A 55,725-nucleotide genomic window follows, 5' to 3' on the forward strand; every position below is an offset into this window, starting at 1 on the left:
TACTTTGCAGATTGCCTCAGTGATAGATTCACAAGCAAACTGGTAGAAAGAGCACGTCCCACCCCAATCAGTCAACGAAAATTCATAATTACCACCTACTTGATTTTTAATCGAGAACAAATAGCCTCTGATCTTGAAATGTTCTAAGACTTCCCACACCGCAGGCAATGATCCCGAATAATTGCGAAACAATTCTTTGCGCACAATTTTAATCCCATGATCCTCGTGCATCGCTGCCAACTCATCAAGCCGCTCTTCCGCTTCTGACTTGTAGTTGCAATCCCCGAAAATAACAGTCTCTTCCTCATTGACAACCCACCACTTAATTTCTGGCGCTACATTTAAAACTAATTTACCTACGTGCACATCCATTTCACGACCCGGCTCCATAGCCATTATTTGTTTCCTTGTTAGTGACATGTATCTCTCTCCTTTATATGTGGGTGGCTAAACTGTACTCTTTTATCCATGTGCGGTTGAACAGGTCGTCCCTGTATATTTCAATGCAATCACATTTTTTAGGATCGAGCAGGCTTCGGGCCTTTTTTAAGGCTCTCAACAAGCTGCTTTTAAAAAACATTATTTTAACGCGCTTGCCTTTGTAATAAAGCACAAACTCAAAATCCGATTTATTGGTCACGTTATCTCTCCTTTGGTATAGGGGATGCCCCCCCTCGTTATTCCTGACCTTTCATGAACACGATCCAATGCGTCTTACTCCGTTTGTTACCGAATAACGGTGGCTGTGGAAACAGCTTTTTAAGCTCTGAAAGACTTACTTGATCTTCATTCCATTTGAATATCAGTGTGCCGTTTGGCTTGAGAACTCGCATACATTCCGCGAATCCGCGCTTCAAGTCCTCCCGCCATGTGTCCCGGTTCAGCCTCCCGTACTTCTTGGCCAACCAGGATTCGGTGCCAGCCTGTAAAAGATGTGGCGGATCAAACACAACCATGTAAAATGATTCATCCGCAAAAGGCATGCTGCGGAAATCCGCAATCACATCCGGCGCGACATTAAGTGCCCGTCCATCACATAGTGTGTCGCTCAACTCTCGGTTGTCCGCATATACAACGTCTGGGTGTTCTTTGTCGAACCAAAACATACGGCTCCCACAGCAAGCGTCTAAAACTCGTTTTGTCATTATGTGTCTCTCCCCCTTATGGAGGGCTAAGCCTCCTAAATGATCTATCTAAAGTACAAGCTCACTGGGCGCACCGCATTTATTGCACGCCACCGTGTGGATGTAATAACCTCCGCCTACACTTCCGTTAGAATGAGCTTCGCAAACAACGGTCCTGTACCCTTCACCGCCGTATAGCTCGTGTTTATTGCCGCATTCGCACGTACATTCTTCATCGCGGAACGCTCCGGTTCTTTTGGTAGTTATTTTGGGCACTTGTGCTGCCCCTCCTTCTTGTCCCCTATGGGGCTGAACTTTTTAATCGTTAGATTCGTAATACATGTATACAGCTTCCTCATCAACGATCAATTTAGAACCAGCAGCAAACATTTTGAACAATGTATCTTCAAATCCGTAAAACCCACCCAAGATATTTTTCTTGTCCATTTCCCGGTCTGGTCTGTAATCGGATCGCAATCTAACGTTGCTAACTGTTCCTGATTCCTTGGAAACAGTTATGCCGTATTCGCAACTGTGTTCCCGCTTGCCAGATTCCTTATCAAAATCAATAAATATGATGTGGCTATGATTCCTTACGTGAAAAGAAATCTCCTCATCGTCATATTCATGATCTTCATTTACGGATTCCTTAAATTCTTTAATCAGCTCCGAAAGCTTATATTCAGGCTTGGCATTAGAGAGAAGATCGTCCATACGTTCTTTCATTTTTTCAACACCCTGAATATGCAAAGCTTGATCCAAACTTTCCTTAACAGTGCTGAGAACCAATTGGTTATATCCAGAAAGACCAAGTTCAGAAAAGTTTACTTTTAAACTGGACTCGACTTCCTTTTCCAAGTTCTTTTTAAAGTCACCCCACGTTCCGAACACATCGTCCACAATTTTGGTGATCGTCTCCTGAACACGCTTCTTAACAACCTGCTCTACAAATCCCTCATGTTGAATCTCTGCCAATGTGTTATTGATAATTTTGTTTAAATCCATTTATAATCCATCCCTTCAATATTTTTTACGGACATGTTTTATGTCCTCTCTGCCCTTGGGGGCTAAGCTTTTTTCCGGCGTTTTTCCCCGACTGGCACGGTGCATGCGTCTTTTATGCTCCATCCGTATTGCTCTACACGTTGAATAAAATATTCCTTTTTGATGCCGTTTTTCTCGGCTTTCCGCACCCATCTTTTCTCGCGATCATACTTCGTTTGTCGTTTCATACCGTTCACCTCGGTATTAATTTTAGTGTTTAATTATCGTTGTTATATGATTTATTATTCCTTTTCAATGGTGTGTTAGATTTCTTCCCATCCACCTTTTTTATTGGTTATCACCCGCAATATTAGATCAGGGAATTTTGCGTCAAATAATTTTCTTCGTAACGGAAAATCCCTAGCCGCAAAGCCCTTCACGTCCTCGACTATCGTATTTCCGTCTTCCTTGTACATGAAGTCTGCTTTATAGGTTATAGCCCTTATCTTTTTTCCGTGCTTGGTAAATGGTTCAAGCAGTGTGAATCCCGGTTGTAGGTTCAGATCACTTATGATTCCGCCACGTTCTAAAATTTCGAGTTCGGCGTACCTTTTAGCCTCCGTTTTGCTGTCGAATTGAATGTTATTAACAATGGTTTTCTTTGCGTTGTACTTATTCACGCCATCGCCCCCAATGCTCCACCCGAACGGTTATGGATGATTGATTTTCTCGCTCGGTCTACAGCCAACAACACAACTTCGTCTGGGTCGCGTCCGAACTCTTTCCCGATCTGTTGTAAGCTCATTCCCGACTCCCACATTTCATCAAATTGCTGTACTTGACGCTGATCCCAAGTAAAATCCATTTCCTCGCATGCCAGATAAATGTTACTGCGTTTATTTTTTAGTTTGCTGTATTCCCCTTGCATCAGGCACACCCGCCCTCCGGTAGATTTCTTTGGCTGCTTCAATGCGATAGTCATAATCTTTGGATTCGTCGTAAGCCGCAATGACCAATTCCGCTCCTGACATGCTTTTAAACGGTCTCACGTTCGTTCTCAGCCTCCTTTTCAGCCAGTCCATACGTTTCCCTGCCTATACGTAGAAACCCGCTGTAATCCTTATCTATGAGGTCGTAGGGGTCTATTGGATTCATGGGGTATCCTCTCCCCTCAGTGCTGCATCCGCTCGAACTGTTTTCTTTACATCTGTCAAAAACCGTGCCGCCATTCTCTTTATATCAAACTCTGAATAACAATTAGGCCGATCCATGCTATCGCATAGCGGAATTCTGAGTTCCATGTTTGATTGGTCATACACTTTGTAATGAGCGGTTTTTTTGCCACATACAACACACGGTTTGCTTTCACTTGATGATGAATGCCATACTTTCATATCCCTTATTCCTCTCCTTGCCCTTTAGGGGCTGAGTTAGTTAGCAGCGCTATCTTAATCCATAGACTGTGTACTTGATGGTCTCTTCGTATGGCCATACGCTTGGATGATTCTCCAGACTAAATTCATTGTCAGTCAGGAAGCTTTCAAGGACTGCATTGTAGCTTCTTAGTTTCCGTGTCGCGGTGGTGATGTACTGAAGGGGACTATCTATATCCCTAGGTGGATGCTCATTCCATACTCTGCCTTTGTAAAGAATGCTGCTAGGGTCTGAGTATTCACCCGTTCTTATATATTCATCAACATTGATATACTCTCCAGTTACTTCATTACATTTGGAGTCATAGCTGCTTTTTCTAGGGGCAAAGTCGCAATTTACATTCAAGTACATGGGGGCAAACTTTACTTCCGCCCATCCTTGGGTATTCAGGTTTACCATCGCTGCTAAAAATTGCGCTCTACCTAATAAGTGTGACAATTGGTACTTTGCTTGTTCAAGGTTTGTCATTCCCCTATCCCCTCTCCTTGGGTGGCTATAAGAGCTGCTAAACAAGGATGCATACTATTCCATTTAGCTATTACTTCATCACGATTCATCTTCGTCGTCTCCCATTTCTGTGTCGTATTCAGATTGACTAATTGGGGTGATGTGTTGTGAATCAATTTCCATCTGACGTGCCAAACGATAACCCAAGCTCCGGTGCATTGCTTCATAATCATCCGGTTCCCGTTCCACCTCACACAACTTGAATTCTGCAAAGGTATCAACCTGTTCACCTGTTTCTGTGTTGTGAGCCATCCCCGCTTCAGCAGAAACTCGATAACAAAATCTAATATCCATCTATCTTCTTCCCTTCTTATTGGAGTCCGTCACGCAATCGGTAATTCAGTTCTATTCCGCCTTTTAACACCACTAAGTATTCACGGCACATTTCGTTGATCCGGCTGCCTATGCCCTCGTCGATCTCACATAAGCCAGCTATTGTTTTCTCTGAACTGATAAGGATTGGTTTCCGTTCGAGGTAGCGATAATTGATGATGGCAAACATTTGCTCAATTACAAAATCCGTTGCCTTTTCCCTGCCCTTGAACAAATCGTCTATATAAAGCACGTCTGCCTGTTGCATTTGGTGTATGCGTTGCTCCAGCGTGTCCAGATTGGCTTTAATCTCGTTGAATCCCTCCACAAAGGGGAAATATAGCACCTGTATTCCTTTAGCTAATAGATTATTGGAAACCGCCATAAGCAGATGTGTTTTGCCGCATCCGGGACGGCCTAGGAGCGCGATACTGCTGTTGGGTACTCCTTGGTCATCCAAATCACGAACGCAGTTGTACGCCGCATTGTAGGCTTCCACAACTGTATGCGGTCTACCAGCCTGTATAAAGTTGCCGAAGGTCTTCTTCTGGAACTCCGGTGTGATCCGGCTAGACTTCATCATCCTTTCTGCCACCCTTTCCTTTTTGCACTCACAATCTCGCCAGACATCACGGTAATCAAACGGGCCGTCTCCGGTTTTAACACGGGTTAGAAAACCTTCTTCATCCCGGCATTTTTCACATCGGTGGTTCTTCGGTGGCTCCGGTTCGGTTTTGTCGGTCGAGGAAGGCGAACTCGCTCTCAGCCGCTTCAGCAGTTCTGCCGCCATTTCTTCGGGACTGAGACCCTTTAGTTGATCCTTCAGACTTTTCATTCGTTTGTTCCTCCTTCCAAGGCTCGTCTATTCCATCTGCATGCCATCTTTTTAAAATGCCATTAACATAAGCCATATTCCGTTTGCCTCTTAAAATTGCTATTTTCATAGCTTCACAAAGCCAAAGGTCACCGTATTCTTTTGATAGGTCGTTTATGTTATCTCGAACAACTGGGCTTATAACTCCAAAACCATTTTCATAATAACGATAAGGATTAAGGCCACTGTCGCCGTCAGGCGAAATCTGTTCCCTTCCCTTCTCTTCTGTTCTGTTCCCTTCAGTTCCCTTCAGTTCAGTTCCCTTCAGTTCAGGAGGAATTTTTGGGAAGTTCCCGGAATTTCCCGGAATGTCCGGGAACTTTGACTTCGTTCGCTTGTGTAAACCCTGTTGATGTTTCTCAAAATTGATCACCTGAACGACCTTTTCGCCTTCCGTTTCATACCAAACAATCAGCCCGTTTTTGTCTAATCTCCTTAGAGAATCAGCAATTTCAGCCAGTGTCTTATCCAACATCGGCACTACTAAAGCTTTCACTTTCGCAGGCGATCCCGCCAGACGACCGAAATCGTCTGTATGTGGAATCATCCATGTAAACAGCAGCATGTCGAAAAGTTCAGGCAACATGTTCACTTTTTCTGATATTGATATCACTTTTGAAATCATTCGCTTTTCAGCCATCTCTAACGCTTCCCTTCGGCTCCGTGTGTTTCTCAGAAGTTCCGGGAATTTCCGGGAATTTCTCGGAAGTGTTGTGAACAAGCATAGCCATGCATTTCCGCGCCCGTATTCCTTCAGGCGTTTCATCTAACCAGTCATGGCATTTTGTACAAAGATGTAATAAGTCCGTTACTCTCGTTTTATGGTTAATGTGCTTACGTCCGATTAAGTGAGCACGCTCTGTAGCCAATGCGTTGTCACAAAGCTCACACAAGCCGTGTGACCGCGCTTTAAGCTGTTTATCTACCTTTGTGCTGATATCACCCCTCTGCTTCTGTGTAAGCTTCACACGCTTGCTTTGAGTTTGTTGAGACTTGGGATAAGGTAAGAATTCATGCAAACTGTTCACCTCCTACCTATTAATCAAATCCGAATAGTGGATTATTTGATTGAGTTGTTTCGTCTCCCGGCAGTAGCGGCAGCGTTCGCAACGGCGTGGTTTTACCAAGCCTGCTTTAACTTCGATCAAATGCGGCATGTTATCCGCTATACCTTCAAGTTCGCGTTTTATGTCAAAACCATTTATCCCTATAACCTCTTTATCTGGGGGGTCCTGTTTGGATACTGCAACGATGATAGGTTCAATCCAGCCGTCACGTTGCTGTACAATGCGTTCGATCTCCGCATACAGGGCCATCTGTGTGACATAATGGTTCTGCTGCACGAAAGACACATAACCGTTCTCTTGATCCCAGGACTCCTTATGAATTTCTTGAACCGTTTTAATATCCGAAAACCGATTGCGTTCTAATGCGTAATTATCCATTTTGATTTTCCAATTCGCTCCGGCAAAACTAGCAGTCATAATAACCTCTTTTTTTCCTTGCAGAACAAACATGCAAAGTGCGTCATTCTCTATGGTTTCTATCATCTTGTTGGCGTACTGGAACTGCGATTTGAGTTTCCCTTTGGATGTACCACGTGAAGATATTATTTCAGGGGTGCTGTCTTTAAATCTTTGAAAAGCTTCTGGCCCTTCAAAATACGCATGCACATAGGAGCCGACCAAGAGCGCGTCTGTGGCTGGTTCCTCCCAACCTTGGAGCTTAGCCATGGCTCGTGCTTCGCAGTCCCGGAACTCCTTATACTGGCTGTTACTCCAATAGGCTAAATTAGCCTCCTGAGAGTAATAGTTTTCTTCATTCAGTAGCATCAGGGTCACCATCCGCCTTCGCTTTTTCCGATTCCTGTTGCGCCTTGAACTCCATTTCAGCAGCACTAGGAACATGGACCGTCCCGAAGTCAAAATAGTCTTCTCTCTTGCCCATACCGTCTCTGAGCGACTTCCAGATGTTCCCGATACGAAGGTAGTCATTTTCGGTGAATGCATCCTGTGCGCATCCGATGCACTTTTCAATCATTTCTTTGTTAACACCATACTTCTCTTGGAACTGTTGGAATGCTTTCCTTACACGGTCAGCAAGCGGTTCTGTGTAGCTGTTTACCAACGTCTTGCGGCACTCTGCAAGGGCTGCGTCCACTATATCGCCCGGGATTACACCAAGGATGCAAGCACGCATCCTGCGGCTGCCCATATTTGCTACAACCTCGTAAACGTCGCGTGCTTCAGTGAGTTGCTTTGTGGTGCTCCCCGCCTTACGTTCATGTTTGACTGTAAAAACAATCTGGCGGCGAGTATTCGTTTCAATATCCCATGCATAGGCCATAGCCTTAGACTCGCCGTTCCGTTGCTCTAACTCGATCAAACCGTAATCAATGTTCCCCCAAGACTGCGCCAAAACCTCAGCCAGCCGGATAGAAGGACCAGATACTTTACTGCCACCTTTCGGATATTCATATTCGGCCTCTTCTGCAAGCTTCTTCCGCTGGCAAGAAAGCATGATACGGTTAAAAGATGCCTGCTGATCGCGGGGAAACTGCTTCGCCATAAAAATAGCGGCTTTTACTTCCTCCGTTTGGCGCGTTGTCGCCATTTCTGTAGTCGTCGATCTGAACGAAGGTGGGGCCTCCGGCAAGTAATTTTGGTAGTCCACGGGTTGCTGATCATCAAAACTCATATTTACATCCTCCTAAAATTTTGATATAGTGACCACAAATGTTTATTTAAAAGTTTCTGATTCGACTCTGGCTGCAACCGGAGTCGTTTCTCTTTCCAGACCATTACGCACGTCATACAATGCTTCTAAGACATTTTGCAATTTACCATCCCGAAAGATTAGTAATGGTTCTACAATGTTATTCAGTGACTTCCCGCGTATCTCCGTGTCAGCTTGAAGTTCCTCCAGCGTTTGGATAGCTTGTTCTAACGGCGTTTTCACGTTTGCCCCCCTCCTTTTGTTCCCGCCGAATACGGCGATATTCCCAATAAGCAACGTCAGAACTGAATACGAATATCAATTTTCCTTTTTCGTTTTCTATAGCTCGCCCACCAACCATTGATAATGCAAGCAAATCTATTCGATCATTACTACCTTTGCAACGAGTTTGCATATGCATCGTCAATCACCCTCACTAGGACCTGATTTTTGCATTCCACAGCATCCAACATGCATTTCTTACAATGTGGTTCTTCATGTTCGTAAACGAGGTATTTGGCTCCTGCGCCGCAGCCGCATTTGACCACATGTTATCCCTCCCACATGATTTTTTTGTGTAAGCTCCACATAACATCCAAAGGTGATACGGCTTTTGATAAGTCCATATTCCGGCTCCCGCTCGTACAATGTGCCTAGATATTCCAGATGTTCATCTGTCAGTACACTCAGCCCACTAAGATCCTTGGTGACTACTACAGGACGTTTACGCCACCATCGCCATATCATGATGCCGCTCTTTTATCTGCTGGTAGCAAAGCCCGTAGATCCATAATTTCGTCTGACAGCCAGCTAAATGATTTTTGTGATATTTCCCGGTCTACCCACTCCGGATTGTTTGCCAGTGCATCATACATACCTTCTAACTTGGCAATACGTTGTTGTAAGATGTCCATACACACTCAGCTCCCTTAAATGGTTTCTATCCTTACCCCTTCAACCAATCCTTCTACAACAGCCAGCATTTCCGCGTTGCCATTCCAGTACCGCCGCGCCCGTTCAATAAACTGCTGTAACTGCTCCTTACTTACATTGCGTCTAAGGCAATCGTCAAAAGCTTCTATGAGCGCAAGTTTGTGTTTCATGTATATCATCCTTTCAAGATTTTTCCTTTCTGTGTATGATGGTAGTTGTCTATGCTCCATCTAACGTGAAAGGAGGTGCTAGAAATGCGATTTTTAAATAACATTACCGATGAAGAAAAGCAGAAACTTTGTCATGAATTAGCATTAGAATATGCCAAAAAAGTTTCGGATGAAGAATCAAGAGGCGTTCTTGAAGGCTTTGAATTACATGAAAGCCTGCTTTGTCACTACGCTTATGCCAAAGAGCAGTATGAGAAAGATTTCTACAACATCCTTAGCAAGTACGAACGAGCAATTCAGGATAACAGCTAGTTCTCTTGACGATCTTTAAAAGAAACCTTTGTATTGTTCATGATGGAGGTTCTGGCCCTATCCAGGACTTCCATCGCTTCCGAAACAGTCAACCTTTGTTCAGCGATTGTGTTCTGTATTGATCGCGCTGTTTCTTTCAATAACTCAGTGTCTCTACCAAATGAATCTAACTTCATTGTTCATTCTCCTTTCTTAATAGACACATCATCCGGTACCATATTAATGTCATTCCGGTATTCATCATTTGCGTTGCCTAGAAGTTGCTCCAACTTGTCCATGTTTTCAGCTTGGCTTTTAAAGGCTTGAGCAGTCTTAGCGTTGTTTCTGCTTGCATGCAGGATTGATTTAGTAGACAAGTCCTCTGCCATGGCTTTAATACCATCCAACACGTTCAGCATGTCGTCAAAGTCTAGCGTGCGGATGTGTTCAATCAAGTTACGTTCGTGCTCTGACAATTCCGCAGCTTCACGCGCCGTTTGAGCAGCCATGCGATCATATGCAGCAATAACAGACTCTACAATGCTGATATATGACTTGTGATCTACTTGCACTGTATCCAGCAGAATTTCAGTTACAACAGGCGCCAGAATGTCTACGACGTCCGAACTGTCTGATTCACCAGCGTGAAGTGCTGTTGTTAAAATCTTTCTGAAATAGTCAGGTTCCCGATAAATAGCTTCACTCCCAGATAACTCGTGTACGTATTGGGCAAAAGTTATTACCTTGCCCTCTTGAGTGATTTTCCCAACAAGGTCACGCATAGATTTTTTCTTGTTTCCCATGGTATTAGCTCCTTTGTGTTTTAATTAATCGAATTTGACGCTGTACTTTATCGCCATTTCCTTTACGATCGCCAGATATATTTCAGTCAGCCGGGAATCTTCCGCAATGGCTTCCAACTTGCTAATCGCATTAATCTTTGACTTAGCGACGCCTTCCAGTGCCATGCGCTTCTTGATGTTTTCCTGCCGGATGCCCAGTTTGCAGTTTCCGCGTTGCTCAAGCAGTTCGTAACTCTCATTGTTCACTTCTGAGTAAGCGTCATGACCGCCGCGTTTCAGTGCGATTTTGTTCAACAAGGAGCGGACTTTCTTACGCCATTCCGTAGGGTTCAGGGCCAGTATCTCAGCTTGGTTATCAAGTTGTTCTTTTACGGCACTCACATCATTTTTCAGTTGTGAGTTTTCCAACTCTACTTTCGCAACAGCCTGAAACATTTGATTGAACATTTGTAGTTCTGGCGATAATGCTTGTGTATTAAGAGTCAATTCGTTTCGCATTCGCTTGAACTCGTTTAAAAACTTAACTTTCATCTTCATAGCTTCTGGAGTGACATACGACATGGCCACAATTGCAAAGGCATCTTCGGTCATATCGAATTTGGGATACCATTGTTTATTCTGAGGGTGTTGATATTGGGTCTGCTGAAAGTTCAGCACCCCCCATTCCTCCAAGCCAGCCTCAGCCAACTTTTTAATTTGGTTTTCAATATCAGCAAGAACATTGCGGTGTTCTTTATGAAATTCCTCAGCTACTATCAAGCTGTCGGTTACGGCTCGTCCGTTTTCGATGAATACCAATTTAGTCATGCTGTTTCCCCTTTCTCATTCCGATTTCTCGCTTTTGCATGATTGACATGAATTTTCGCAACCACTTCGTGAAGTTTAATCCATGCACTATCTGACATCCCTTTGGGCTTTCCGGCAGGCACCTTTTTTGCTTCAATCGCCATAAAGTAGTCTCCTCGGTAGTATTTTGTTTTCAAAGATCAACTTACTTCTTGGATGAGTTTGATTAGGTCTTTCGGTAAGATTTGTTTAATCGCTTCTACCCTCAACCGCCCGACGTCTATTTCTAATACCTGAGCAAGTGCGATGTTAACTTCATCTCTCGCTGGAGGATGTTTACCATTCTGCATTTTGCTAAGCACAGCAGGATGCAACTTTAAACCGTTGCGATTTACTCTTCGGCAAATCTGTCCCAATGAGAGATCCGCATCCTTAATGGCGTTTTTTAGTAATGTGGCGTAAGACATTTGTTCCACCTCCTTACTGATATGATGTTTAACAAAGCGACCCGTAAATAATCATTTACGCTTTGATAAACAAATCATAATTCTTTAGCATTGTGGTGTCAATAAATATTTACTCACAAAATAAAAAAACCGTTGAATATTTAATCAACGTTGTGGTAATATTACTATTAACTAATAACGAGGCGGTGTCGTGGTGAATTATTCAGAATTATTAAGCCAATACATAGAGCAGAGTGGTTTAACCATTGCGGATTTAGCGAAGAAGATGAACGAAAGAGGCGTTAAAATAGAGCGTTCTTACATATCTATGCTTAAAAATAATAAAACAAAAAACCCCGCTTCCGAAGAAATAAATATCGCATTAGCTGAAGTAACTGGGGGCGACAAAGATAAATTGTTAATGGCAGCATTTTTAGACAAAGCTCCAGAAAAACTAAAAAATACTTTCAACAATATTGAAAGTATAAATTCATATTTGAATCATTTCCTGATGAACAGTAATTTGGTACTGGATTATAAAACAATATTAGAAAACATAATGGTAAGTGAAAGTATTTCTAAAGAAGAAGCAGAGAAAATGTGTAATATATCTCCCACTGAATTTGTTGAAATGATGAGTTTTGAAGAAAAACTAGAAATTTTAAAGGTCTTTGTAGAAGATTCCTTAAACCAGAAAAAATCTTTCGATCAATACATTAGAGAAATAAACGAAGTTAACCCCGAATTAAAGACCAATATTATCCCGTTCGATTCTGGATCAATGCTTCGAGTCCCCGTCGTCGGAAAGATCGCTGCTGGTTCGCCTATAGACAGAATTGAAAATATTGAAAATTACACTCTTATTGACCCATATATTTTACGCGGTAAGGACGGTTTCGCGCTTGAGGTACAAGGAGACAGTATGACTGGTGACAGAGTTTTTTCTGGAGATCTGGTTATCGTAGCCAAGCAAGATGAGGTTACCCCAAATGAAATAGCTGTAGTTGCAGTAAATGATGAGTGTGTCACCTTAAAAAGGGTCAGACGCGAAGGAAACATGTGTCTATTGATTCCATCTAACCCAACTATGCAACCAAGCCTTGTTCCTGCTGAAACAGTTAAAATTATTGGAAAAGTAGTTGAAGTTAAATTTTGGCCGAAATGAGGTGTTTGATATGAGAGCTGGTATTTATATTAGGGTATCAACAAATATGCAAGTCGAAGAAGGCTTTAGCTTAGATGGACAGCGCACGAGACTGATTAACTTTGCCAAGTCTCAAGACTGGGGAATTCATGATTTTTATGTGGATGAGGGGAAATCGGCAAAAGATTTAAAAAGGCCTGACATGGAACGTATGTTGAAAGATATGCAGGAACATAAATTTGATGTTGTGCTAGTTTATAAATTAGATCGTTTAACAAGGTCAGTTGGTGATCTCCATCAGTTATTGAAAGAATTCGAAAAATATGATGTGAAATTTAAATCAGCAACAGAGGTTTTTGATACTACAACTGCTATGGGTAAGTTGTTTATAACCATTGTAGCGGCACTAGCAGAGTGGGAACGCGGTACCATTTCGGAACGTGTGCGATTCGGCATCGAACAAATGATATTGGAAGGTAAACGCCCCGGTGGTATTTTGCCCTATGGATACAATAAAAATGAACAGGTCATACAGGAAGAAGCCGAGATAATAAAAGAAGCTCGTTCCTTATATTTGTCCGGTATGGGATATAAATCAGTTGCAATGAAATTAAACCGAGAAGATAAACTGCGCCGAGGACATGAATGGACTTCTGCGACCGTCTCATATACTCTCGAAAATCCATATTACGCCGGAATACTTCGACTAGGAACAAAACTCCCAGGAGGAGAGTACGTTAACCACAAACGCGACGAGCGAGTTAAATGCTTATATGGAGATGGAGATCACGAACCAATATTTACGAGACTAGAATATGAAGAATTGAAAGCATTTATGACACGTAAGAGTAACAGTGGATTTAGCCGAGTTCAGACCTATTGGTTCAGCGGCGTCCTGCGTTGTGGGCGTTGTGGAGGTTCTATGTTTGGACGACTTTCTAACAAACGCAAACTATCCAACGGTGAGATCGTGCGTACGCCCTACTATATTTGTTCTAATAAGCATAGCAACAAAAGCTGTGATATGCCTATGTTTCGACAAATACATGTAGAGCATTTGGTAATGCAATACATTAAACAAATCAAAATTGATCACGACGCGATAAATGAGATTAATGCAAGTGTTGAAAAAGAACTAGATAATAGAGACGACAAAGTGGAGGTTGCTAAAAAAGAACTTAAAAGGATTCAGGAGAGACGCGAGAAATGGCAGTATATGTTTGTAGAAGGGTTGATTTCAAAAGATCAAATCCGTAAACGTATTCAGGAGGAAGATGATTCGGAAGCGAAAGTACGTAAGATTATCGGTGAGAACGAGGGAGCTGTTTCTACAATACCCAAAATGGATGGTTTAATAGAGTTAGAACAACTTTGGGCTATCATGAATGATGAAGATAGAAAGGAAATGATTTATACAACATTTAAGAAAATAGAACTTAATACGGATGAAACCAATGTGAAGGGTGTTAGGAACAGATTTTTCGACGCTTACTTGGGCGAAGTCTTGTATAATTGAGTACCATTTTGTATTGTAAAGACTTCCATCATGTCCTGTGTTCATCGCCTGTAACATATCCAACGCCTCGCTTCCCCTGACCTCACCTACCACAATGCGATTGGGCCGCATACGCAGGGAGGAACGTATCAGATCACGAATCGTGATTTCACCCTTACCCTCGGTGTTGGCATTCCGTGTTTCCATGGAAACCAGATTAGGGACGGTTACAATTTGCAGCTCTGCCGAATCTTCAATCGTAATAATCCGTTCCGACGGCGGAATAAACTGGGATAATGCATTCAGAAAGGTGGTTTTACCGGAACCCGTACCCCCGCTTATAAAAATGTTGTACTTGCTGCGTACCAAGTCCTTGAGCATATGGGCGGCTTCTGCATCCAGCGCCCCCATTCGTATCAAATCATCCATCGTCATCGGACGCTCGGGAAACTTCCGTATCGTCATCGTCGGCCCTTTGAGAGCGACTGGCGGTAGCACAATATTTACGCGTGATCCATCCTTTAATCGGGCGTCGACAATCGGCGAAGACTCATTCACAATCCGGTTCACCCCGGCTACAATCGTCTGAATCAAATCCTCCAGTCGCTCACGGGATTCAAATTGATCGGGTGCCTGGATCACCTCACCTGCCCGCTCCACAAAAATTTCCCGGTGACTGTTAATCATAATTTCCGTAACCGTGGGATCATCAATCAACGGCTGGAGCACATCCAGCCCACGGAAGGAATTAAAAATTTTACGGACGAGCGCATGCTTTTCTCTGGAGGTCAAACCTGCCAGCTCTATGTCATGCAAAATTCGATTTTCAATATGCCGCACTAACTCTGCATCCCCTACTGAGGACGTGACGTCCAGGCCTCCCCGGATATCCGCTCGTAGTGCACGAAACCGTTCTTCATTCATGTTCATCGCCCCCCCCCTTAAGACCAAGCGGCGGGCGGCTGTGTTACAGTCTCCACATTCAGTAGCTCGCGGCACAGCTGGCGAATTTCCCGCTGATAAATCGGTGAACTAAGCAGCAGCTCACGATGCTGCATCTGCTTCCATGAAGGAATGTAAGGCAGCGCTCCGCTCAGCTCCATAAAGTCCCGAGGTAACGGATTGACCATAGTCCCCATATAACGGTTCACTACAAAACGGGTTTTGGTCAGCATGGCTTCAAGTCCTTCCGGCTGTGTGGCTTCCAGAGCATCCAGCCATAGACCGCACTTGTGCATACTCATTAAATCGTCCGCCAGCAGCCAAATCAGCTTATGGCTGGCTTTACACACAGCTTGAGCCCGGTCACCATTTTCAGACTCGCTATCTACGATTACGACATCATACTGTCCGCTTTCGGCAATCGTCCGAATCAGCTCTATCGCCTCATCACAGGTCATGTCCATCAGTTCCTTGCGGTTATTAACAGGCTGAAAGGTGTCGGCCTGAATTTCAGAACGACGCACACAATACGAAGTGACAGATAAGGGATTTCTCTCATACCCCGCTGCCTTGAGATCATAAAGCAGTCTGGACAGTCCCTCTCCTTCTGCTCCACCGGAACCCATGAACAACGAACTTGAATCCACCGTTTCCAAATTCAAATAAAAAACCGAATACCCCTCATTTCCCAACTGCTTGGAAATATTGAGCGCAGCCGTTGTCTTGCCCAGTCCGCCGGAGGCTGCAACCATGCCAATAATCATTCCGCCTTCCCGGCTGTTTACGCTCTGCTGCCCACTTGTCCGCTGTCTCGCCGTTTCCAAAATAAAGCCCACCAGTTCAGACAAGGGCTGATATTTTAATAAAGGTTGTCCGTATTCGCTCACCTGTTCCCCCTCGTGAAGCACAAGACAAGGGATATCAGAAGCCTCCCGATCTATCCAAAGACTCAAAAAAGCGGCTTCACCCACCACAACATCCGGCTTTTTCATTCCAGCCGTTTCCATCATGTATTGGCAAAATGCCTCAGGCTGCGAAAATGCCGTTACTCTCAGCCTTCTGGCGTACTCGCTTCCGTATACATAATTCAGCAGTGGCTCAATATAATCCCGACTACCTACAGCCAGAACCACTTTTACCGGAATCATGACGCTCTTCCCCTCCCCAAAAAACAACGCAAAAAAGCACCGTTCATCAAACCGTACAAACATACGGTTGGTGAACGGTGCTTCCGTCACGTGCAATCTATTTAATCGTAGAATAGCACAGCGCCTATTTTAGAGCAAGCATTTTTTATGTTAGAATTTCTTCACAATCCTTATGTAGCAAAAGGCGGGCATTCAAGCCCGCCTCCATTGCCTTAATCTTAGTAGAATTTGTGATGACAAGGACGATGACAGTGATGGTGACGATGATGACGATGTTTCCGGTGGTGATGTCCTTTCAGAACGCCACATTCTACATGAGTGAAACAACGACGCTTAACTTTAGGAACATACTTAACTGTAATCACCGTTGTTTTGGTAAGCTTCTTAAAGAAACGTTTTTTGGGCTTAGGAAAATGACAATGATGCGGACGATGTTTAAACATATTCAAATTCGCCTCCAATTCTTTGAGATAGAATATACTATGGAAGCACTGAACAATCGGAAACCAGCATCTGACTATTTATAAAAGGATTAGGCGATTCAATCCTCTTCCTCCAACTTGATGTCCGGATCATAGTCCGCCACGATCAGAACATCCATATGACGCGCTTGACGGAGAATTTGCGGGACGACCGCATCCTTTCCCCAACGGCTGCTTCTGGAGGACTGCCCCACAATTAACTGCGTCCCCATGTACCCTTCCACCGGAGTAATCAATATATCAGCAATCTTTCCCCGACTGGAAACAAGCCGGATTTCGAAGGTTCCTCCCAGACGGTGGGTTAGCATTTTCAATTGCTCCAGTCGCAAGTTTAGCTTCTCCGGTATGCTTATACCTACATGAACATAGGTCACGATCCACACCGCCTTCAAACGAAAAGCAATACGAAAGCCACGTCGAATCAGCCTTTCATCATTGTTACTAAGCGTCACCCCTACGAAGATTACTTCCTCTCTTCGCCACGGACCTCTAAGCGATTCGTGTCGATCCCACGATTCCAGCCGTTCGTCTACATCATCTGCCAATTCCCGCAGAGCAAGCTCACGCAGGGCAATCAGATTGCCTAATTTAAAAAAATGGCTAAGCGCCTGCTCCACTTTGACTGGATCGTATATTTTGCCATCACGCATACGCTGCTGCAACGATTTGGGAGCCACATCAATGAGCTGTACCTCATCGGCTAGCCGCATCATATGGTCGGGAACCGTCTCCCTCACCCGAATCCCGGTAATCTGCTCAACCGCGTCATTCAGACTCTCCAGATGCTGTACATTCATTGTGGAAATGACAGAAATCCCTTGTTCCAAAATCGTCAGTACATCCTCATAACGCTTGGATCTTGAACTGCCGGGAACATTGGTATGCGCCAGTTCGTCAATTAGGACCACCTCGGGATTGCGCCTGAGAATCGCTTCGGTATCCATTTCCTCCAAATGTACGCCATGCCGCTCCATAGTCTGACGAGGAACGGTATCCAGCGAGCCTACTTGTGCCAGCGTTTCCGCCCTTCCATGCGTTTCCAGCAGTCCGATAACAATATCAATCCCGCTTGTCAGCAGATCATTTCCCTCTCTGAGCATCGTGTACGTCTTGCCGACACCAGGAGCAGCACCAATATATACCTTGAGCCTGCCGCGCCGGATTTTGGCAGCCTCAGCCTGCGCTTCCTCATCGCTCAGACGATGATACGGATCATTGTCTCCCTCCTCCTGCCTCATCGTCGGCAAAATACGTTCGCCCTCCTGCTCAGCACGGTCGGCAATAAGCAGCAGATCCATATTTTTCATTCGCTTAAAGATTCCGTTTACCAGCGAGCCTCTGATCAGCTCCTGCCACCGGGTCTGCCGGGAATGTCCCATAACGATCCGGGTAACATTACGCGCCACCGCATAATGGATAAGCTGACGAGGCAATCTTCTGCGGGAAATGAGCGGGATTTCTTCAAATTCCGATCCTACCTTTTCAACCAGCTGCACAATTGAGCGCTTGAAGGCTGCCGATTCCTTGGACAGCTTGCCCTTCGGATCGACAAAGGAGGCCACCAGCATATCTCCGCCCAGTCTCTTGGCCACCTGCTCCCCCCTGCGTACATAAATGGACCCGTTCCAGTGATACTGGACAGGCACCAAAATACGCTCTGCGGCTCCTGACGCCCCGTGCAAACCCAATTCCTCCCGATGCCGCTCCAGTGAATCGTTCACATCCTCCGCTACCAATCGCAGAGCCAGCTCACGCAGCTTACCCAGATTCCCCCGATGAAACATCTCAGGATTGGGCGTATGCATGTACCCTTTCGCCAGCCGCTCCAAAATCGTTTCGGGTGTGACATCAATCAGACGAATTTCATCCGCCAGCTCCAGTGTATCGACAGGAACCGTATATTCTGCCTCTATCCCTGTAAGCTGATAAACCCAATCCGTAATCCCTTCCAGCTCATAGACATTGACCGTCGTAATGACGCTAATTCCTAGCTCTAGCAGATATTGAATATCCTCCAGCCGTGTTGGAAATGGGGCGCCTTCCCGGTTGCGATGTGCCAAATGATCCACCAGTACCACCTCGGGATTGCGATCCTCCAGTGCTTTCAAATTTAAATCCTTCTGCTCCACCCCATCCTGAACCCAATGGATACTGGGCACCCGCTCCAGTGTGCCTACCTGCTCCACCGTCTCACGCCGCTGCATGGTCGATACTGCACAAATTACAACGTCGATACCTTCATGCTGAAGCGATTGTCCTTCCAGAAGCATATGATACGTTTTGCCTGACCCACTGACCGCTCCAATGTATATTTTGAGTCTGCCCCGATGCAGTTTGTTTATGGAATCCAATATTTCCTCTGGTGATTTACGTTTAAAGCTCTCCATCTTTGTGCCTCCCTGCTACGTGACAGATTGTTCCTTCCGTTCTTGTATCGCTGTAATGAATGTACTCCCGTGTCCCCAACAATTCAAGATGCTCCGCTCCAGCTTGTGCAAAATAAGTCATACAGGGCAGCATACGCGCAAAAAAAACGCGCATTCAGGCGTTTTCTACCTGTCTGCACGCTATTTTAGGCACTCATAGATGATCGCTTTCTGCGAATTACTTGCTGTCTTCACGAACTAATCCTCGTTGCTGGAACAACTTTTGCCACACCACCCCATGGGACGGGGAGAAGAGGAAGGCCAACAGCAACAGCAAACCCGATACACACAGCATACATGCGGCAATAGAGGCATCCAGTACACTTGCTGTGTAAAAGCCTGCTACCGAACTGATCGCCCCCAACCCGACGCTGTACACAATCATACGGGATAGCTTCTCCGTCAGCAGATAAGCCGTAAGAGGCGGTACCACGAGCATTCCGACCACCAGAATCGCACCCACACTCTCAAACGATGCCACCGTCGTAAGCGAGACGAGACTCATCAGCAGATAATGAAAAAAAACAACCGGAATACCTAGCGAAGCCGCTAGTGCGGGATCGAAGGAAGTGATTTTAAATTGCTTGAAAAATAATCCTACCACGAGCAAATTAATCAAAAACATCGCACCCGTAATCCACACCGCTCTCGGACCGACATCTACGCCGGCTATCTCCAGCGTATTCCATGGCACATATGCAATCTCACCATATAGCACGTGATCCATATCCAGATGGACGTTGGAGGCAAACACGCTAACCAGCAGAACACCTATGGCAAACAGTGTCGTAAACACCACACCAATGGCGGCGTCACTTTGCAGACCGCTTTGCTGGAACAACTGAATCAGATACACCGTCAGGAGTCCCAATACCGCTGCACCAAACATCATCCACACTGAATCCCTAGACCCGCTGATCAAAAAAGCAATGACAATCCCCGGCAACACGGCATGGCTGATCGCATCACCGATCATGGCCATTTTCCGAAGCACGAGAAAGCAGCCAACCATACTGCATCCCCCTGCCACTAACATTCCCGTCAAGATCACATAAAAGGTACTCACAGCGCACGCTCCTTTCCATGGTGTGTAGCGGTTGCCTGCTCCAGATTTTTTCTGACGTTCAACCGAACGATAGCCTTGGAAATTAACCCGCGCTGCGGTGCAAAAACCAGACTCACACCGAACACCACGGTCGCGCACAGCACACACAACGGCCCTGTGGGCAGATTTTGCCCCAAAGCGCTAATGATTGTTCCACCGAAGCCCGCTATAGCACCAAACAAGCCTGAGAGGCACACCATGACACCCAGCTTCTCCGTCCAGTATCTTGCAGACACCGCGGGTGTAATCAACAGGGCCGCCATCATAATGACACCCACCGCCTGAATACCGGCAACTACCGCAATAACAATCAGCAGCATCAACAGCTTATCCAGCAAGCCTGCCGGAAAACCAAGTCCACGAGCAAAGCCGGGATCAAAGCTAAGCAGCTTAAATTCCTTAAAGAACAATATACAGATCCCGATCAGCACCACCGAAATGGCCGCCATCGTGTAGACATCAGACAATACCATCGCCGCTGCCTGACCAAACAGGAACTTATCCAATCCGCTCTGATTCCCCGCCCCGCTGTGCTGGATTTCCGTCAAGAGCATAATGCCAAAGCCGAAAAATACAGACAGCACGGCTGCAATCGCCGAATCGCTCTTGATTCGTGAGTACCGGGTCAGCGCACTGATGGCAAAGGTCGCAGCAATCCCTGCAATGGCGGCCCCGATCATAAATCCAAACACGGATTTTGTGCCCGTTATCATAAACGCTACACATACCCCCGGCAAAGCTGCATGTGCCAAAGCATCCCCCATGAGCGACTGCTTGCGCAAATACATAAAGCTGCCAATCACGCCGCTGCTTAAACCGAGCAAGATGCAGCCCAGCAAAATCCACTGCATATTCGGATCGGTCAAAAGCGTAGCCAAACTTGTCATAGCGCTCACCTCACTCCGAGTATCGTGCCGGAATTCGCACCTGTTTTGAGTATACTCAGACGTCCGCCATATGTACGTTGCAGATTGTCCTCGGTGAAAATATCTGCCGTTTCTCCGAACGCCATCAGATGCCCGTTCAGCAGCATGACCTGATCAAAATATTCTGTGACCGTAGACAAATCATGATGAACGACCAGTACGGTTTTTCCTTGCCGCTTCAGGTCTGTGAGCAATGAAATAATAGCTTTTTCTGTTGCAGCGTCTACACCTACAAACGGTTCATCCATAAAATAAAGCTGAGCGTCCTGCGCAAGTGCTCTGGCCAAAAAAACACGTTGCTGCTGCCCGCCAGATAACTGACTGATCTGTCTGTCCGCATAGTCGCTCATGCCTACCTTGTCCAGACTTTCCAGCGCTGCCTGACGATCAGCGGCTCCCGGCCGCTTGAACCAGCCAAGTCTCCCGTAACGTCCCATCATGACCACATCCAGCGCGTTCGTCGGAAAATCCCAATCTACCGACTCACGTTGCGGCACATAACCAACCTTGAGCAACTGCTGCTTATAAGGCTTGCCGTAAACCAACACCTCGCCCCTAAGCTTTGGTATTAGTCCCAGCGCAGCCTTGATCAGCGTGGACTTTCCGGCCCCGTTCGGACCAATAATACCAATCAGCTTGCCCTCCGGCACCTCGAAGGATATGTCAAGCAGAACGGGCTTTTTTTGATAAGCTACAGATAAATCACGAACCACAAGCGGTGAATGCCTCATGTGTTGCCTCCTCCTTTAATTAAGAGCTTTAACAATTGTATTGACGTTATGCTTGACCATACCAATATACGTACCGTCCTCCGTGCCCTCTTCACCCATCGCATCCGAATACAGCTCGCCGCCAACCTTGATCGTATGATCCTGCTGAGCCGCTCCCTGAATGACCGCATCTATGGCCTTTCTTGGAACGCTGGATTCTACGAATATAGCCTTGATTTTATGTTCAACCAAATAATCACGCAGCTTGGTCACATCCTGAGAGCCCGCTTCTGATTCTGTACTCATTCCTTGAAGCCCTTTCACTTGAATGCCGTAGGCATCTCCGAAATAGCCAAAAGCATCATGGGCCGTGACAAGCACACGCTGGGCTTCCGGTATGCTGGCAATCTGCTCCCGCGTGTAATCATCCAGCTTCCGCAGCTCAGCGAGATAGGCTTCTGCATTAGCCTTATAATCCTCAGCATGAGCAGCATCCAGCGCCGACAATTCATCTCTGACGGTTTCTACCGCAGACATCCAGTTTTGTACGTTAAACCAGATATGCGGATCATGCTCCGATCCCATTTCCGGGCTACCTGAGCGCAATTGATCCTGAGCCATATTTTTGGATACAGGTACGACAGGTTTTTGCTTGCCGATCTTCTCCAAAATGTCCTGCATTTTTCCTTCCAGATGCAACCCGTTATAAAAAATAATATCTGCCTGATCCAGTTTGCGCATATCTCCCTGAGAAGCCTTGTACAAATGCGGGTCAACGCCTGATCTCATAATGCCTGTGACCTCCACATGATTACCGCCTACCTTGCCGGCAATATCAGAAATCATGCCAATAGTAGCTGTGGCCTTTATTTTTTGCCCCGCCTCCCCAGCAGCTCCCTGCTCCGCCTTCTTACCATCAGTGCATGCACTTGCTGCAACTAAAACCAGGAACAATGTTCCTGCAATCAAAGCCCGACGCGGTACAGCCGCCTTAAACCGTTTATTCATGTTTCAATATCCTCCTCTATTTATATGCATTCAGGACAAAGTATTTCATGATGTAAATTATTTTTTCCTAATACTATATTTTAGAGTATACACTAAAATGTTTCCCTAAGGAAACATTTTAAATATAAAAGTCTATTTATCCTGTCAGTCCGTTCGATTTTAGCTCTCCGAATGTGTAATATATAGAAGATATCCAATCGTTACATGAAAGAACATATATAAAGAAGGTGAAGATCATGGAGCAAACAGAATGCGACCCTTACCGGAACAAGCATCAACAACATCGAACACGGAAAATGCTACTCATTTTTGTGCTGCTATGCTGTCTGGTCCCTCTCACTTCCTGTGCACGTGGGGATGTCCATGTAGACGTTCATCTGGATCAGAGCGTGGATATGGATGCTTCGTTCAGTGTGAACAATCAGACGCTGTTGATACTGAATAATCCCGGGCTGCTGGACCGCTTGGCCAAGCGGATTCAAGGCAACAATCTAAATGTCCAGCCACTATCTGAGCAGGGAAGAAAGGGTTATCAAATCAAGGGGCACTATCAAGGAGATTGGAGTGCAAGCGGAAAAAATCCCAATCAGGATTTAAATCTACCTGCGGGATTGGAATTTAAACGCACTGTGACCCAACATTTTTTCACAACGAATGTTGATCTTACGATGAAGCTCGATCTGCCACAAATGCTACCTGAGGAAGCACGGGGACTGAGTGACAAATTGGAGCAAATGAATGTGTTCGCACGTAAAATACTGGAGCGGCAGCTTGATCTTAATTTTAGCCTGTCCTTACCGATCCAGCCCGCTGCGAGCAATGCCGACAGTGTATCGGCAGACGGGAAGATACTACATTGGGATATTGCCCCATTAGAGCCTAATGAGCTAAAGCTATCCGTCAACGTACCCAATGTGCGTCATATCATATATGTAGCCGTTGCGGGCCTGATCCTCATTGCGGCAATTGTGATATGGCTGATCCGTCGTCATCGCTCCAAAAAGGGCTCTAATAAGGAAGCTGCTCCTCCGAAACCTGAATCCTGAACAGTTAAAAAAATCGTTGCCTCATTTCTGCTGGGGGGATCTGACATTGATCCTCCTCATCCTTGCCAAACCAGCGGTATCGGTTACGTGCCACCCAGCTATAGACTGCATTGCGTATAAAGCGGGGGACGAGGATGAAGACATAGGCCAGCGGATATGGAAAACGAAGATGTCTGGCAATCCGCAGAGCTGCGGTTGACCTCGTGTAATACATACCGCCTTCAATGAGTACGAACGTATCCAGCTTATCCGTTGACAATCCTCCTGCACGCAATAGTTTTTGTCCCTGCTCGGATTGCAAGGAACCAAAATGAAACGTCCCCTTCGGGTCACGCTTAATAATGAAGCGGGCCGCCCCCTGACAAAAATGGCATACACCATCCACCAACACAATTGAATAATCTTGCTGAGAAGGATTTTGATAAGCATCGTCAGATTGCTTCATAAATGCATTTCACCTCCAGGAAATAAACAAAAAAACGCCGAAATCATCCGACGCTTGTTTAACAATGTATAGGCTTTTACCTGTTTTGAGAACTAGCTCAATGCTTTCTCAAACAGCTGTTTCGATTTAATTTGCTCTAAAAACTCATCATGGAACTTATCCATACACTTACAGATAAAATCCTTATGACATACCGGGCAAGGCGTCGTTAGCAATCGACTGATATTCGTCAAGATCCACTCCGGATTACGTTGAGAAAAAACGCGGCATTCCGTTCCATCGGCCAAACTCATTTTAAACTCATAAAGCCCTTCTTTTTCGTTGCTGCCAGCCAGCGTGAAATTAACAATATTCGGTCTGTAAGACATCATATCACCCGTATTTTTCAAATTTGTTTCGTACCTGATGACCAGAATCACCTAAGCCATCTTAATGAATTTTGGCGATGATGTCAAATGGCCGCGGATCTCGACGAATCAAGGTCTATATGCAAAAGCCGCCGATCAATCAGCGTAAAACGTAGAGATGATGTGCTTCACGATCAAATGACGTTCAGCTCAACGTCAATATTGCCGCGAGTCGCTTTGGAATATGGACAAAAATCATGCGCCTGACGTGCCAAATCTTCGGCCTGAGAACGTTCAATTCCCGGTATTTTCACATCCAGACGCACTGCCAATTGGAAGCCGCCGTCGCTCGGGTCCTTACCGATGGACACATGACTGGTTACCTCAACGTTGTCCACTTTTACCTTGGCTTTGCGAGCAACATTGGCCAGTGCGCTCTCATAACAGGCGCCATAGCCTGCCGCAAACAATTGCTCCGGATTCGTAGCCTCTCCACCTGCGCCACCTAATTCCTTGGGCGTACTGAGCTTATGCTTCAAAACTCCGTCGGAGGAAGCGACAGAACCGTCTCTTCCACCATGTACCGTTGCTGATGCTGTGTATAATGCTTCCATGATTTCATCTCTCCTTCTTTAATATGTTTTACATTCTTCCGGGATCATCGTCATGTTAATAATGATTTCCTTCTCGTATGTACTTTAAACAAACCACACCAAATGAATCATTTGAAATATGGATGAAGGGAAGCTTGGTTTTTCATTATATCTATACAATAAGAATAATTTGCTTGTCCACACAAAAGTTGTACTAGACAAAAACTATTGTGAGTGTACAATATGGATAAAGCGATCATTATGTCACTAATAATATATTTCAACATGAATAAAGAAGGTGAAGCGTATGAGAAATACAAAAGGTAACTTGGCGGAAATCGCTTCACTAGCGGAAGTGAATCGTTCCTTGAACGTCCCGAAGAACGGCACGTGGTTTCGGAAATTCCTCGCCTTTGCCGGACCCGGCTATATGGTCGCTGTCGGCTATATGGACCCCGGCAACTGGGCTACAGACATTGCGGGCGGATCGAAATTTGGCTATACACTGCTCAGTGTCATTCTGATCTCTAATCTAATGGCCATCTTGCTGCAGGCTTTATCCGGCAAGCTCGGCATTGCCACAGGTAAAGATTTGGCTCAAATGTGCCGTGAAGCCTACAGTCGCCCGGTTGCGATCGGCTTATGGCTTCTATGCGAAATCGCTATTGCAGCCATGGATTTGGCCGAGGTCATCGGTTCAGCCATTGCACTCAAGCTGCTGTTCGGCATACCGCTATTGTATGGTGTCCTGATTACTGCCTTCGATGTCATGCTCATTTTATTACTGCAAAACAAAGGCTTTCGTGCTCTGGAAACGCTGGTCATTGTACTGATGGTGACGATTGCCGGCTGCTTTGGCATCAATCTCATTTTGGCTAAGCCGGAATGGAGCAGCGTGTTAGGTGGCTTTGTGCCGGACTCGCAAATCTTGACCAACCCAAGCATGCTGTATATCGCCATTGGTATTATGGGCGCTACCGTGATGCCCCATAACCTGTACCTGCATTCGTCCATCGTACAAACTCGTAAATTCGAGCAGACGTCAGCAGGCAAACGAGAGGCTATCAAATTCGCGACATGGGATTCGAGTATAGCGCTCATGTTCGCCCTGTTTATCAATGCCGCTATTCTGATCGTGGCCGCAGCCGTGTTCCATACCGCAGGAAAAACCGATGTGGCGGAGATCAGCGATGCTTTCTATCTGCTGTCGCCATTGCTCGGAACCACACTCGCGAGTATCCTGTTCGGGGTGGCGCTGCTCGCTTCTGGTCAGAATTCAACCGTAACCGGTACCTTAGCCGGGCAAATCGTCATGGAGGGCTTTCTCAGCCTTCGTCTCGCGCCTTGGCTGCGCCGTCTCGTGACCCGACTCATTGCTATCATTCCGGCGGTAATCGTCACAGCTATCGCGGGTGAGAAAGGGGCCGAAGAACTGCTGGTACTAAGTCAGGTAATTCTGTCCATCCAGCTTCCCTTTGCTATCATCCCGTTGCTGATCTTCACCAGCGACAAAAAGCGTATGGGTGAGTTTGCGAACAAAACATGGCAAAAAGTATTAACCTGGATCGTGACCGCCGTCATCATTGTTTTGAATGTGGTGCTTATCGTTCAAATCGTTTCAGGTCATTGAGAGCTAAGCAACACTTAATAAAATCAAAAAAAGGTATCTCACCAGCCAAATGGCTGCGGGATACCTTTTTTTGATCACTCTATTCCAACCTCTAGACTTACCACTTGGCAGGCTGTGCCTGCGTTTGTGCTTCAAGCGCGAGGTTCAGCTTGAGCACGTTCACACGTGGCTCACCGAACACTCCGGCACTGCGCCCTTCGGTCTGCTCCTGCACCAGTACCTTCAGCTTATCCTGCGCAATACCGGTCAAGCCGCTAATACGCGGGATCTGAACCTGTGCCGCCTGCGGCGAGATATGCGGGTCCAGACCAGAGCCAGAGTTCGTAATCAGGTCCACAGGAACCTGATTGATCGGTACATCCGGGTTATTTTTCTGCCAATCCGCTATGGAATCCTTGACCCGCTGTATCAAGGCCGGATTGGACGGTGCGTAATTACTGGAGCCTGAACCGGCCCCATTATAATCTATGCTCGATACCCTCCCCTGAAAAAATGCCGGATTCGCAAAGGACTGCCCGATCAGCTCGGAGCCGACTACCTGACCCTCGGCATTACGAAGCATACTGCCATTCGCCTGCTGCGGAAACAATACCTGTGCCACGCCCGTGCTAACCAGCGGATAAGCGAGGCCGCAAAGGAGGATCATCAGTACCGAGGTACGCAAGGCTACTCCTATAATGGTGCCTCCCCGCATCTCTTCTCTCTCCGGCTGTCCATTCGGCACAGCCCCCGTCTCTGGACGCTTGTTATTCCCCTGCCGGGCAGACCCGGCTTTTTCGTGGGCAGCAAATCTGCGTCCAGACATCATCCGATAAAAGCCACTCATGTTGCTCACCCTTTCCGCTTCCATTCAGTATCCAAAATGCACACCTTCACAGGCTGCGTTAAATCCACAAATGTACTAGCAAATCAATAGCTTTAATGCCAACAAACGGCACCACCATACCGCCCAAACCGTAAATCAGCAAATTCCGTCCCAGCAGACGATCCGAGCTCATGGGCTTATACTTCACGCCCTTCATGGCCAGCGGGATCAGAAGCGGAATAATAACAGCATTAAAGATCAGCGCCGACAAAATAGCAGATAGCGGAGAGCCAAGCCCCATCACGTTCAATGCGCTCATTTGCGGAATCGCCAGCATGAACATCGCCGGAATAATGGCAAAATATTTGGCAACATCGTTCGCGATACTGAATGTCGTCAATGCACCGCGTGTCATGAGTAGCTGTTTTCCGATAGCGACCACCTCAATAATCTTGGACGGATCGGAATCCAAATCCACCATATTGGCGGCTTCCTTGGCTGCAACCGTGCCACTATTCATGGCAAGCCCCACATCAGCCTGCGCCAGCGCAGGAGCATCATTCGTCCCGTCCCCGGTCATGGCAACCAGCTTGCCCAGCTCCTGCTCACGACGAATAACCGCAATTTTATCCTCTGGCTTGCTTTCAGCCACAAAATCATCCACACCCGCTTCCCGCGCAATCGTCGCAGCCGTCAGCGGATTATCCCCGGTACACATGATCGTATGGATACCCATTTCCCGGAGCTGATCAAACCGCTCCTTCATGCCCGGCTTCACCGTATCCTTCAAATAAATAATGCCATATATCCGATCATTCAGCGCGACAGCCAGCGGCGTACCTCCTTCAGAGGCCACCTGATTCGCTTTTTCCTCCAGATCGGCTGGGACGCTACCGTTTTGCGATAGTACCCACTGCCGGACAGAGTCCACCGCGCCCTTGCGTACCTTTCGTCCATCGGCCAGATCCAGACCACTCATCCGGGTTTCCGCCTTGAACTCGATAAAGGTCCCGCCTGCTGCCAAGGATTCATCCAGTGTGTACTCCTGCTTGCGCATCAACTCCAGAACTGAGCGCCCCTCGGGCGTCTCATCCTTCATCGAGCTCATCGCAGCCCACTTGACTAGCTCTGCCTCTTCTACGCCCCCTACAGGCACGAATTGGCTCGCCATCCGGTTACCGAAGGTAATTGTACCCGTTTTGTCCAGAATCATTGTATTGATGTCTCCAGATGCTTCTACCGCCTTGCCTGACATCGCCAGCACGTTAAACTGGGTGACCCGGTCCATACCAGCAATCCCGATGGCTGACAGCAGTCCTCCAATCGTGGTCGGAATCAGACAGACCAGCAACGAGATAAGCACGGGAACAGGCAAGTCAATGTTAAAATGACGAGCAATCGGTGCCAGTGTCACCACCACGATCATAAAAATAATCGTTAAGCTGATCAGCAGGGTATTCAGCGCAATCTCGTTCGGCGTCTTTTGGCGCTGTGCGCCTTCCACGAGCGAAATCATTTTATCAATGAACGTTTCGCCCGGTTCTGTCGTAATCCGCACCTTAATCCGGTCACTGACCACACGCGTCCCGCCGGTTACCGAGCAAAAATCACCACCCGATTCCTTGATCACCGGGGCCGATTCTCCCGTAATCGCCGATTCATCCACTGAGGCAAGACCTTCAATCACCTCACCATCGCTCGGAATCATCTCGCCCTGGGACACCATCACAATGTCACCCTTGCGCAGCTCGGTCGAGCTGACCACCTGAATCTCATCCCCGACAAGCTTATTGGCTTGAGTATCCTGCTTGGATTTTTTCAAAGAGGCAGCCTGTGCCTTACCCCGCCCTTCCGCGAGCGCTTCGGCAAAGTTAGCAAAGAGCAGCGTGAACAACAGAATCATAAAAACCGCCAGGTTAAAGCCCATTTCGTTACCCGTTCCAAAATAACCGGGGAACAGCAGCATCAGCAGCACGACCAATGTGCCGATCTCCACGACGAACATGACTGGATTTTTCATCATGATCATCGGATTTAATTTCATAAAGCTATCCTTGATCGCATGCTTCAAGATGCTTTTATCCAGCATGCGTTTGCGTTGTTCCTTCATGATCAAGCACCCCGTTCATTCATTCTCATTCTCATTTTCTTCTTCCTGTTCATCTTCTTCACATGGTCAAAAACTCAGCCACAGGCCCCAATACGATGACGGGCAAGAAGGTCAACGCACCAATCAGCAGCACAACCCCGATCAGAATCGCCCCAAACAGCTTGTTGTCTGTGCGAAGTGTGCCCGTCGTCACTGGAGTCGGTGCTTTGGCATTCAATGAAGCCGCTACAGCTAACAGTGCAACAATAGATACATATCGTCCAAAGAACATAACCACACCCGCTGTCGTGTTCCAGAATACGTTGTTATCCGCAAGACCCTCAAATCCCGAACCGTTATTAGCCGCAGATGACGCATATTCATATAACACCTGAGTCAACCCGTGATATCCGGGGTTCGTGACCGCATCGTATCCCCAATGACTCATAAAGGCGAGCGCAGTCGGCACCAAAATGAGAAACGGATGTACCAAAATGGCAATCGCGATCAGCTTCATTTCCTTGCCTTCTATTTTCCTGCCCATAAATTCCGGGGTCCTGCCGACCATCAATCCACATATAAACACACCCAGAATCGCATACATCAGCATATTCATCAGCCCGACACCCTTACCGCCGAAAATGACGTTCAGCATCATTTCGCCCAAAGCAGCCATACCGCCCAATGGAGTCAGTGTATCGTGCATGTTATTGACCGAGCCTGTCGTAGCCGCCGTCGTCACCGCCGTGAACAATGCCGATTGTCCGATGCCGAAGCGGACCTCTTTCCCTTCCATGCTACCCTGAGAAGCATCCACCCCCAGTGCCTGAATCAGCGGATTACCCGTTTTCTCTGATACGTACGTAATGGCTAGGAATACGAGAAACAGTACCATCATGGAGCTAAATATAATCCACCCCTGCTTGCGATTACGAGCGAATAGCCCAAAGGTATACGGCAGTGAAGCCGGCATCACCCACATCGCCAAAATTTCCAGCACATTCGTCCAGGGGTTTGGATTTTCAAAAGGATGCGCCGAGTTGGCCCCATAGAAACCGCCCCCGTTCGTCCCCAAGTGCTTGATTGATTCCAGCGAAGCAACGGGTCCCAAGGCCATTTGCTGCTGTGTTCCGCTCAGCGTCGTGATATCCGCCGCAGGCTGAAGCGTCTGCGGTACTTTCAATCCAACCAGCACCAGTGTAAGTACAAAGGCCAGTGGCAGGAAAATCCGTATAATCGCTTTGATAAAATCCTGAAAAAAGTTGCCCATTCCTTCTCCGCGCCGCGTCAATCCTCTCATAAAAGCCGCAGCAACCGAAAAACCGGAAGCAGCCGAAGTGAACATCATCATCGTAACAAACGCCATCTGTGTCAGATACGTAAGCCCGCTTTCTCCGCTATAATGCTGGAGATTCGTATTGGTCATAAAGCTGATCACCGTGTTAAAGGCCAGTGACGCCTCCATATTGCCGTTTCCAGTCGGGTTACCGGGAAGCAGTCCCTGCAAGCGCAGCAGCACATAGCTGATCGCTACAAGCACGACATTCGTAGCAATAAAGCTCATCACATACGTGGTCCAACGCATGCTCTCCAGCTTTTTCAATCCTATAACCTTATAAATCAACTTCTCCGTCCCGCCAAAGACTCGATCCGTCCGATTTGGTTCATTGGAGAACACATGATATATATAGGTGCCCACTGGTTTCACCAGGAGCAGCAATATCACAATCACAATTCCAATTTGCAGCAGCTCCATCATCTATTTCCTCCCTCAAAATACTCCTGCGTTTGGACAACAGACGGGTTCATCGCACCAGTCGAATGCACACGTTTGCGAAAGCCCGCTGACTCTGATGTTTCATCCATGATCTGCTGTCCCCCGCCCGCTTGATCCTGCTTAGCTGATTAGAACTTTTCAGGATTCAGGAGTGCGTAGATTAAATACACAAATACAATAGCCGTAAGCGCAAGCACAACCATCATCCCTTTCGCCCTCCTTTGGAGGTCTGCGCATCACACCAGCGTACAAGCATCAGTATCATTCCATAACTCACAGCCATCACCAGCAGCATGTATATATCCATCATGTTCATACCCTCCCGTATCCGTTCTTAATTCATCATTCTGACACTCTCGTAAAATCGCTATGCAACTAAATTCGCAAATTTTAATGTATACCAGCACACCGTAAGCGACTATCCGTTCAGCAGGAAACCCACCTCTCCGTTCAAAGTGTAGATCACATGGTCCGCTCCCAAACCTCGATAAATCCCTTGAGGATTACAGCCGTGTGTAATGACATAGATCGGATCTGCTGTCAGCGGCCGGCATATTTGCAGAAAACGGCACGTCAGATTCAAGCTGTTCTCGAACAAATACACGCAGCCAATTTCTTTTTTGGGAAAATTCCATTTCCCCGCTTGCATCGTATTGATGCGCACAACATGCTCCACACCCATTTTTTTGAGCTGTCGTTCCTCCTGAGCGCTATTCGTCAGAACCGCAAACGCCAGTTTTTTGAACATAAGCAATTTCACAAAATTTCTGCCCGTTTCATTTGGTGCAGTGACAATGATTAGCCGACCTTCCATCAGTAGCTCCTCTCCCGGTATAAAAAGACAACAAAAAGAAGCCAAAGGAAAAAGGCTTTCCTCCGGCTTCTTACGTAACCATGATAAAATAAACCATGGCTGCACACGGCGGTTTGTTGCCTCTCCCTGTACGCTTACGAGGTTAGCTGTCGGATTCGGACGTGAGAGTCGCCCTATTTCTGGCACTTGGCCAGAAAATTCACCCCATGAGACACACGGCCCTCTAAAAGCCGCATAGATCCCGTTTGGTTCCCCCGCTTTTGCAACTGCAAAATTCAGCGCTATAGACAATTCGTTGCTGCTTCATTCACTTCATTTGAAATTACGTCTTGAATCATACACCCGCGCAAGGAACACTGTAAAGCTCACCTGCGGGGTTATAAATCGGTCTTTAGAGCATAAAAGATTAATAACAGCGCTTACAACATAAATATTCTTCTCCCAGCTCCTTCAAGCTCGGTTTTTCATCTCTTTTCGAAAATGAAGAGGCATGTCAATATTGACGTATGGGGAGCGTTTTTTGTCCTTTATTTGTAAAAGAGAAAGAAAAAGTGCTGTATGCACCTGATAAACGGCGCATTACATCTATTTATAGGTTTGCAACTCTTCGTTAAATTTCTTACAATTTAATTGTAGAATATCAAATTAGGAGGAAAACCATGACCGTTTATGAATATGATGCACAAACCCTGCAAGGGAACGTAATTCCGTTGTCCACATACGAAGGAAAAGTACTGCTCATCGTGAATACAGCCAGCAAATGCGGGCTAACCCCCCAATACAAGGCGCTACAAGAACTATATGACCAATACCAAGAGCAGGGTCTTGAAATCTTGGGGTTTCCCAGCAATCAGTTTGCCAAGCAAGAGCCAGGTTCCAGCGAGGACATTTCGGAGTTTTGCCAGATCAACTATGGAGTTACATTTCCGATGTTTGCCAAAATAGATGTCAATGGCGATCAGGCGCACCTTTTATTTCGCTACCTCACCCAAACAGCTCCCGGCGTATTAGGCTCCAAAGCGATCAAATGGAATTTCACTAAATTTTTGATTACACGCGAAGGTAACGTATTTAAGCGCTATGCCCCACAGACAACTCCAGATAAACTGACGGGGGATATTGAGAAGCTTTTACAGCAAAGCTGACAGGCTATTTCATCACCTTCTCACAAGCAGCCGATCCAGGCAACTGCTCCTGCGGCTAGGAAAAAGGATATTTTAGTTCAGCTTATATAACAAAAAAAGCATCCAATCACGTCAAAAACGTGTCAGGATGCTTTTTTAACTGTGTCTTGCATGTAATGCGGTCGAGAGGACTCGAACCTCCACGGGCGTACGCCCACTACCCCCTCAAGATAGCGTGTCTGCCATTCCACCACGACCGCAAATTCTAATGTTTTGAGGCAACAGATTTATTATACTCCCTTGTATTCTATTTGTAAACATAAATACAACAATTATTTTAAAGTCATATAATATAACATGTAATAGCTATAAAAATATTTAATTTGACATGTCAGCACTATGAGTGTAAATATATATTACATAATATCTCTATTTTTTCTAAGTACTTTTCTGAATGCGCTTTTTAAAGTTATTTAATTTAACATGAACATTCTATTCCAAGGAGGCGAACCGCATTGCACAAAGGCAATCGTTTGCTGAACTACGCATTGCTGTTGGACCCTTCCCTGCCTGTCGGTGGCTTCACTCGTTCCTACGGGCTGGAGGAGCTGTTTCGCAATGGCCGCTTAACCTGTTTACAAGACTTGGAACACTATGTACGCACTGATCTGCTTCCTCAGTTCACATCCCTCGATGGCATGGCTATCAAAAGCCTCTATATCGCTGTTCAGCAAAATGATGGTTGGCGTATCGCCCTCATTGATAAAATGCTGCACGCCCAGCGCTCTTCCCTACAGCATGTGAAAGAGTCACGCCTATCTGGCCAACGCCTGCTTAAGCTCGCCAAAGCCTTGTACCCTTGGCTTGAATTTGACCAACTCGAAGCTACACTCATCCAATACAATGCGATTGGTACACTCGCAACCGTTCATAGTTGGATTAACGTTTCCCTTGGAAATAATGTAGAGCAGACCATTCACGGCTACCTTGCTGCGGCAGTGTCCTTCTGTGTCGAAGATGCTTTTAAGCTGCTCAATCCTCCTTCTGAGGAAAAGAACCCTGTTATTCAGCGAATGACCAACGAGCTGCTAGCCGCATGGAAACAATACAATGTCCCTGAGTCAGAGCCAACCGCATTTCAGCGCGGACTTCTGTATAGGCATTGGTCCAGCTCCTACATTACTCAGCCACCCTATATGAGCAGCAGCCACCAGCGCGGGTGAACTTCACTGATTCCTTCGTACGCCCTCGTTATACGCCTCCTGCATCCCCCTGATGCCTGTTTTCAAAATTCCAGCACCAATGCCAAAAGCACTCCCACCACTTTTTCCAGTGGCAGAGTGCTTTTTTTATCCGGAATACAACTGCAATTTCGCACAATTAACAGGCTTCAGATGGATCATCCAGACCATTCATCACTTAATTAAGTTATATTTTTATCCGAATTACGTATTTTAGATTGTAAAAACACGTATAAACGTGTATCATAGTTTCAGATGGTTAATTCTAACATGTTTACTGATGATTATTATAACACACCAATTATTCCGCAAGAATCCGTAAGGGGCGATTTCACTTGAACAACAAAATGCCTGTCACCTCCCTCGGGTGGGCCATCAAACAAAGGCTTGTCGAACTTCGGCTGGATCAGAAAACATTTTGTGAAACGCATAACATCCCGCCTTCACGCTTGTCCAATCTGATTCACGGCACCCGCAAAGCACAAAGGTACAGAAAACAAGTTGCTGCAATCCTCAACATTGACGATAACGATTATAAGGAGGCACCACCACTCTGAAACCAACGATGTGAGCGTCTTTCCAAGTATACGAGACGCTACAACATCGACAACCCAAATAAACTCGTCAATCGAACCCGCCAGTCCGTTTTACGTGTTTTCAACCTGAGTGATCTTTAGAGAGAAGATCATTCAGGCTGTGTTTTGTCATTCTCACCTTTTTGCTTACGATATTTCGCAAATTCCACATATTCTAATATGAAATTCTGTTCTTCTGTTTCCAGATCCTCTGCCTGGCTATTCAATGGCCCCATCACTCCAAAAAAATAAGCAGCCTTTTGCTCCTGAAGTACACCCTGACCAGGCTTGACGCCTTTCATTAACCAATCCAGCGATACATAAAAAAAGTCCGAAATCTGGATTAAATGCATCGTTCCCGGCGTTGTTTTTCCTCTTCTCCAGTCTCCAAGATTCCCCGAGCTGATTTTGAGCTTTTCACAAAACGCCTTCTTCGTCATTCCCCGATCCTTAATCAAGGCTTCAATCCGTTGATAAATCGTTTGGTCTCCCACAATTATCCCCTCCGACACCCTAACTTTTTATTGAACTGTTCCCAAATTTTAAATATCATTGCAAACATACTTATTCGGTAATCAATACTTTAATTCTGCACCCGTTTATTCTGTCATTGAATCTTCCTGATTTTTCTCTTTACGAAAGCGGGTAAATTCAATATACTCAAGTATAAAATCCTTTTCCGCCTCACTAAGCGATCCCCCCTGGCAATCCAGTTGCCCTGAAACTCCAAAAAAATAAGGGTCTCTCGACTCCCTCAGCGCCTCACCCTGCACATCGCGCCCCAACATGATCCAATCCAGACTGGCATTAAAAAACGAAGCGATTTCAATGAGTTTATTCGTGCCTGGCGTCGTTTTTCCTCTTTTCCAGTCCCCAAAGTTCCCTGTACTAATACCCAACTGCTCGCAGAACGCTTTTTTTGTCATTCCACGTTCCTTGATAAGTTCTTCAATACGTTGGTAAATAGATTGCATAGAAATTCCTTCCTCCCCAGCAGACTCTCAAATAACGATATCATGTCTCCTGTTCCCATTTCAAAGATCACGTGTGCCAAAATTGCCGAATTATGTATGTTGGCTTTCATTATACCACAATATACAACAAAAACCGCCTATTTTCCGAAGAAAATGGCGGCCCTCAGTCAGCTCGTGTACACCCATTACAAATTATAGTTGTCAATTTTAAGTAAAATCTGCTTCAATTCGTTCAGAGTTTCACCCAAGTGCAATAAATCTTCTTCTGGCAGAAGCACCAGTCTCTCTTGAATTTTATTGGAAAAGGTATGAAATACCTGTTCACAAAAAGCATCGCCTTCTTCTGTAATTGCCACGTTCACGACTCTGCGATCCGAGTCACACGAGTGGCGGTCAGCCAACCCAAGCTCCACCAGCTTGTCCAGCAAAGGAGTCATGTTCGGGCGTGAGACATTAAGTTGTTTGGACAAATCAGATACCGTAGACAAACGCACTTCTCGCAGCAACAGTAATGTCTGAAAGTTATTAGGCGACAAATGTAATGGGAAATCGAGCGGACCGTAGGCGAAAAATTTCTTCTTCACCATTGGAAACAAGCCCAAAATATTTTCTGATATATTCCCTAACAGCTGAGTGTCCATATTTTTCACCATCACTTCATCAGTTTATACTTATCATTCTATAACATTATGGCTTTATATTATACTATGGAATCATTATTTCTTCATAATAATCACTTTATTACATTACTGCACAAACAAAAAAAGCCTCTACTATGAGAGACTTTTCCGTTTATCCATTGATGCGGTCGAGAGGACTCGAACCTCCACGAGCATACGCTCACTACCCCCTCAAGATAGCGTGTCTGCCATTCCACCACGACCGCATAATAAAATATAAATGGTGAGCCATGAAGGACTCGAACCTTCGACACCCTGATTAAAAGTCAGGTGCTCTACCAACTGAGCTAATGGCTCATGCTGTTCATCCAAGATGTCCGCCATCAGACCTCAGGAATTTCCCTTAAGCATGTAACATGTAGTCCGTAAAGACAACAATGACCCGTAGGGGAATCGAACCCCTGTTACCTCCGTGAAAGGGAGGTGTCTTAACCGCTTGACCAACGGGCCGTATTTTAAACATCAACTTGGCGACAAGAAAGAGTATATCAAATAGAAGAATGTATGGCAATACTTATTTTAAAAAATGTAAAACAAGTAGTTTACCGAGAATTAAAACGCATTTTCACTTACGTAGAAATTATAAAGAGAGACTGCTCACCGTATCCTCAGAAAAACAAATTATCGGACAAATAGCTGCCGATATGGTTCGTGACGGGAATCGTATCATTCTCGACTCCTCCACCACTGTGCAAGCATGTGCCGAAAGACTCCATGTACAGGAATGCTCGGTCATTACCAATTCGATCAATCAGGCTGAGGTTCTTTCCGAAAAGGACGGTATGCTCAAGCACCAAATGATGAAACAGGCCGATCAGGTGATTATTCTTGCCGATCACTCCAAATTTGGAAAAAACCTTCCTTACCGCTTTGCCGATTTATACGAGGTGGATATCGTTATCACCGACCGCTTGCCAGACCCGGCCATGCTGGATGTTTTTCGCCGTTATGATGTTGAAATTATTGTTCCGTAAAGGAAGAAGTAGCATGAGACATAGAGAAGAAGACAGGAGATGGAGAAATGAAACTGTTTGCGATTGATTTGGACGGAACGCTGCTAAACGATGAAGGAAAAATAAGCAAGGTGAACGCTGACGCAATCCGCAAGGCACAGCAGCAAGGCATTCAGGTGACCATTGCCACGGGCAGAGCCGCTTATGATGCCTGGATCAAGCTGGAGGAAGCAGGACTTGTGGCTCCCGTCATCGGGGCAAACGGCGCGACCGTACACGATGCACATCGCCGCCAGCTAACCTCTACACCTATGGACCGGAATGAAACGTTTGAAGTGCTTAGCTGGCTGCGCGAAAACGATTTTTATTATGAGGTCATGACAGACCGCGCTATTTATTCTCCACAAAACGGTCATCAGCTGCTGGCTATTGAAATGGATCGCCTGCTAAGCGCCAATCCGGATATTTCGCTGGATACTCTGTTACATGCAGCCGAAAAACAATATGAACAGACCGGGCATACCCGTATCCCCTCGTATGAAGATATTCCGCTGGATGTAGAGATTTATAACGTGCTGTGCTTCTCCTTCGATCAAGCCAAGCTGAACCGGGGGCGTGAGCGTTACCGGGATTTTCCCGGCCTGAACATGGTCATTTCCTCAGACCGCAACTTCGAAGTCGAGCATAAGGATGCTTCCAAAGGAAACGCACTACGTTATCTTGCAGATTATCTGAGTATTCCCATGGAGGAAGCCGCAGCGGTAGGTGACAGCTATAATGATATTTCCATGCTGACAATGGTAGGTAAAGGCATCGCTATGGGCAATGCAAATGACGACATTAAGGCCGTCTGCTCTGAAGTTACCCTGACCAATGTAGAGAATGGCGTAGCACATACTCTCCTAAATATACTGGATCAACTTCCGAAGCCGACCTTGTAAACTAAAAATTCACATGCTGTGCCACTTTTCAGATCATCGTTATTTTCAGAATCGAATATAAACAAAAAAAGACGCTCGCAAGCATCATCCGATGCATACAAGCGTCCTTTTTCTGATTTGAAAAACCAACGGAGAGAGAGGGATTCGAACCCTCGCACCGCTTTCGCAGCCTAACCCCTTAGCAGAGGGTCCCCTTATAGCCACTTGGGTACCTCTCCATGGCTCCCCGAACAGGACTCGAACCTGTGACAACTCGATTAACAGTCGAGTGCTCTACCAACTGAGCTATCAGGGAACATTGCTGTAAATGTTCATACAGTATATTTAATTTACCATGATTCAGGGGGTTCCGTCAAGTGCCAGCAGACGAAGCTTACCTCCGCATTTGCCGCAGCGGTAACGCTGGGGGTTCATTTTACGCTTCCGCAAGTATTCCTGACTACATGAGGCGCACACCAGCTTGTAGCGATAGGGCTGCGGCTTCCGTTCCGCTCTCCCCGGCAGAGTTTGACAATGCCTGCTCCCTCCTACACGAGCCAACCATGCTTTGAAATCCGCATCTCGGTGCTGGTAGCCCATCCCGCGCAAATGCAAATGATAATGGCACAGCTCATGCTTAATAATTTTTTCCACCTCGGGCCGCCCGTAGGCTGCAAGCTGATGCGGATTAATTTCAATATGATGGCTTTTCATAAAATATCGACCGCCTGTGGAAGACAGTCGCGAATTAAAGCTGGCACGATGGCGAAACGGTACGCCAAAACTCTCCATTGAAATGTGCTCCACCCATTTCTGAAGCTCTTCATCGCTCATGGTATGGTTCATGGAATTGCTTATGGACTTGGACTCCATCCTTCCCCAATCCCCTCCTTTGCTCCATACTGCCAAGCATATTACAAAATAGCGTCCAAAGTCTAACCCTCAATTCATAAGCCATCCAATTGGTAAGCACACTTTAGGCACCCACCCCATATGCTAAACATACAGAAGTAACGCAGAGGAGGAGATTGGCTTGCCTCAATGGCTCAGCAACCAGCTTATGCGGGCCTTTTACAAAAAGGACCGGCGCCAGATCAAACTGTTGAATGACTGTTGGTTTTTTTATCATAAAGCACCGGGTGTAGAGTATGATGCCAACAATGGGTAGAGCTTCTGGACAGTAAAAAAATGAAAGCCGGAGTCTCCGAAGTGGTTCGGAAATTCCGGTCTTTGTTATACCCTAAGGCGATTATACGGATTTGTAGAGTATTATGCCTGCGACTGCGCCTCTGCCGGAGCTTTCATCGTCAGACCGACTCTGCCTTTTTTTAAGTCAACATTCAGTACCCACACGGTTACGTTATCACCAACGGATACGACATCCATCGGATGCTTAACGAAGCCGCTGCGCAGCTGTGAAATATGAACCAATCCATCACTCTTGATGCCGATATCGACAAATGCGCCAAAATCGATCACATTGCGGACAGTTCCCTGAAGCTCCATGCCCGGTGCCAGATCCTCGATCTTGAGCACATCCTTGCGGAATACAGGCAACGGCAGTTCGTCACGCGGGTCGCGACCCGGACGCTGGAGGCTGTCCAGAATATCCTTCAATGTCGGCACGCCAACTTCCAGCTTCGCGGCCAGCTCGTCAATGTTGGACACGTTCAGCGCTTCCGTCACAGCCTTGGTGCCCAGATCGTGGGCACTGATCCCCAGTTCAGCCAACAGGCGGTCAACGACGACGTACGATTCAGGGTGAATCGGTGTACGGTCCAGCGGATTTTCTCCACCCGGTATACGGATAAAGCCAACCGATTGCTCGTAGGTTTTCGCGCCAAGACGCGGTACCTTTTGCAACTGACGACGGTTGTTGAATTTGCCGTTTTCCTCACGGTATTTCACGATATTTTTGGCAATCGTCGCGTTAATGCCCGCTACATAGGACAGCAATGCCGAGGAAGCGGTATTCACATCCACACCGACATGGTTAACTGCCGATTCTACGACATCCTTCAAGCTTTCATCCAAATGCTTTTGTGACACATCATGCTGGTATTGGCCTACACCAATGGCCTTCGGCTCAATCTTGACCAACTCAGCCAGCGGGTCCTGCACACGACGTGCAATGGATGCCGCGCTGCGCTCAGCTACGTCCAGATCCGGGAACTCCTCCTGCGCCAGCTTGGAGGCGGAATAAACACTTGCGCCTGCCTCATTGACGATCAGGTACGCCAAGCTGCTGTCACCAATGTCTGCAATGACTTCAGCTACGAATTGCTCCGTTTCACGCGAAGCCGTTCCGTTACCGATGACGATCAGCTCAATGCTGTATTGGGCAATGAGCTGCTTGAATTTCTCGGCAGCCTCACGCTTCTTGTTGTTCGGCGGTGTCGGATACGTCACTGCCACTTCCAGCAGCTTGCCCGTATCATCTACGACCGCCAGCTTGCAGCCTGTCCGAAACGCCGGATCGACACCGAGCACACGGCGGCCCTTGATCGGAGCCTGTAACAGCAGGCTGCGCAAATTGCCGGCAAAGATAGAGATGGCCTGCTGCTCACCCTTCTCTGTCATTTCAGCGCGCACCTCACGCTCAATAGAGGGTGCGATGAGCCTTTTATATGCATCCTCAATGACGTTGCGCAGCAGCTCTTCCACGACGGATGAGCCTTTAATCACTTGACCTGCGACGTAATTGTGAATCGAATCGGACGCTACCTCCAGTCCGACCTTGAGAATGCCCTCACGCTCTCCGCGATTAATCGCCAAAATACGATGAGGCGGCATTTTCTTAGCCAGCTCACGATAGCTATAGTAGTTCTCGTAGACAGACTCTTGCTCTACATCCTTCGCTTCGGAGGTCAGCATGCCGTGGTCTAGCGTATATCGACGCACCCATTGGCGAATAGCCGCATCATCCGCTATATTTTCCGCTAAAATGTCCAAGGCTCCTTGTATTGCCGCCTCAGCGCTGTCCACTCCCAGTTCCACATTCACATAGGACTCGGCTTCTTTCAGAGCATCGCCCTGCGTCGACTGGCTCCAGATCCAGATGGACAACGGCTCCAGCCCCCGTTCCTTCGCCACACTCGCGCGGGTTTTGCGCTTTTGCCGATATGGACGGTACAGGTCCTCCACTTCCTGAAGCTTAACCGCAGCAGTGATGGCAGCCTGAAGGTCATCTGTCAGCTTGCCCTGCTCATCAATAATGCGAATGACCTCTACCTTGCGGTCCTCCAAATTACGTAAATACAGCACACGATCTTCAATTTCACGCAGCTGATTTTCATCCAGTTCCCCAGTCATTTCCTTACGGTATCGTGCGATAAAAGGAATCGTATTCCCTTCATCCAGCAAACTGATCGTCGTCCGGATTTGCTTGAGTGCCAGCGACAGCTCTCTCGCCACTTGTTTGACAATCCGCTCCTGGCGTTCTGCTTCGTTCGGCTCCTGCCGGATTTCCGTCTTCGTTTCCTCGTTAGACAAAGCTATCCCTTCTTCCTTACAACTCTTGTCTTTCATCATGTCTTTCATTATCACAAAAAAAGAATCAAAGCGCCAGCACGTAACGATGAGGCCAGGCCCAGCCTGCATTTTTCATCGGACACGCAAAAGGACAGCGCCCACGCGCTGCCCTTTTCCCGTTTCACTCGTCGTTCCAAAAATGCTAAAAATCAATCAAACCAAGACTGATTTGTAGCGAATCGCTCACTTTGCGCATGGTTTCTTCATCCAAATGGGTGATTTTGTCGGTAAGCCTTTGCTTGTCAATCGTCCGAATTTGCTCCAGAAGAACGACAGAATCGCGATCAAAGCCATGCGTCGCCGCGTCGATTTCCACGTGTGTGGGTAGCTTCGCCTTTTGAATCTGGGCGGTGATGGCCGCCACAATCACGGTGGGACTGAACCGATTGCCGATATCATTTTGGATGATCAGCACAGGTCTGACGCCACCTTGCTCGGAACCGACTACGGGTGAAAGGTCTGCAAAAAAAACGTCGCCGCGCTTTACGATCAATATGGATTACACCCCGCTAACTGTACGGCCCAAGGTGCTGTTTGCATCTTCCTCCGCATGAAAGGCTTCGGAGGCCATGGTCAGGTTAATTTTAGCCATCTCCATATAACCACGCTGCATGGCTTCACGAATGTAACGTTTCTTACGTTCGCCCACATACAGCTTCATGGCCTGCCTGATAAATTCACTGCGGTTGGAATTTTCCATGGCTACGATCCCGTCCACTTCCTGCAAGAGATGATCCGGCAAACTGATCATTATTCTTTTGGTGTTCTGCAAATTGGCCAACTTCTCTTCCACCCCCAAAACCTTGTCGCCATTGTACCATTATAACGTTATTCCCGGTAATTTATTCAAAACGGAATACAAGAGAATGTATATGATATTCGTATATCATCTATGCTGTATTCCATTATAAACTACGCAGTTCGTTTTCGTACAGGCGTTTGATCCCCGAAATACAAGTGTCAGCGGAGCCTGATGCGTCGTTTTGACAGTTACAGCGCTCTTTTCTTTCCTTTGTACATAATTTCGGGACGTTCTGCGAAAACTCCTGCTTTTATCCGGTAATTTGCGTCATGAAATTAATCCCAGCGGGTTGGAAGAAGCGAATTCACTCGAACGACAGGGATATTTCCCCGTGTATAAACACGCGGCACCCTGTGTGCGATCATGCAGATCACCTCATAGTGGATGGTACCCAGCTTGGATGCCAGCTCATCCGCCGCAATCGTTTCGCCGGACTGCTGGCCGATGAGAACAACCTCTTCGCCGATTTGAATTTCTTCCGCATCCTCTGCGAAAGATTGTAAGGATACCATACACTGGTCCATGCAAATGGTGCCGAGCACCGGGACGCGGCGGCCGCGTATCAACACTTCGATGTTCCCACTCAGCATGCGGGAGTATCCATCCGCGTAGCCAATCGGCAGTGTGCCAATTCGCTCTTCGTCGGAGGTCACGTACCGGGTGCCATAGCTAACCCCCCAGCAGGGAGGGAGCGTCTTGGTATAAACCACTGCCGTTTTCAATGACAATACAGGCAGTAGCTCAATGGCTTGCCGGTTAACCTCATCGGACGGATACAGGCCGTATATACTGATGCCAATCCGCACCATATTGGGGGAAAGCGCAGGGGTATCAATGGTGGTCGCGCTGTTGCCCGTATGTATAATGGGAATGGTGATGCCTTGTTCCCTTAGCGCCTCCGCCACGCCCTGAAACCGATTATACTGTTGCAGTGTATAGCTTTTGTCTTGTTCATCCGCGCGGGCAAAATGGGTGTACATGCCTTCCAGCAGCACTTGCTCCAACTGGTGAGTCTGCCGGACAAAGGCAACCGCCTCTTCTCCAGGCAGCAGGCCCAGTCGTCCCATGCCACTGTCTATTTTGATGTGCACCTTCAGCTTGCGTTCGCTTCCTTTGCGGTCCAGTCTACGGATACCCTCCAGCACTTCTTCACTGAACACAGTCAGTGTAATATCCTGCTCCCAAGCCGTCTGCACAGCTTCGGGCAGGGTATAGCCGAGTACAAGGATAGGCAGTCTGATCCCCGCCTGCCGAAGCTCCAGGGCCTCGTCCAGAAAAGCGACGCTCAAGTAATCCGCACCAAGGCGTTCCAATTCCTTGGATATCTCCACGGCACCGTGTCCGTAGGCATTAGCCTTGACACAAGCCAGCAACAGCTTATCCGCTGGCAATGCCTTACGGAAAGTCTCATAGTTGGCGCCAAGGTGATCCAGGTTGATCTCGGCCCGGGTCGATCTGTATTGTGCTTGCAAAATCCAGTCACCTTCTTCAATTGTTAGCCTGTAACATAGCCTCTTACCATTCGGAATGGACAAAATCCTTACTTCCAAAGGTTAATGGTAATGTTCAGAAACGTGGCTGTCAATGGCAGATGGCGTTTGTCAGCATCCTCCACAAAGAACATGACTCCCAAGCGAGAAGTGCACCCTCCTAGACCTTGGATGAATAAAAGACGGATACGGGCGGAAGCAGAGTAAAATACACTCTAAACCGTCTGCATCCGTCTATAAAGTTTTATTTACCCGATTGATCCTGTATAGAAGCGGCAATTTGTATCATTTCGCTCACAGGCAGGTCAGCACTGGTAATACGGAACTCTATACCGTCATTCATCCACGTCATCGTCTGCTGCTCGCTTCCCGCCAGAACGGCAAAGCTTCCTCCAATATCGACCAGTTCACCCGCAGCCAATGATACGGCCCGATCCTTCGGACGCGCCTCCACAATCGTATAGTTATACGTTCCACTATACCGCAGCATCACCGCATGTGTACCATTATCCTCCAGTTCTGGCGTATCCTTGATCTGTACTCCGGCTGGCGTATAGGACGGTTCGATCAAGCCGAATTCACCCATTACCGCTTCAGCAGCATCCGTGCCTGTGGATGTCCCTGTGGCTGCATCTGATGCACCCGGGGTTTGCTGCTGCGTCTCTGTGTTGCCCGCTGTATCCGGCTTGGCCTCCGTATCCGTGCTGGACATTACACCTGTCATACCATCAATCGTATCTGTAGGATCTAGTTGCCCGCTGGAATCCACTGCTCCGGCTGAAGGCGTTCCTTCATTTCCCTTGCCTGTTTTTCCAGAAGCCATATTACGCTCCATATCAAAAGAGTCCTTGTCGAACTTCGTATCAAACGCAAATTGATCAAATTTCAGATCCACAACTACCTTGGCGTTCGCATCAGATACCTGTACCTGAGTGGGTGCATAGTTATTTTTGGACAGCCATATTTTTTGCCTTACCAGCGCGTGGCTGTTGTAGTTTGCCGCTACATCGAATACATAGGATTTATCGTCCGAAGCCAGCTGACGTGATGCATCGCCGATAATACTGCGAACCAGCGTTTCATACAAATATACCTGGCCCTGGTTGTTCGGCCAATCGCTTTTAAAGCGGAAGCTCTTATTCAGACTGGGCGTCAATACGAATACACCCTCATCATTTCGCAACACGATCTGAGTAACATCCTTTTTCTCGTTCGTCATGGCAATTCGGTAATAGGAGGGCTTGCGGTAGGAAATGTCCACCTTGTACTCCTGCGGCGTGTCGCCGGTATGCAGCGTCATCAAAGCTGTACCGTGGTAGCTGTTCAGGTCACTCACCACGTCACTCAAATCCTTAACCACATCGTCCGCGCTCTTCTTGCCGCACCCGGCCAGCAGCAGCGTTACACACATGACCATGGCAAGCATCCATGAAATCCGGCGCATATCATCAACCCCTTCAGCACATGTTTTAAATGAATTAGTACATGTCTATGAAGGACTTGTTCAATTTATGCAGACTGGCATGACAAGCTTAAACGTAGCTATTGCATTTCCTCCATCAACTCGATTACTTTTCTTATGATTAGCTCTTCTTCGTGACTAACCTTTTCTGTGGCCAACTGTGAAAGGTCTACATGCTCTCCCACACATACGGAATGGAGGGCATGTTTGAACATTTCCACATCGTTGGCATCATTACCAAATGCAATAAATCGTTGCGGCTCTACACCTAATTGTTGCAGGCCCGTCCATTTATTCACGCCTTTAGGACTGATATCTATAATATCTTCTTGCCCATGTCTATATGTAATGACGGGTAGCTGCTGAAGCTCTTCTATGAATAGCTGCGTATGAAGGCTGCGCAATATGACCACTTTTACGATCTCATTCAACTCATCTAAATGTATATTTTTGGCTCGCAGCTCAGGGTCCACATTCCGCCGAATAGGATGCTCGCTATCTCCTGAATAAACATAATCCCAACGGCCATCCATTAAATAATCTGCCTCGAATTTCTTGATTAGCTTGATGATATCGTCAGCTGTGTGTGGGTCAAAATGAATGGTTGAAATGATTTTCCCATCCTTGGAAACAAACGCGCCATTCCCGCCAACCATTGGAAAATACTGCATATGAAGCGGCAACACAGGCAACAAATCACGGATCGGTCTAGCGGATGCAAAGATAATTTCATGGCCTCTTTTTACAAGTGCGTCTAGAGCCTGTACTATCGCTTCACTCAAAGGCTTGCCGTGAAAACAAATGGTTCCATCTAAATCAAAAACAAATTTCACTGTGATCAACCTCCTCCTTTTTCCCTATCGTAGCAGTTCCCTGTATAATGAAAAGGACCGATGTCCAAAAAGGAGAAGACGATGAAATCCACTCAAGAGCAAGCTCTCATCGAATATTACATCTCACAATTTAATCTCACTCAAATATTTTCCTCCCCTGAAGCTCTTCCGATTCAGCTTCGTGTGTATGAACGCAATGAGTTTGTTTTAAAGGAGGGAGATGAATTGGACGGAATTTATTTTCAAGTGGAGGGTCGAACAAATCAACAAACGTTTCATTGAAACCAATCTAATGCAGAATCACAGATTTAAGAATGAGCTGTTAAAGCATCTCTCATATAAGCTCCTGACCTGTACAACCGCTTCACGAATAAATCTATTAGCTTCTGTAGAAGAGCGTTTGGCAAGCTATCTATTAACAACACAACTTCAGAATGAGTTTGGAAAAGAAATTCAGACACCGCATATACCTGAAATAGCTTCGCTGATCGGCACAACTGCCCGACATGTCAACCGTGTCATTCAAAAGCTATCTGACGACAATATCCTGCGTAAAGAACAGAAAAAAATCACGGTTTTGGATTGGGATCGTTTGGACGAGCTGTCAAATGGACTGCGATATGAATAAAGGACTGACGGTCTTCCGCCAGTCCTTTATATTGTAATGCTATAAAATCTTTTGTAGTACTATAGAAAAGCCTAGTAAAACATATGTAAGAAACAGTCCCATCTCAAAAGCCTCTTTCATTAAGAATGTATAAAAAAATAGGCGGTATCTTTATAGCTATATTAGTTGAGATAAAGATGTACATACGGCACAAAGGCGAACGCGATGAATCTGCCTTTGTACAAAATCGAATTGCGTGACCAAGTTTGTCCATTGAGTATTGGAGGTGCATCGCTTATCATTGCTTCTGTGATAATAGTTCTCATTCACAAAATAGTGAAGCCATCAATCATACGGAGGTTAACATGATTCATAAGAAATCCACTCGTCAATATACCAGCCTGCTCATCCTGCTCTCTCTTATGGCAGCGCTGCTGCTGGGATGCGGCACCCCGGAGAAACCTGCTGCAAGCAGTAACACAACAGCACCCACAGCAGGAACGACAGCAACTACCAAGACTCCAGTAGCTGCTACAATACGCTCTTATACAGACTATATGGGGCACACGGTAAACATCCCCACGACTCCACAACGCATTGCCTATTTCGGTGAAAACTATGGCGATCTGTTGGTTTTGGGTGTACAGGCTGTAGGCACATCCACTTCCATGATTGAGGGCAAGGTATATGAGAAGCAGGTTCAGAATGTAGCCGATCTGGGATTTCCGATTGATTTGGAAAAAGCATTGACGCTACAGCCTGACCTGATCATTACAGGCAATACAGACGAAAAGCAGTATGTAGCTCTGAGCAAAATCGCGCCTACGATTGTATTCGACACCTTCGCTCCGCTGAACGAGCGATTGCTGCACCTCGGAGAAATCGTAAACAAGAAAAAAGGTGCCGAGGATTGGCTTGCACAGTACAAAATCAAGGAAACCGAGATGTGGAGCAAGCTGCATGCCAACGGCGTCAAACCGGGAGAAACAGCTACGGTCTTCACCTACTATCCCGGTGATCGCTTGTTCGTGATGGGAAAGACAGGGCTGTCACAGATATTGTACGAAAAGAATGGCCTCAAGCCTACGGCCCCTGTCCAGAAAGTGCTGGATGAAGACCAAGGATTTGTGCAAATTTCACCTGAAGTGATCGGACAATACGCCGGAGATCGGATTTTCATACTCAATACCCCAATTGCTGAAGCCAAGCAATCTACTGAGCAGTTGATGAATAGCAAGCTGTGGCTCCAGCTTCCTGCCGTCAAGCAGGGACATGTGTACGCTCAGGATATTGGCAAGACCGAAAGTGATGCCACCACTCGGGAATGGTTGCTGGAGGAATTACCCAAGCTGATCAAATAAGAATGGGGAAGCATATCGACACTTGTTGATGTGCTTCTTTTTTGTTCATCCAAAAGGAGGTATACTTATGTACATATGATAACGATTCTCAATAAAAGGAGTGTTACACAGTCATGCAGCCTCAATCGCCCGTCTGTCCTCCCTCGCCCAGCTCGTTGCTTTTTCACTTTAAGGGGATTGAGTGGGTTCGGAAGCCTGCTGAAGTGCAGTCCTCCAGCCCTTCAGCATCTGCATTTACATCTTATTCACATGTGGTTCCATATCACTGCCTGCTTATGTTCATTGAAGGCACAGGTATGGTGGACATTGGACCGGAGCAGTATCTATTCCATGCGGGTCACGGGTATTGGCTGACTCCCGGTGATTCCTATCGGATCGCTCCCCTGAATGGAACTGTACCCGAATACTACAAGCTCATGTTCGAGGTCATCGTCATGTCATCGGAATCAGGATCAGACACGGTTCTGGCTGAAAATACAAATAGTACTTTTTCCATATATAAGGGTCCCCTCCTACCGGGGTCACGTGAGCATATCGTTACCTCTTCTTCCAAGTCCATTCGGTTGGCTGGAGAGCTATTCCATAGCGCCCATCAACCGGTACACCTGCATAATGGCATTTCTGAATTGAGGCAGCAAATTCTCTTTCAGGAGCTACTGCTATTGTGGCAGGAGTCGCATGTCAATATGGAGTATAAAGATCATTCTTGCCCGGCGTTGCCAGCATCAGTCGAGGGCACCATTACCTACATGGAGAAACACTATGAAAAGCCAATTACCGTCAAGCAGCTTGCCGAACACGCGAATGTTTCCATATGGCAATACTCGCAAATGTTTCGCAAAAGGACAGGAAAAAAGCCGCTGCATTACCTCACTGAGCTGCGCTTGAATCATGCCAAGCGGCTGCTGCGGGAATGCAAACGGCCTTTACGTGAAATTGCCCGTCAGGTTGGTTTCTCTGACGAATATTATTTTAACCGACGCTTTCGGCAAATGACCGGGATTCCACCGGGGCAGTATGCGCTTAACGTTCCCTGTTCTGTCCGCGTTAAGGATTGGACAGGCCACTATATCCATATTCCACGCCGCTCCAGCCGCATCATTTATCATGGGGAAACGATGGGTGATCTGTTCGCACTGGGGGCCAAAGCTATCGGCGGAAGTCTACGATTCAGTGAATACAGCGTCTATAAACATCGTCTAGCGAACGTTGCCGATGTCGGTCTTCCACTCGATACTCGCTTGACCCGTGCTCTCGATCCCGATCTGATTATCATCGCTAATTCGGATGAACAGGAATATGAGCGCATTGCCGGGATTGCGCCTACCGTCACCTTCAACTCCTTCGCCACGCTGGAGGAACGTCTGCGGACGCTCGGCTCCTGGCTTGGCAAGGAGCGCAACGCCGAACAATGGCTGTCTGCCTTCGCCGCCCGCAATCTGAGCATGTGGCAGCAGCTTGGCACAGAGATTACAGCCGGAGAAACGGCCTCCGTCTTCATCTTCGATCATGGTAATCGTCTATTTGTGATGGGGATGTCCGGCTTCGCGGCGGCTCTTTACCACCCGCAGGGCTTCCAGCCTGTGGAGCCGATCCAAAAGATACTCGACGAAGGACATGGCTTCGCGGAAATCGAGCCAAACCAGCTCCCCGATTACGCCGGGAACCGTATTTTTATGCTCATACCCACAGCCTCGGACTCCAAACGTACGCTGGAACGTATGCTGAACAGCACTCTCTGGCGCAGCCTGCCCGCTGTGCGTCAAGGCCGGGTGTATTTCGTAGAAGCAGACCGCTGGAATTGGAACGATGCCATGACCCGGCAAAAGCTGCTCACCGAACTGCCCAAGCTGCTCGGTGCTTCTTCTTAAAGCGCCGAGCATTTTTCGCAATAAAACTACATCAAGCCCTGAATGCTCCCATCCGGCTCCAGCGACATATGCTCAGCTGCCGGGGTTTTAGGCAGACCGGGCATGGTCATGGTGCTGCCTGTTTCCACGACCACAAAGCCTGCTCCTGCGGACAATGACACTCTGGACACGTGGATCGTGAAGCCCTCCGGTGCACCTAACAGAGACGGCTGATCTGAAAAGGAATACGGCGTTTTGGCCATGCATACAGGCAGTTGCCCGAAGCCAAGCTGCTCCATACCGGACAACGCTCGTTTAGCCGCTGGAGTATATACTACCTCTGCCGCACCATAAAGCTCCTTCGCAATGACACTAATTTTCGCTTGCAGATCAAGCGTATGATCATACAACGGTGCAAAATGAGCCTTGTCCTCTTGGAGCAGATGTAGCAGACTTTGGGCCAGCTTTTCTCCCCCTTGGCTTCCCTGTGCCCACACCTGCGATAGCTCTGCGGGTACACCCAGCTTGCCACACTCCGCAAAAATCAGTTCCAATTCGGCTTCGCTATCTGTTACAAAATGGTTGACAGCTACCAGTACAGGCACGCCGAATTTTTGCAAATTCCGTACATGCCGATTCATATTGGCTAATCCAAGCTGTAATTGCGCCAGATTTTCCGCGTCCAGCTCATTTTTAGCTACACCGCCGTTATATTTCAGCGCTTTGGCGGTTACAACCAACACAGCCGCATCTGGCTGCAAACCGGACTGACGGCATTTGATATCAAAAAACTTTTCTGCCCCCAGCTCAGCCCCAAATCCGGCCTCCGTCACGACAACCTCCCCTAGCTTCAATGCCAGCTTCGTACCGATCAGACTGCTGCATCCGTGCGCAATATTGGCAAAAGGCCCACCATGCACAATGACGGGCGTTCCTTCCAGCGTTTGCACCAGATTCGGCTTTAACGCTTCCCGAAGCAGCACAGCCATGCCTTCTACTGCTTGCAAATCCTCCGCCGTTACCGTTTCGCCCGCTTCATTATATCCGATGACCATTCGACCCAAGCGCACTTTGAGATCGTTGATATTCTCGCTCAGGCACAATACCGCCATCACTTCCGAGGCTGAGGTAATCAGAAATCCGCTCTCTCTCACTGCTCCATTACCTGTTCCCAATCCGGTTACTATACTTCGCAAACTCCGGTCATTCATATCTACAGCTCGTTTCCACATGATTCGTTCCGGCTTCAAGCGCAAAGCATTGCCATGAAACAAATGATTGTCAATCATCGCTGCCAGCAAATTATGCGCAGCCGAAATCGCGTGAATATCACCCGTAAAATGCAGATTAATATCCTCGGCCGGAACGATCTGGGCTTTTCCTCCCCCGGTTGCTCCTCCTTTCATGCCAAAGCAGGGGCCAAGTGACGGCTCTCGCAGCGCAGCTATGGTCTTGTGCCCCAGCGCATTCAGCGCCTGCGACAGTCCAATGGTGGTTAGCGTTTTGCCTTCTCCCGCAGGAGTCGGATTCATTGCTGTGACCAGCACCAGCTTTCCATTCGGATAGTCCTTCACCTGCTCCCACAGAGACGGATTCAGCTTCGCTTTATATTTTCCATACGTCTCCAAATGCTCTTCTTCGATTCCTGCTTCCTTGGCTACCTCAATAATTCGTTTCATGCTCGTTATGTACCCCCTGTTTTTAAGTCTGACCGATGGTGTCAAACACTGTATCGTTTTATTTTACCAAAGTGTAACGCTTTTTGCGCTGTGATTCATTTCATCGCAAGCTTTGCTTTCCTGTGAGTTGTAAAAAAAAAAGCATCCCCCGCCCAGATGGACTTTGGTGGATACTCACAGCTTAGGATTTCATCGTCACAGGACCATAGCCCTGGGATAACAGATCATTAATATGTAAGCGATTATAAAAAAACAGTAGATTCCCTTAAACATTCTCTAGTTTATAATGCTTTTCCAAAGCTTCTTTAAAAGCATCGACCGGATACTGGTATTGAACCGTTTTTAACACAATCCGGTTATTGCATTGGTTTTTTTCCAACTCGCATCCATGCTCCATATCCAGTTCCTTCATGACAAAAATAATCTCATCCAAGGCTACCATCACACTATAGCTGTTCGTCGTAGTAGCCAGCATCTGTGCGCCTTCCTGTGTGTACGCCTCTACAATTTGTTCATCAAAACCCTCACTGAGCATGAGCTCCTTCAAGGCTTGGACAAAAAGAGTTGGTAGATTTTTGTACTGCGCCTTTTTGATTCCGAACAGTGTGACACTCAAGCGGGATGCATCATGCATAAACACAATATTTTTTCTTCGATTAAGCAAAAACAAGTTGGCATGCCAACTATTCAAAGGCGGATAAATATCAACCTGTAGTGGTTCGACATCCCATTCCTTCAGCAGTTTTTGTGTTCCTCGTATGACAAACATCGTTGCTCTCCTTTATGACGGTCCTGTGCCGTAGCTCATGTTTCGATCATGTCCAAGCTTTCGTATAAGGCATGTCCCGGATATCATAACACTGTATTCCATATATCGGATTGTAAACTCTTTCAGTATAATATAGGAAGGTGGCGAATTTCCAGTAATTTGATTACAGCTTATGCTGGGTATGGAGAAAAAAATCTACTTCAGTGAAGGTTGCCGAGATGCTGGATGCCGATCCGCATATTTTGCCAGAAGAACATGCAAAGCTGCTATCCAGGATTCATCAGAAGACAAGCGAAGCAATTGAGCTGATTAGAAGCTTCCTTTGCGCTTGTGCAGATCGGCTTTGCCGTGCTGGGAATGCTCGTAGCTTATGCGGCCATCCACCGCATCGAGTACAAAGTTATTACCTTGTAATATGTCATTTTGTAAAACGCTTTCAAGAAATAAATGAAAACCACTGCTCGATGTACACATATTTTTCACTGGACTTCATTCTAAAACAGGTATATCCTATAGGAGAAATTAAAAAACGGAATAAGGATCTTCGGGGTAGGGTGTGATTCCCAACCGGCGGTATGGCTCATGGAGCTAAGCCCGCGACTCTGTATCTGGCAACAAGATACGGACTGATTTGGTGAGATGCCAAAGCCGACGGTAAAGTCCGGATGGAAGAAGATCGAAGCATGAACATGCCGCAAAGTGAATGAATGCTGTGTTATTGGTTATGCAGCAACTTCATTTAACTTGCATAAAGCGGCAAGTTTATTTGATCAACCCCCGTCTTGCATGGCTTATCGCCATGGACGGGGGTTTTTGTGCCACCGGTCCTGTATTCGCAAGGAGCTAATTGAGTATGAGTCAATCATCAACTGTACTAACATCCAAAGGTTTTGATCGTAGCTCCCACATGAAAAGCGGTTTTTGGCTAGTCGCGATTGGAGCAGCCTTGTGGGGCGCGGACCCGCTATTTCGCATTATTTTGCTTAAATCATTTACCTCTACACAAATTGTGCTGATGGAGCATGTGCTGCTCTTTATCGCCCTGGCACCAGTGCTATGGAAGCATCGCGAGGAGCTTAAGGCGGTACGGCTTCGTCAGATTTTGGCTATCTTGTTCGTCTCGTGGGGCGGTTCTGCTCTGGCCAGTGTGATTTTCACGATGGCACTTAGCAACGGTGATCTTAACGCTGTACTGCTGCTCCAAAAGCTTCAGCCGTTAGTCGCTATTATTCTGGCCCGCGTTATATTGAAGGAAATGCTGCCGCGTAATTTTGGAATATTAATTGTCGTCGCTCTGTTGGGGACGTATCTGCTTACTTTCGGCTGGTCGCTCCCTTTTGGACATGTTCATGATTTCGTCCACGTCGGCAGCCTGCTTGCACTAGGAGCAGCGGTCCTGTGGGGCGGTTCGACAGTGATGGGAAGCTACTTGCTTCGTTCGATGAAATATGAGACGGTGACCTCCCTGCGCTTCATGGCGGCTCTCCCACTGCTGATCGTTCTCACCTCTGTGGAGCATGCACCCTGGAATATGCCTGCTGGCACATGGGCGGGCGCAGCCGTGATTATCAATCTGTTACTGCAGGCGCTGCTCCCCGGTCTTCTCAGCCTGTTACTGTATTACAAGGGCCTCAGTACGACCAAGGCATCTTATGCCACGATGGCAGAACTAAGCTTCCCGATGGTCGGCGTTGTAATTAACTGGATCGCTTTCCAGCAGATCGTCACAGTAGCGCAATTGACTGGCTTTATGCTTATCTGGATTACACTCTTTATGATTTCTCGTCAGCAAAAAAACGAATAGGTTCAATGTCCATTTTATCCCTCACCCAAGCCAAATCGAGAAGATGCTTTTGCATCTCCGATTTGGCTTTTTATGTATAATTATTTATATATATTATGATACTTTAGAACTATTTTTAGAAAAAAACGTACAAAACAAGCAGCTATTTATCTTTTCCCATAGATTACATCTATAAAATCCATCGGTTTTTGTCGAATAAAACAATGTAGTGATTATCAGACACAGAGGAGTAACAACTATGACTAATAAAGCAAAACAAACAGTTCCATGGTGGAGCAGGTTTCTCAAACAGTTCTATTTAATGCGGACAAAATTGATTGTATCTTTTTTGGCGGTGCTATTGATTCCAAGCGCTCTTATTGGATACTTTTCGTATCAGGGGGCCACAACGCAACTCACTCAGCAAGTGGCTGGTTCTGTGTACACGAATCTGTATCTGATCCGCAGCAATGTCAATCAGTATGTATCGCCCATTATGAAGGACCTGGACGTGTTTGCCACTGAAATCGAATCCAATTCCCTTGTTTCCAACCAGGAGGCCCTTCAGGCAAAATTGGATGTCATCGTCAAAGCCCATCCCGAGTTGGATGGCGCGTACCTCGGCAATACGAAAGGAGAATACGTTCGTTCGCCGAAAAAATCGACCGATTATGATCCCAAGGAGAGACCGTGGTACAAAAATGCGATGCTGCAAAAGGGTAAAGTATCCGTTGGTGCTCCAATTGTGAGCCCTACGACAGGAAATCTGGCGCTTGCTGT

Annotated in this window: 65 protein-coding genes, 6 tRNA genes, 1 pseudogene and 2 riboswitches (2 of these 74 cut by a window edge); of the genes and pseudogenes, 16 read left to right on the top strand and 56 right to left on the bottom strand. The window is 46.8% G+C overall.

Annotation, left to right across the window (positions count from 1 at the left end; all coding sequences use genetic code 11):
* From ACIFQM_RS01075 to ACIFQM_RS01160, 18 genes are all read right to left on the bottom strand, one after another.
* Positions 1-420, bottom strand: partial view of a hypothetical protein gene (locus tag ACIFQM_RS01075; protein ID WP_430046737.1) — the 5' portion only. Its footprint begins 36 nt before the window's first position; 420 of the gene's 456 nt are visible here — the first part of the coding sequence; the start codon lies at positions 418-420; the stop codon falls past the left edge of the window.
* Positions 421-433: 13 nt separating this feature from the next.
* Entirely contained in the window at positions 434-640 is a 207-nt protein-coding gene (locus ACIFQM_RS01080; protein WP_430046734.1) for a hypothetical protein, read from the bottom strand.
* Positions 641-677: 37 nt separating this feature from the next.
* Positions 678-1,145, bottom strand: a complete 468-nt coding sequence (locus ACIFQM_RS01085; RefSeq protein WP_430064884.1) for a class I SAM-dependent methyltransferase — start codon at positions 1,143-1,145, stop codon at positions 678-680.
* A gap of 297 nt (positions 1,146-1,442) precedes the next feature.
* Positions 1,443-2,129 carry a hypothetical protein gene (locus ACIFQM_RS01090; RefSeq protein WP_430064886.1) on the bottom strand — a complete coding sequence of 229 codons (687 nt, stop codon included), beginning with the start codon at positions 2,127-2,129 and terminating at the stop codon, positions 1,443-1,445.
* A 62-nt stretch (positions 2,130-2,191) separates the two neighbouring features.
* On the bottom strand, positions 2,192-2,356 hold the full coding sequence (locus tag ACIFQM_RS01095; RefSeq protein ID WP_430064888.1) for a hypothetical protein: 165 nt from the start codon (positions 2,354-2,356) through the stop codon (positions 2,192-2,194).
* 75 nt (positions 2,357-2,431) lie between these two features.
* Positions 2,432-2,788 (bottom strand): DUF1064 domain-containing protein, encoded by a 357-nt coding sequence (locus ACIFQM_RS01100; protein WP_430064890.1) that lies wholly within the window; start codon positions 2,786-2,788, stop codon positions 2,432-2,434.
* The gene (locus ACIFQM_RS01105) at positions 2,785-2,973 is read right to left on the bottom strand and encodes a hypothetical protein (protein ID WP_430064892.1); all 189 of its coding nucleotides are present in this window, start codon (positions 2,971-2,973) and stop codon (positions 2,785-2,787) included. Before ACIFQM_RS01105 ends, ACIFQM_RS01100 begins: the two co-directional genes overlap by 4 nt.
* 31 nt (positions 2,974-3,004) lie before the next feature.
* The gene (locus ACIFQM_RS01110) at positions 3,005-3,157 is read right to left on the bottom strand and encodes a hypothetical protein (protein WP_430064894.1); all 153 of its coding nucleotides are present in this window, start codon (positions 3,155-3,157) and stop codon (positions 3,005-3,007) included.
* 394 nt (positions 3,158-3,551) lie between these two features.
* Positions 3,552-4,010 (bottom strand): hypothetical protein, encoded by a 459-nt coding sequence (locus ACIFQM_RS01115; RefSeq protein ID WP_430064896.1) that lies wholly within the window; start codon positions 4,008-4,010, stop codon positions 3,552-3,554.
* Between the two features lie 78 nt (positions 4,011-4,088).
* Positions 4,089-4,343, bottom strand: coding sequence for a hypothetical protein (locus ACIFQM_RS01120; RefSeq protein ID WP_430064898.1), 255 nt, complete (start codon positions 4,341-4,343; stop codon positions 4,089-4,091).
* A 16-nt stretch (positions 4,344-4,359) separates the two neighbouring features.
* Positions 4,360-5,151, bottom strand: a complete 792-nt coding sequence (locus ACIFQM_RS01125) for an ATP-binding protein (RefSeq protein ID WP_430064926.1) — start codon at positions 5,149-5,151, stop codon at positions 4,360-4,362.
* On the bottom strand, positions 5,060-5,875 hold the full coding sequence (locus tag ACIFQM_RS01130) for a DnaD domain-containing protein (protein ID WP_430064900.1): 816 nt from the start codon (positions 5,873-5,875) through the stop codon (positions 5,060-5,062). The genes ACIFQM_RS01125 and ACIFQM_RS01130 overlap by 92 nt, the downstream gene beginning before the upstream one ends.
* On the bottom strand, positions 5,868-6,254 hold the full coding sequence (locus ACIFQM_RS01135) for a hypothetical protein (RefSeq protein ID WP_430064902.1): 387 nt from the start codon (positions 6,252-6,254) through the stop codon (positions 5,868-5,870). The genes ACIFQM_RS01130 and ACIFQM_RS01135 overlap by 8 nt, the downstream gene beginning before the upstream one ends.
* A 12-nt stretch (positions 6,255-6,266) precedes the next feature.
* Complete coding sequence (locus ACIFQM_RS01140) at positions 6,267-7,067, bottom strand: PD-(D/E)XK nuclease-like domain-containing protein (protein ID WP_430064904.1); 801 nt, start codon at positions 7,065-7,067, stop codon at positions 6,267-6,269.
* Entirely contained in the window at positions 7,054-7,932 is an 879-nt protein-coding gene (locus ACIFQM_RS01145) for a hypothetical protein (protein ID WP_430064906.1), read from the bottom strand. The genes ACIFQM_RS01140 and ACIFQM_RS01145 overlap by 14 nt, the downstream gene beginning before the upstream one ends.
* 42 nt (positions 7,933-7,974) lie before the next feature.
* A complete protein-coding gene (locus ACIFQM_RS01150; RefSeq protein ID WP_430064908.1) occupies positions 7,975-8,193 on the bottom strand; it encodes a hypothetical protein in 219 nt (72 codons plus the stop codon).
* Between the two features lie 500 nt (positions 8,194-8,693).
* Positions 8,694-8,864 (bottom strand): hypothetical protein, encoded by a 171-nt coding sequence (locus ACIFQM_RS01155; protein WP_430064910.1) that lies wholly within the window; start codon positions 8,862-8,864, stop codon positions 8,694-8,696.
* A 15-nt stretch (positions 8,865-8,879) separates the two neighbouring features.
* The gene (locus tag ACIFQM_RS01160; RefSeq protein WP_430064912.1) at positions 8,880-9,053 is read right to left on the bottom strand and encodes a hypothetical protein; all 174 of its coding nucleotides are present in this window, start codon (positions 9,051-9,053) and stop codon (positions 8,880-8,882) included.
* An 84-nt stretch (positions 9,054-9,137) separates the two neighbouring features.
* On the opposite strand from ACIFQM_RS01160, the gene ACIFQM_RS01165 reads away from it, so the two are divergent.
* Entirely contained in the window at positions 9,138-9,365 is a 228-nt protein-coding gene (locus tag ACIFQM_RS01165) for a hypothetical protein (RefSeq protein WP_430046695.1), read from the top strand.
* Here ACIFQM_RS01165 and ACIFQM_RS01170 read toward each other — a convergent pair.
* From ACIFQM_RS01170 to ACIFQM_RS01190, 5 genes are read right to left on the bottom strand one after another with little or no spacing between them, the layout of a single operon-like run.
* A complete protein-coding gene (locus ACIFQM_RS01170; protein ID WP_430046693.1) occupies positions 9,362-9,541 on the bottom strand; it encodes a hypothetical protein in 180 nt (59 codons plus the stop codon). The genes ACIFQM_RS01165 and ACIFQM_RS01170 overlap by 4 nt on opposite strands.
* Before the next feature lie 3 nt (positions 9,542-9,544).
* The gene (locus tag ACIFQM_RS01175) at positions 9,545-10,147 is read right to left on the bottom strand and encodes a hypothetical protein (RefSeq protein ID WP_430046691.1); all 603 of its coding nucleotides are present in this window, start codon (positions 10,145-10,147) and stop codon (positions 9,545-9,547) included.
* A 24-nt stretch (positions 10,148-10,171) separates the two neighbouring features.
* On the bottom strand, positions 10,172-10,954 hold the full coding sequence (locus ACIFQM_RS01180) for a Rha family transcriptional regulator (protein WP_430064914.1): 783 nt from the start codon (positions 10,952-10,954) through the stop codon (positions 10,172-10,174).
* Positions 10,951-11,097 (bottom strand): hypothetical protein, encoded by a 147-nt coding sequence (locus ACIFQM_RS01185; protein ID WP_430046685.1) that lies wholly within the window; start codon positions 11,095-11,097, stop codon positions 10,951-10,953. Before ACIFQM_RS01185 ends, ACIFQM_RS01180 begins: the two co-directional genes overlap by 4 nt.
* Positions 11,098-11,133: 36 nt before the next feature.
* Positions 11,134-11,400, bottom strand: coding sequence for a helix-turn-helix domain-containing protein (locus ACIFQM_RS01190; protein ID WP_430046682.1), 267 nt, complete (start codon positions 11,398-11,400; stop codon positions 11,134-11,136).
* A gap of 193 nt (positions 11,401-11,593) precedes the next feature.
* Between ACIFQM_RS01190 and ACIFQM_RS01195 the strand changes: the two genes are divergently transcribed.
* On the top strand, positions 11,594-12,544 hold the full coding sequence (locus tag ACIFQM_RS01195; protein WP_430046679.1) for a S24 family peptidase: 951 nt from the start codon (positions 11,594-11,596) through the stop codon (positions 12,542-12,544).
* Between the two features lie 10 nt (positions 12,545-12,554).
* Complete coding sequence (locus ACIFQM_RS01200) at positions 12,555-14,039, top strand: recombinase family protein (RefSeq protein ID WP_430046677.1); 1,485 nt, start codon at positions 12,555-12,557, stop codon at positions 14,037-14,039.
* Positions 14,040-14,057: 18 nt separating this feature from the next.
* Here the strand turns inward: ACIFQM_RS01200 and ACIFQM_RS01205 are convergent.
* The 7 genes and pseudogenes from ACIFQM_RS01205 to ACIFQM_RS01235 all read right to left on the bottom strand — a co-directional run.
* Positions 14,058-14,942: pseudogene (locus tag ACIFQM_RS01205) on the bottom strand (CpaF family protein); the annotation flags it as partial.
* Between the two features lie 17 nt (positions 14,943-14,959).
* Positions 14,960-16,108, bottom strand: coding sequence for a ParA family protein (locus ACIFQM_RS01210; protein WP_430039467.1), 1,149 nt, complete (start codon positions 16,106-16,108; stop codon positions 14,960-14,962).
* A gap of 541 nt (positions 16,109-16,649) precedes the next feature.
* A complete protein-coding gene (locus ACIFQM_RS01215) occupies positions 16,650-18,977 on the bottom strand; it encodes a histidine kinase (RefSeq protein WP_430039464.1) in 2,328 nt (775 codons plus the stop codon).
* Positions 18,978-19,194: 217 nt separating this feature from the next.
* Entirely contained in the window at positions 19,195-20,082 is an 888-nt protein-coding gene (locus ACIFQM_RS01220) for a metal ABC transporter permease (protein WP_430039461.1), read from the bottom strand.
* Entirely contained in the window at positions 20,079-21,008 is a 930-nt protein-coding gene (locus ACIFQM_RS01225; RefSeq protein ID WP_430039459.1) for a metal ABC transporter permease, read from the bottom strand. Before ACIFQM_RS01225 ends, ACIFQM_RS01220 begins: the two co-directional genes overlap by 4 nt.
* A 5-nt stretch (positions 21,009-21,013) precedes the next feature.
* Positions 21,014-21,778, bottom strand: coding sequence for a metal ABC transporter ATP-binding protein (locus tag ACIFQM_RS01230; RefSeq protein ID WP_430039456.1), 765 nt, complete (start codon positions 21,776-21,778; stop codon positions 21,014-21,016).
* A gap of 15 nt (positions 21,779-21,793) precedes the next feature.
* The gene (locus ACIFQM_RS01235) at positions 21,794-22,765 is read right to left on the bottom strand and encodes a metal ABC transporter solute-binding protein, Zn/Mn family (protein ID WP_430039454.1); all 972 of its coding nucleotides are present in this window, start codon (positions 22,763-22,765) and stop codon (positions 21,794-21,796) included.
* 236 nt (positions 22,766-23,001) lie between these two features.
* On the opposite strand from ACIFQM_RS01235, the gene ACIFQM_RS01240 reads away from it, so the two are divergent.
* Entirely contained in the window at positions 23,002-23,811 is an 810-nt protein-coding gene (locus ACIFQM_RS01240; protein ID WP_430039451.1) for a DUF3153 domain-containing protein, read from the top strand.
* Between the two features lie 4 nt (positions 23,812-23,815).
* On the opposite strand, the gene ACIFQM_RS01245 is transcribed toward ACIFQM_RS01240, so the two are convergent.
* The 3 genes from ACIFQM_RS01245 to ACIFQM_RS01255 form a co-directional block, all read right to left on the bottom strand.
* On the bottom strand, positions 23,816-24,256 hold the full coding sequence (locus ACIFQM_RS01245) for a thiol-disulfide oxidoreductase DCC family protein (RefSeq protein WP_430039449.1): 441 nt from the start codon (positions 24,254-24,256) through the stop codon (positions 23,816-23,818).
* 92 nt (positions 24,257-24,348) lie between these two features.
* Positions 24,349-24,675, bottom strand: coding sequence for a hypothetical protein (locus ACIFQM_RS01250; protein WP_137062016.1), 327 nt, complete (start codon positions 24,673-24,675; stop codon positions 24,349-24,351).
* A gap of 122 nt (positions 24,676-24,797) precedes the next feature.
* Positions 24,798-25,217: an organic hydroperoxide resistance protein gene (locus ACIFQM_RS01255; RefSeq protein WP_134910699.1), complete on the bottom strand. Its 420-nt coding sequence runs from the start codon at positions 25,215-25,217 to the stop codon at positions 24,798-24,800.
* A gap of 286 nt (positions 25,218-25,503) precedes the next feature.
* Between ACIFQM_RS01255 and ACIFQM_RS01260 the strand changes: the two genes are divergently transcribed.
* The gene (locus ACIFQM_RS01260) at positions 25,504-26,826 is read left to right on the top strand and encodes an Nramp family divalent metal transporter (protein WP_430039446.1); all 1,323 of its coding nucleotides are present in this window, start codon (positions 25,504-25,506) and stop codon (positions 26,824-26,826) included.
* Positions 26,827-26,923: 97 nt separating this feature from the next.
* Here ACIFQM_RS01260 and kdpC read toward each other — a convergent pair whose 3' ends face one another.
* The 5 genes from kdpC to ACIFQM_RS01285 all read right to left on the bottom strand — a co-directional run bounded on the left by kdpC (position 26,924) and on the right by ACIFQM_RS01285 (position 32,311).
* A complete protein-coding gene (gene kdpC, locus ACIFQM_RS01265) occupies positions 26,924-27,652 on the bottom strand; it encodes a potassium-transporting ATPase subunit KdpC (protein WP_430039499.1) in 729 nt (242 codons plus the stop codon).
* A gap of 58 nt (positions 27,653-27,710) precedes the next feature.
* Positions 27,711-29,741, bottom strand: a complete 2,031-nt coding sequence (gene kdpB / locus ACIFQM_RS01270) for a potassium-transporting ATPase subunit KdpB (protein ID WP_430039443.1) — start codon at positions 29,739-29,741, stop codon at positions 27,711-27,713.
* Between the two features lie 58 nt (positions 29,742-29,799).
* A complete protein-coding gene (gene kdpA, locus ACIFQM_RS01275) occupies positions 29,800-31,476 on the bottom strand; it encodes a potassium-transporting ATPase subunit KdpA (RefSeq protein ID WP_430039496.1) in 1,677 nt (558 codons plus the stop codon).
* A 149-nt stretch (positions 31,477-31,625) separates the two neighbouring features.
* Positions 31,626-31,703, bottom strand: a complete 78-nt coding sequence (kdpF, locus tag ACIFQM_RS01280) for a K(+)-transporting ATPase subunit F (RefSeq protein WP_081473791.1) — start codon at positions 31,701-31,703, stop codon at positions 31,626-31,628.
* A 212-nt stretch (positions 31,704-31,915) separates the two neighbouring features.
* A complete protein-coding gene (locus ACIFQM_RS01285; protein WP_430039441.1) occupies positions 31,916-32,311 on the bottom strand; it encodes a hypothetical protein in 396 nt (131 codons plus the stop codon).
* Between the two features lie 115 nt (positions 32,312-32,426).
* Positions 32,427-32,602, bottom strand: a riboswitch (cyclic di-AMP (ydaO/yuaA leader).
* Between the two features lie 368 nt (positions 32,603-32,970).
* On the opposite strand from ACIFQM_RS01285, the gene ACIFQM_RS01290 reads away from it, so the two are divergent.
* On the top strand, positions 32,971-33,456 hold the full coding sequence (locus tag ACIFQM_RS01290; RefSeq protein ID WP_430039438.1) for a glutathione peroxidase: 486 nt from the start codon (positions 32,971-32,973) through the stop codon (positions 33,454-33,456).
* Between the two features lie 156 nt (positions 33,457-33,612).
* Here the strand turns inward: ACIFQM_RS01290 and ACIFQM_RS01295 are convergent.
* Positions 33,613-33,695 (bottom strand) — tRNA-Leu (locus ACIFQM_RS01295).
* Positions 33,696-33,968: 273 nt separating this feature from the next.
* Here ACIFQM_RS01295 and ACIFQM_RS01300 point away from each other — a divergent pair.
* Positions 33,969-34,658, top strand: a complete 690-nt coding sequence (locus ACIFQM_RS01300) for an urease accessory protein UreF (RefSeq protein WP_430039493.1) — start codon at positions 33,969-33,971, stop codon at positions 34,656-34,658.
* Between the two features lie 353 nt (positions 34,659-35,011).
* Positions 35,012-35,233: an XRE family transcriptional regulator gene (locus ACIFQM_RS01305; protein ID WP_137062010.1), complete on the top strand. Its 222-nt coding sequence runs from the start codon at positions 35,012-35,014 to the stop codon at positions 35,231-35,233.
* A gap of 128 nt (positions 35,234-35,361) precedes the next feature.
* Here the strand turns inward: ACIFQM_RS01305 and ACIFQM_RS01310 are convergent, their stop codons facing one another.
* From ACIFQM_RS01310 to ACIFQM_RS01335, 6 genes are all read right to left on the bottom strand, one after another.
* A complete protein-coding gene (locus ACIFQM_RS01310; RefSeq protein ID WP_430039435.1) occupies positions 35,362-35,745 on the bottom strand; it encodes a helix-turn-helix domain-containing protein in 384 nt (127 codons plus the stop codon).
* Between the two features lie 105 nt (positions 35,746-35,850).
* Entirely contained in the window at positions 35,851-36,225 is a 375-nt protein-coding gene (locus ACIFQM_RS01315) for a helix-turn-helix domain-containing protein (RefSeq protein ID WP_430039432.1), read from the bottom strand.
* A 185-nt stretch (positions 36,226-36,410) separates the two neighbouring features.
* Positions 36,411-36,866: a MarR family winged helix-turn-helix transcriptional regulator gene (locus ACIFQM_RS01320; RefSeq protein WP_430039430.1), complete on the bottom strand. Its 456-nt coding sequence runs from the start codon at positions 36,864-36,866 to the stop codon at positions 36,411-36,413.
* A 162-nt stretch (positions 36,867-37,028) separates the two neighbouring features.
* Positions 37,029-37,111: transfer RNA gene (locus tag ACIFQM_RS01325), tRNA-Leu, on the bottom strand.
* 15 nt (positions 37,112-37,126) lie between these two features.
* A tRNA-Lys gene (locus ACIFQM_RS01330) sits at positions 37,127-37,202 on the bottom strand.
* 81 nt (positions 37,203-37,283) lie between these two features.
* Positions 37,284-37,355 (bottom strand) — tRNA-Glu (locus tag ACIFQM_RS01335).
* Between the two features lie 50 nt (positions 37,356-37,405).
* Here ACIFQM_RS01335 and ACIFQM_RS01340 point away from each other — a divergent pair.
* Together ACIFQM_RS01340 and ACIFQM_RS01345 are read left to right on the top strand one after the other, a co-directional pair.
* Positions 37,406-37,879 carry a DeoR/GlpR family DNA-binding transcription regulator gene (locus tag ACIFQM_RS01340; protein WP_430039428.1) on the top strand — a complete coding sequence of 158 codons (474 nt, stop codon included), beginning with the start codon at positions 37,406-37,408 and terminating at the stop codon, positions 37,877-37,879.
* Between the two features lie 47 nt (positions 37,880-37,926).
* Entirely contained in the window at positions 37,927-38,799 is an 873-nt protein-coding gene (locus tag ACIFQM_RS01345) for a Cof-type HAD-IIB family hydrolase (RefSeq protein ID WP_430039426.1), read from the top strand.
* A gap of 129 nt (positions 38,800-38,928) precedes the next feature.
* On the opposite strand, the gene ACIFQM_RS01350 is transcribed toward ACIFQM_RS01345, so the two are convergent.
* The 3 genes from ACIFQM_RS01350 to ACIFQM_RS01360 all read right to left on the bottom strand — a co-directional run bounded on the left by ACIFQM_RS01350 (position 38,929) and on the right by ACIFQM_RS01360 (position 39,651).
* Positions 38,929-39,017, bottom strand: a tRNA-Ser gene (locus ACIFQM_RS01350).
* 1 nt (position 39,018) lies between these two features.
* Positions 39,019-39,094 (bottom strand) — tRNA-Asn (locus ACIFQM_RS01355).
* A gap of 44 nt (positions 39,095-39,138) precedes the next feature.
* Positions 39,139-39,651: a SprT family protein gene (locus ACIFQM_RS01360; protein WP_430039423.1), complete on the bottom strand. Its 513-nt coding sequence runs from the start codon at positions 39,649-39,651 to the stop codon at positions 39,139-39,141.
* 160 nt (positions 39,652-39,811) lie between these two features.
* Between ACIFQM_RS01360 and cmpA the strand changes: the two genes are divergently transcribed.
* Positions 39,812-39,946, top strand: coding sequence for a cortex morphogenetic protein CmpA (gene cmpA / locus ACIFQM_RS01365; protein ID WP_430039422.1), 135 nt, complete (start codon positions 39,812-39,814; stop codon positions 39,944-39,946).
* Positions 39,947-40,047: 101 nt separating this feature from the next.
* Here the strand turns inward: cmpA and ACIFQM_RS01370 are convergent, their stop codons facing one another.
* The 6 genes from ACIFQM_RS01370 to ACIFQM_RS01395 form a co-directional block, all read right to left on the bottom strand.
* Positions 40,048-42,270 (bottom strand): Tex family protein, encoded by a 2,223-nt coding sequence (locus ACIFQM_RS01370; RefSeq protein WP_430039419.1) that lies wholly within the window; start codon positions 42,268-42,270, stop codon positions 40,048-40,050.
* Positions 42,271-42,451: 181 nt separating this feature from the next.
* On the bottom strand, positions 42,452-42,802 hold the full coding sequence (locus ACIFQM_RS01375; RefSeq protein WP_007429335.1) for a type II toxin-antitoxin system PemK/MazF family toxin: 351 nt from the start codon (positions 42,800-42,802) through the stop codon (positions 42,452-42,454).
* Positions 42,803-42,808: 6 nt separating this feature from the next.
* On the bottom strand, positions 42,809-43,090 hold the full coding sequence (locus ACIFQM_RS01380; RefSeq protein WP_007429334.1) for a CopG family ribbon-helix-helix protein: 282 nt from the start codon (positions 43,088-43,090) through the stop codon (positions 42,809-42,811).
* A gap of 296 nt (positions 43,091-43,386) precedes the next feature.
* On the bottom strand, positions 43,387-44,583 hold the full coding sequence (gene alr / locus ACIFQM_RS01385; RefSeq protein WP_430039417.1) for an alanine racemase: 1,197 nt from the start codon (positions 44,581-44,583) through the stop codon (positions 43,387-43,389).
* Between the two features lie 262 nt (positions 44,584-44,845).
* Complete coding sequence (locus ACIFQM_RS01390) at positions 44,846-46,045, bottom strand: LolA family protein (protein ID WP_430064916.1); 1,200 nt, start codon at positions 46,043-46,045, stop codon at positions 44,846-44,848.
* A 98-nt stretch (positions 46,046-46,143) separates the two neighbouring features.
* Entirely contained in the window at positions 46,144-46,896 is a 753-nt protein-coding gene (locus tag ACIFQM_RS01395; RefSeq protein WP_430039412.1) for an HAD-IIB family hydrolase, read from the bottom strand.
* 220 nt (positions 46,897-47,116) lie between these two features.
* On the opposite strand from ACIFQM_RS01395, the gene ACIFQM_RS01400 reads away from it, so the two are divergent.
* The 3 genes from ACIFQM_RS01400 (at position 47,117) to ACIFQM_RS01410 (ending at position 50,735) form a co-directional block, all read left to right on the top strand.
* Positions 47,117-47,524: a Crp/Fnr family transcriptional regulator gene (locus tag ACIFQM_RS01400; protein ID WP_430039409.1), complete on the top strand. Its 408-nt coding sequence runs from the start codon at positions 47,117-47,119 to the stop codon at positions 47,522-47,524.
* A 344-nt stretch (positions 47,525-47,868) separates the two neighbouring features.
* Positions 47,869-48,864, top strand: coding sequence for an ABC transporter substrate-binding protein (locus ACIFQM_RS01405; protein ID WP_430039406.1), 996 nt, complete (start codon positions 47,869-47,871; stop codon positions 48,862-48,864).
* Between the two features lie 113 nt (positions 48,865-48,977).
* Positions 48,978-50,735: a helix-turn-helix domain-containing protein gene (locus tag ACIFQM_RS01410; protein ID WP_430039403.1), complete on the top strand. Its 1,758-nt coding sequence runs from the start codon at positions 48,978-48,980 to the stop codon at positions 50,733-50,735.
* A 26-nt stretch (positions 50,736-50,761) separates the two neighbouring features.
* On the opposite strand, the gene ACIFQM_RS01415 is transcribed toward ACIFQM_RS01410, so the two are convergent.
* Positions 50,762-52,393 carry a formate--tetrahydrofolate ligase gene (locus ACIFQM_RS01415; RefSeq protein ID WP_430039400.1) on the bottom strand — a complete coding sequence of 544 codons (1,632 nt, stop codon included), beginning with the start codon at positions 52,391-52,393 and terminating at the stop codon, positions 50,762-50,764.
* Positions 52,394-52,658: 265 nt separating this feature from the next.
* On the bottom strand, positions 52,659-53,162 hold the full coding sequence (locus ACIFQM_RS01420) for a DUF6933 domain-containing protein (protein WP_430039397.1): 504 nt from the start codon (positions 53,160-53,162) through the stop codon (positions 52,659-52,661).
* A 536-nt stretch (positions 53,163-53,698) separates the two neighbouring features.
* A riboswitch (FMN riboswitch) is annotated at positions 53,699-53,843 on the top strand.
* A 172-nt stretch (positions 53,844-54,015) separates the two neighbouring features.
* Between ACIFQM_RS01420 and ACIFQM_RS01425 the strand changes: the two genes are divergently transcribed.
* On the top strand, positions 54,016-54,966 hold the full coding sequence (locus tag ACIFQM_RS01425) for a DMT family transporter (RefSeq protein WP_430039393.1): 951 nt from the start codon (positions 54,016-54,018) through the stop codon (positions 54,964-54,966).
* Between the two features lie 238 nt (positions 54,967-55,204).
* Positions 55,205-55,725, top strand: partial view of a methyl-accepting chemotaxis protein gene (locus ACIFQM_RS01430; RefSeq protein WP_430039391.1) — the start only. 1,510 nt of this gene lie beyond the right edge of the window; the window shows 521 of its 2,031 coding nt (coding positions 1-521); the start codon lies at positions 55,205-55,207; its stop codon lies beyond the right edge, outside the window.

Source organism: Paenibacillus sp. NRS-1782 (assembly GCF_050467685.1).
Lineage (GTDB): Bacteria > Bacillota > Bacilli > Paenibacillales > Paenibacillaceae > Paenibacillus > Paenibacillus terrae_A.

Coding starts and splice junctions, on each gene's coding strand:
- ACIFQM_RS01255 (WP_134910699.1), bottom strand. CDS start 25,217: ATGGAAGCATTATACACAGCATCAGCAACGGTACATGGTGGAAGAGAC.
- kdpC (WP_430039499.1), bottom strand. CDS start 27,652: ATGAGTGGCTTTTATCGGATGATGTCTGGACGCAGATTTGCTGCCCAC.
- ACIFQM_RS01155 (WP_430064910.1), bottom strand. CDS start 8,864: ATGGACATCTTACAACAACGTATTGCCAAGTTAGAAGGTATGTATGAT.
- kdpB (WP_430039443.1), bottom strand. CDS start 29,741: ATGAAGGAACAACGCAAACGCATGCTGGATAAAAGCATCTTGAAGCAT.
- kdpA (WP_430039496.1), bottom strand. CDS start 31,476: ATGGAGCTGCTGCAAATTGGAATTGTGATTGTGATATTGCTGCTCCTG.
- ACIFQM_RS01340 (WP_430039428.1), top strand. CDS start 37,406: ATGTATGGCAATACTTATTTTAAAAAATGTAAAACAAGTAGTTTACCG.
- ACIFQM_RS01315 (WP_430039432.1), bottom strand. CDS start 36,225: ATGCAATCTATTTACCAACGTATTGAAGAACTTATCAAGGAACGTGGA.
- ACIFQM_RS01415 (WP_430039400.1), bottom strand. CDS start 52,393: ATGAAACGAATTATTGAGGTAGCCAAGGAAGCAGGAATCGAAGAAGAG.
- ACIFQM_RS01360 (WP_430039423.1), bottom strand. CDS start 39,651: ATGGAGTCCAAGTCCATAAGCAATTCCATGAACCATACCATGAGCGAT.
- ACIFQM_RS01225 (WP_430039459.1), bottom strand. CDS start 21,008: ATGACAAGTTTGGCTACGCTTTTGACCGATCCGAATATGCAGTGGATT.
- ACIFQM_RS01105 (WP_430064892.1), bottom strand. CDS start 2,973: ATGGATTTTACTTGGGATCAGCGTCAAGTACAGCAATTTGATGAAATG.
- ACIFQM_RS01285 (WP_430039441.1), bottom strand. CDS start 32,311: ATGGAAGGTCGGCTAATCATTGTCACTGCACCAAATGAAACGGGCAGA.
- ACIFQM_RS01400 (WP_430039409.1), top strand. CDS start 47,117: ATGAATTGGACGGAATTTATTTTCAAGTGGAGGGTCGAACAAATCAAC.
- ACIFQM_RS01125 (WP_430064926.1), bottom strand. CDS start 5,151: ATGGCGGCAGAACTGCTGAAGCGGCTGAGAGCGAGTTCGCCTTCCTCG.
- ACIFQM_RS01130 (WP_430064900.1), bottom strand. CDS start 5,875: ATGGCTGAAAAGCGAATGATTTCAAAAGTGATATCAATATCAGAAAAA.
- ACIFQM_RS01345 (WP_430039426.1), top strand. CDS start 37,927: ATGAAACTGTTTGCGATTGATTTGGACGGAACGCTGCTAAACGATGAA.
- ACIFQM_RS01245 (WP_430039449.1), bottom strand. CDS start 24,256: ATGAAGCAATCTGACGATGCTTATCAAAATCCTTCTCAGCAAGATTAT.
- kdpF (WP_081473791.1), bottom strand. CDS start 31,703: ATGATGGTTGTGCTTGCGCTTACGGCTATTGTATTTGTGTATTTAATC.
- ACIFQM_RS01425 (WP_430039393.1), top strand. CDS start 54,016: ATGAGTCAATCATCAACTGTACTAACATCCAAAGGTTTTGATCGTAGC.
- ACIFQM_RS01145 (WP_430064906.1), bottom strand. CDS start 7,932: ATGAGTTTTGATGATCAGCAACCCGTGGACTACCAAAATTACTTGCCG.
- ACIFQM_RS01085 (WP_430064884.1), bottom strand. CDS start 1,145: ATGACAAAACGAGTTTTAGACGCTTGCTGTGGGAGCCGTATGTTTTGG.
- ACIFQM_RS01120 (WP_430064898.1), bottom strand. CDS start 4,343: ATGGATATTAGATTTTGTTATCGAGTTTCTGCTGAAGCGGGGATGGCT.
- ACIFQM_RS01290 (WP_430039438.1), top strand. CDS start 32,971: ATGACCGTTTATGAATATGATGCACAAACCCTGCAAGGGAACGTAATT.
- ACIFQM_RS01215 (WP_430039464.1), bottom strand. CDS start 18,977: ATGGAGAGCTTTAAACGTAAATCACCAGAGGAAATATTGGATTCCATA.
- ACIFQM_RS01175 (WP_430046691.1), bottom strand. CDS start 10,147: ATGGGAAACAAGAAAAAATCTATGCGTGACCTTGTTGGGAAAATCACT.
- ACIFQM_RS01180 (WP_430064914.1), bottom strand. CDS start 10,954: ATGACTAAATTGGTATTCATCGAAAACGGACGAGCCGTAACCGACAGC.
- ACIFQM_RS01095 (WP_430064888.1), bottom strand. CDS start 2,356: ATGAAACGACAAACGAAGTATGATCGCGAGAAAAGATGGGTGCGGAAA.
- ACIFQM_RS01210 (WP_430039467.1), bottom strand. CDS start 16,108: ATGATTCCGGTAAAAGTGGTTCTGGCTGTAGGTAGTCGGGATTATATT.
- ACIFQM_RS01240 (WP_430039451.1), top strand. CDS start 23,002: ATGGAGCAAACAGAATGCGACCCTTACCGGAACAAGCATCAACAACAT.
- ACIFQM_RS01230 (WP_430039456.1), bottom strand. CDS start 21,778: ATGAGGCATTCACCGCTTGTGGTTCGTGATTTATCTGTAGCTTATCAA.
- ACIFQM_RS01320 (WP_430039430.1), bottom strand. CDS start 36,866: ATGGACACTCAGCTGTTAGGGAATATATCAGAAAATATTTTGGGCTTG.
- ACIFQM_RS01235 (WP_430039454.1), bottom strand. CDS start 22,765: ATGAATAAACGGTTTAAGGCGGCTGTACCGCGTCGGGCTTTGATTGCA.
- ACIFQM_RS01420 (WP_430039397.1), bottom strand. CDS start 53,162: ATGTTTGTCATACGAGGAACACAAAAACTGCTGAAGGAATGGGATGTC.
- ACIFQM_RS01165 (WP_430046695.1), top strand. CDS start 9,138: ATGCGATTTTTAAATAACATTACCGATGAAGAAAAGCAGAAACTTTGT.
- ACIFQM_RS01185 (WP_430046685.1), bottom strand. CDS start 11,097: ATGGCGATTGAAGCAAAAAAGGTGCCTGCCGGAAAGCCCAAAGGGATG.
- ACIFQM_RS01090 (WP_430064886.1), bottom strand. CDS start 2,129: ATGGATTTAAACAAAATTATCAATAACACATTGGCAGAGATTCAACAT.
- ACIFQM_RS01170 (WP_430046693.1), bottom strand. CDS start 9,541: ATGAAGTTAGATTCATTTGGTAGAGACACTGAGTTATTGAAAGAAACA.
- ACIFQM_RS01160 (WP_430064912.1), bottom strand. CDS start 9,053: ATGAAACACAAACTTGCGCTCATAGAAGCTTTTGACGATTGCCTTAGA.
- ACIFQM_RS01190 (WP_430046682.1), bottom strand. CDS start 11,400: ATGTCTTACGCCACATTACTAAAAAACGCCATTAAGGATGCGGATCTC.
- ACIFQM_RS01115 (WP_430064896.1), bottom strand. CDS start 4,010: ATGACAAACCTTGAACAAGCAAAGTACCAATTGTCACACTTATTAGGT.
- ACIFQM_RS01390 (WP_430064916.1), bottom strand. CDS start 46,045: ATGCGCCGGATTTCATGGATGCTTGCCATGGTCATGTGTGTAACGCTG.
- ACIFQM_RS01140 (WP_430064904.1), bottom strand. CDS start 7,067: ATGCTACTGAATGAAGAAAACTATTACTCTCAGGAGGCTAATTTAGCC.
- ACIFQM_RS01200 (WP_430046677.1), top strand. CDS start 12,555: ATGAGAGCTGGTATTTATATTAGGGTATCAACAAATATGCAAGTCGAA.
- ACIFQM_RS01405 (WP_430039406.1), top strand. CDS start 47,869: ATGATTCATAAGAAATCCACTCGTCAATATACCAGCCTGCTCATCCTG.
- ACIFQM_RS01260 (WP_430039446.1), top strand. CDS start 25,504: ATGAGAAATACAAAAGGTAACTTGGCGGAAATCGCTTCACTAGCGGAA.
- ACIFQM_RS01410 (WP_430039403.1), top strand. CDS start 48,978: ATGCAGCCTCAATCGCCCGTCTGTCCTCCCTCGCCCAGCTCGTTGCTT.